Here is a 56846-nt window from a genome sequence, read left to right as displayed (position 1 = left end):
TGGCGGCGTGAATATCGGCAATTGCCGCGAGGCCAAGGTTCGCTTCCTGCAAACGCACACCGCCGGTTTCGAGGCACAAAACGGCCTGAGTCGGGATGCCGTTGCGGTTATCTTCTGCTGCCAGTTCAAGGGCCGCGGCCATTTTCGCGCCGGACACTTCGCCCATGCTGCCGCCCTGGAAAGCACCTTCGATGGCAATGACGACCGCCGGGCCGCCGTTAATGGTGCCTTTGGCAACCACCATGCCGTCGTCAGATTGCACCACGATGCCCTGGGCTTCTAACCACGGTGAAACAATGCCTTCGAACGGGTCGAGCAGTTCGCGGAAGCTGCCGTCATCCAGCAACAGGCGCGCACGTTCACGCGCTTTGAGTTCGATAAAGCTGCTGTCGTTACGCATGGGCAACCTCTTCAAAAACTTGTTCGATACGAATACGGGCCACACCTGGCGTCGCGCCAAAATCGTGGATCTGCATCTGCCCGGCAGGAAGGCTGGCTAACGCGCCGATGCGCTCAAACAGGGACTGCCAGCGTTGTTCGCTGTTATCTACGGACGTCGTGATGTTGATAGTCAGGGTTTCACCCTGAGTCGCCGTAAACAGAACTTCCATATCACCGGAGCCAACTACACCCGCCAGCGCTTTGCCGCTAACGGTGCGAGTTGCCGGAAATGACAACGTAATGTGTTCCATAACACCCTCTTAAATAAGTGTGTGAAGCGGGGTTGTATCAATCGCGATGCTGTCCATCAGCAGCGTGGCCGCCAGCAAATCGGCGGCTCCGCCCGGTGAGGCGTTAAGTGCCAGCATGTGCTTATCAAGCCAGGCTAAAGCCGCGCGGCCTTCGACGGTTGCCGTGCCGCCTGCCACCAGCACGCTACGCGCACCGTTTTGCATCACTTCCAGGCCTTCCAGCCCAGCGCGTGAAAGCACGCAGGTGTCGCTAAGCGAGGTCATGATGGCCATCAGCGCATCCAACCGAGCCTGCTGTTCGGTTGCACCAGACTGACGGCTACGGCGCAGTTGCGGCAACGCAAGATTCATGATGTGCGGGAAGCCAAGCTGCGCTTCTTCGCGAGCGCCGTGAACGCGATAACGCCGTGTGGCGAGCAACCCCTTGCTGAAAACTTTTGGTGCTGAGCTGTCCGGCAGGCTGGCCAGTTTTGCGGCAGTTGCTGCAATGTCTGAACTACTGCCTTCTAATCCGTGCATCGCGGCGGCACTCACCAGTAATCCGAGCGCCCAGATAGCGCCCCGGTGAGTGTTCACTCCGCCGGTCGCCAGCATCATCTGCACTTCGCCTTCGCGGCCTAAACGGCCAACCAGTTGACGCAGTGCGATATCTGCCGGACGCTGCCAGCTTTGTAACGCAAGAGCATGAAACGTCGGGGAAAGGCTGTGCGCTGAGCGCTCCATCAGGTCCAGGGTCAGATCGTGATGAGCCCCGTTTCCCCGGCTGTCCACCAGACCGGGTTTCGGACTCAGGCGTACTTCTTCGATCAAGCTTTGGGTGGCAACCCGTGCAAGCCAAAGCGCCCCGCCCTCAACACCCATCTGTGGCTGTAGTTTCATTACCAGCTCCGGAATTTCGCAGGTGGGTTATAAAGACCGCCAGACCATTCCACTAAATCCGCTACGCTGCTGGCTGCCAGCAGTGAACGGGTGGCGTCGGTACGACGAATGCCCATGTCTTCCGGGAAGACCACTTTTCCGCTTTGGCGAAGTGCGGCAACGCGTTTCGCATCAACGCCCAGACCGATATCTGTGATCCCCGCAACAGAAGCCACCATCGCACGGCGTTCTTCAAGGCTTTCAGCGCGATACAGATAGGCGATGCCTTCTTCGGTCAGTACGTGGGTCACGTCGTCGCCGTAAATCATCACCGGAGCCAGTGGCATTGCGGAGGCTTTCGCTACGTCAACGGCATCGAGTTTTTCAACAAACGTGGGTTTAACGCCGGCCTGGAAGGTTTCAACCATTTGCACAACCAGCTTGCGGCCACGTTGCATCAGATCGGGCTGAGCCTGCATCGCAAGCCAGGCGGCTGTCGCGTGGCGGCGACCGTGTGGATCGTGGCCCATATTTGGCGCACCGCCGAAACCGGACAGACGACCACGAGTGACCGTTGAGGAGTTGGCGTAACCGTCAACCTGCAAGGTGGAACCGATAAACATATCCACCGCGTACTGGCCTGCCAGCTGGCAGAACGCACGGTTCGAACGCATCGAACCATCGGCACCGGTAAAGAACACATCCGGACGAGCACGAACGTACTCTTCCATACCCAGTTCACCGCCGAAGCAGTGCACAGTTTCAACCCAGCCGCTTTCAATGGCAGGAATCAAGGTTGGGTGCGGGTTTAGCGTCCAGTGTTTACAGATTTTGCCTTTCAGTCCGAGCTGTTCGCCGTAGGTTGGCAGCAGCAGTTCGATGGCGGCGGTGTTAAAACCGATGCCGTGGTTGAGCGATTGCACCTGATGTTCCGCGTAGATGCCTTTAATCGCCATCATCGCCATCAGAATGTGTTCTTGCTTAATCAGGCGCGGATCGCGGGTAAACAGCGGCTCGATAAAGAACGGTTTATCGGCAACAACCACGTAATCAACCCACGAGCCCGGAATATCAACACGCGGCAGGTCACATTCGTCGTCTACCAGTTCGTTAACCTGGGCGATCACAATGCCGTCGTGGAAGGCAGCCGCTTCGACTAACGCTGGGGTATCTTCAGTGCTGGCACCGGTATACAGGTTGCCTTTGCGGTCGGCTTTAAAACCGGCAATTAATGCCACGTTTGGAACCAGATCCACATACAAGCGGGAATAGAGTTCGATGTAGGTATGAATTGCACCAATCTCTAACTGACCGTCTTCAAGCAGCTGCGAGATACGCAGGCTTTGGGTGCCAGAGAAGGAGAAATCGAGCTTGCGGGCAATACCTTTTTCAAAAATATCAAGGTGTTCGCTGCGACCGACGCTCGGCATGATCATATGCAGGTCGTGAACTTTAGATGGACTCACTTCGGCCAACATGCGGGAAAGGAAATCCGCCTGTTTTTGGTTATTGCCTTCAAGCACCACACGATCGCCGGGAGCGATCAGTTTTTCCAGCATATCGACAAGGCCTTCGGTTGGAAGCACCTTGCCCTGCACGTTGGTGGAAGCCATACGACGCTGTTTCTCGATGCGACGTGTGTTCCAGACTCGTGCTGGCTTTTGGTAAGCCGTCATTTTAACCTCCTGATTCAGCGCATCATTCTGATTTGCTTTAGTCTGGTTAAATTGTGCGCCTGACTGGTTAGACCATCAATTAAGCTCAGGGACTAATCATTAGCCTTAGAGTAACAATGGATATTGAGTTTTGTGACAGGGGTAGATAGCGGTAAGGAGGGTTTTGTCGCAGGGGATTTTTATTGGTACCCCTCTTTCCCACAGACAGAAAGAGGGGCTGACGCAAGCGCTATTACGATTTAGCGGCTGGATGTGCGGTGATTTGAATTGAGTCGGTGTAAGTCACACGCACGCTCTGATTAACTTTAAGGTCTTTCAAGCGAGCCTGAACCTCAGGATCTTCAACCGTAATCACTTTCTCCTGCCCTTTAGGACCGACAAAAGTCACTTCGTTCTTTTTCACATCAATGTGTTTAATTTTGAGCTGAACGTTAACCTGGCGGAAAGCTTCGTGCTCTGGGCTATCTTTGGTCGCTTTTTCCATGCCTTTGGTTGATGAAGCAGTCGGTGCGGCTTTATCAACATCGGTATCAAATGCAACGGCAACGGAGCGAGTCACGGTGGTATCAACAGTGTCGCCCGCTTTCAGATTTGCCAGAGTACCGGCTTCTTCAGGAACATTGAGCGAAACTTTATTGCCTTGCTCACCTTCCAGTACTACGACATGGTTTTTTTGATCAACTGAAACCACTTTCGCGGAAAAGTGATCGGCCTGGAGATCACCCGCTACAGGCAGAAGTGTGGCATTTGCAGAGAAAACACTGAACGCGAGTAGCGAAACAGTTGCGGCACCTTTGGCAATGGTACGAATCGGTTTCATGAATCGGATGTCCTTATAAATAATAAAATAACTTATATACCCTTAGGGTTGATCAGTATTACCTTAGCGATACTTCTTATGGTAGGCATTGCGAGTGGTTTTAAAATCTTCTGCTGCCGCCTGTGCTTCTTTCACTTTACCTTCGTTGGCAAGTTTCAGCGCACCATCAATTTGCCCCACCAGCAAATCCAGACCGTGGCGATAGTCTTTCAACTCCGCGCTGTCGGGCGCTTTGTTTTCAAGTTTAGTGGGTGTGCCTTTTTGCGCATCCAGTGCTGCAGTACGCATATTGTTGAGCGAGGTTTTTAGTTCTGCCGCGCTATCGGTGCTCATCACGGTTTTGTAGTTCTCCGCAATCGCGTCCATATCATCGGCGACTTCTTTTGCCATGCTCGTTGCGGAAAATAACACGGTCGATACTGCCAACATTGCAATCAGTTGCTTACGCATTAAATCACCCTTTAAAAATAGTTAGTATTAACCCTAAATAATTCGAGTTGTGGGTAAGTGTAGCCAACCCCCCACAACTTGAAGTATGAAGGGTTTTTACTGGCCAGCAATTTTCATTTCTGGCAACAACACTGAACCACACTGAATGTTACTGCGCTTCTCAATATCACTGCCTACTGTGACAATTTCTCGCCACATATCTTTTAAATTTCCGGCGATGGTAATTTCACTCACCGGATACTGGATTTCGCCATTCTCAACCCAGAAACCAGACGCACCACGCGAATAGTCGCCGGTGATGCCGCTTACGCCCTGGCCCATCAATTCAGTGACCACCAGACCCGTGCCCATCTCTTTTAGCATACCGTCGAAATCCAGGCCGCGCCCTTCGATTCGCCAGTTATGGATGCCACCCGCATGGCCGGTGCTTTTCAGGCCCAGTTTGCGGGCAGAATAGTTGGTCAGCAGCCATTGTTGCAGGATGCCGTCTTTAATAATGTCGCGGCGCTCTGTGCGAACCCCTTCACTATCAAACGGCGTGGATGCCAGGCCTTTGAGCAGATGCGGGTGTTCTTCAATCGTCAGCCATTCCGGCAGGATTTGCTTCCCGAGCGAATCAAGCAGGAAAGTCGATTTACGGTAAACCGAGCCACCAGCAATCGCGCCAACCAAATGCCCGAACAGGCCGGTTGCTGCTTCGGCAGCAAAAATAACCGGTGCTTTCATGGTAGACAATTTACGCGGAGACAGACGTGCCAGCGTGCGGCGAGCGCACTCAATGCCAACGGATTCCGGGCTATCCAGGTCTTCCATCGCACGGCCAATGGTGTACGCGTAATCACGTTCCATCTCGCCGTTCACTTCTGCAATCACACAGCTTGAAAGCGAGTGGCGAGTCGAGCAATAGCTTTGCAGCATGCCGTTACTGTTGCCGAACACTTTAATGCCGTAGTGGCTATTAAAGCTGCCGCCTTCGGTATTGTTGATGCGCTTATCGACGTTCAGTGACGCGTTTTCAGCACGCGCGGCCAGCTCAATGGCGCGGTCGGCGTCCATTTCAGTGGGGTGGAAAAGATCTAAATCTGGCGCGTCAAAAGCCAGTAATTCTTTATCAGCCACACCCGCGAACGGATCTGGCGACGTGTAGCGGGCGATATCCAAAGCAGCCTGCACGGTACGCGCCACGGCATCCGGGCTGAGATCGGTGGTGGAGGCACTGCCTTTACGGTTTTGATGATAGACGGTGATGCCTAACGCACCATCGCTGTTAAATTCGACATTTTCCACCTCACCGTATCGCGTGCTGACGCTGATACCAGTGGTTTTACTGACGGCAACTTCTGCGCCATCGGACTGAGCGGAGGCCAGTTCCAGCGCCTGAGATACTGCGTGTTCCAGAACCTGACGTTGTTGTGCTACTTGCGTGTTTACTTTCATCGCTACTGCCATAATGTAAGGTGAGTGATTTAAGTCTAACAGGAACAGAACAATTTCGCAGTGAACAGGCTTTACTGGTAGAATTAGCCACTTTTTTTAAGGAGCCTAATATGACTAAGCAGCCCGATGACTGGCTCGACGACGTACCAGATAACGAAAATGAAGACGAAGATGATGAGATTATCTGGGTCAGTAAAAGCGAAATTAAACGTGATGCCGAGGAATTAAAACGCCTGGGTATGGAACTGATGGAGTTGGGCAAGAACGCGCTCGACAAGATCCCTCTTGATGACGATTTGCGTGCAGCGATTGAATTAGCGCAGAAAATCAAAAAAGAAGGCCGTCGCCGTCAGGTTCAGTTGATTGGTAAAATGATGCGTTCGCGTGACATGGATCCTATCCGTCAGGCGCTCGATAAACTGAAAAACCGTCACAACCAACAAGTTGCGCTGTTCCATAAACTGGAAGCATTGCGCGATCGTTTGGTTGAAGAAGGTGATGACGCAATGAGTGAAGTCCTGAGACTTTACCCGGATGCCGATCGCCAGCAACTGCGCGTACTGATCCGTAACGCTCAAAAAGAGAAGGCAGCCAACAAGCCGCCAAAATCTTACCGCCAGATTTTCTCTTATCTGCGTGAGCTGGCCGAAGCCCAGGCCTAACCCCCCCCTCATCCCGGCCTTCTCCCCCAAGGAGAAGGAGAAAACCTGGCACCGGGCTATCCCCTCTCCCTCAGGGAGAGGGTTAGGGTGAGGGTTGTTTCACCTTCACCCTATTACTGGTTCTCGGCTTTCTTCGCCAGCGCATCCAGCAACTTCTGATGAATACCACCGAAACCACCGTTACTCATCACCAGAATGTGGTCACCCGGCTGCGCGGTTTTCATCACCAAATCCACCAGCGTGTCGACATCCGCACTCCAGTGCGCAGGCTGAATACAGGCTTCTGCCACTTCCACTACCTGCCAGGGAATATGCGGCGGCTGGAGTAAAAAGACTTCATCTGCACGGCCTAAAGAAGGGGCGAGATCGTCTTTGCTGAGGCCCATTTTCATGGTGTTAGAGCGCGGCTCAAGCACGGCCAAAATACGCGCGGTTCCGCCCACTTTGCCACGCAGCGCAGCAAGCGTTGCCAGAATCGCCGTTGGATGGTGAGCAAAATCGTCATACACCGTTACGCCGTTCGCTTCACCGCGCAATTCAAGGCGGCGACGCGCGTTCACGAAACTGTCCAACGCTTTCGCCGCATCAGCAGGCGTCACACCCACATGGCGCGCAGCGGCAATCGCCATCAGCCCGTTATGCATGTTGTGTTCGCCCACTAGCTGCCAGTGCACTTCACCGACGCGTTCACCATCCAGATACACTTCCCAGTGAGAAGCATCAGGATTGAGTTTCTTCGCCTGCCAGTGGCCTTGTTCGCCCACCAGCTCTTGCTCGCTCCAGCAACCCATCGCCAGCGTTTGCTTAATATTGGCGTCGTTTTCAGGCCAGATGATTTTCCCCTGCCCCGGCACGATACGCACCAGATGGTGGAACTGTTTCTGAATCGCTTTCAGGTCGTCAAAAATGTCCGCGTGATCGAACTCAAGATTATTGAGGATCAACGTGCGCGGGCAGTAATGCACGAATTTGGAACGCTTGTCGAAGAACGCACAGTCGTATTCATCGGCTTCAATCACGAAGAATGAGCTTTCACCCAGACGCGCAGAAACGTCGAAATTACCCGGTACTCCGCCAATCACGAAACCAGGTTTGTAGCCGCAGGCTTCCAGAATCCAGGTCGCCATTCCTGCCGTCGTCGTTTTGCCGTGCGTTCCCGCAACCGCAATCACCCAACGGTCGCGTAGCACGAAGTCGTGCAGCCACTGCGGGCCTGACATGTAAGGGATGTTTTTCTCGAGCACCGCTTCAACACAAGGATTACCGCGCGTCATGGCGTTGCCAATGATCACCAAATCCGGCTGAGGATCGAGTTGGCTTGCGTCGTAACCTTGAATTAAATCAATCCCCTGCTCTTGTAGCAGAGTGCTCATCGGTGGGTATACGTTGGCGTCCGAGCCCGTAACTTCATGGCCGAGGGAACGGGCCAGCATTGCCAGGCCACCCATGAAGGTGCCGCAAATACCCAGAATATGAATGCGCATAAATCTATCCTTTCATTATTTGGCGCATATTCTAACCGCATGTTGGGTGCTGGCAAATCGCATTTAAGTTAATTCCGTATTTTGCTGGCGCGATTCACCTGTACGCGACTATTTGAATCTTTGTTAGGATTGTTGCAGACGCTTTATCCAACATAAGATGCAGGGAAAGTATTATGAAAACGTTAGGTGAATTTATTGTCGAAAAGCAGCATGAGTTCTCGCACGCTACCGGTGAACTGACTGCATTGTTGTCGGCAATAAAGCTCGGCGCAAAAATCATCCACCGCGACATCAACAAAGCGGGTCTGGTGGATATTTTAGGTGCCAGCGGAGCTGAAAACATCCAGGGCGAAGTGCAGCAAAAACTTGACCTGTTCGCAAACGAAAAACTGAAAGCAGCACTGAAAGCCCGAGGGATTGTGGCGGGTGTGGCTTCCGAAGAAGAAGATGACATTGTTGTTTTCGAAGGCGCGGAACATGCCAAGTACGTGGTACTGATGGACCCACTTGATGGCTCCTCAAACATCGACGTCAACGTGTCAGTGGGTACGATTTTCTCAATCTATCGCCGTATCACTCCGGTAGGTACGCCAGTCACCGAAGCCGATTTCCTCCAGCCTGGTAACAAGCAAGTGGCAGCAGGTTATGTGGTTTACGGCTCCTCAACCATGTTGGTTTATACCACCGGTTGTGGTGTGCATGCCTTCACTTACGATCCGTCACTGGGCGTGTTCTGCCTATGCCAGGAACGTATGCGCTTCCCGGACAAAGGAAACACCTACTCCATCAACGAAGGGAACTACATCCGTTTCCCTACTGGGGTGAAGAAATACATTAAGTTCTGTCAGGAAGAAGACGCCAACACGCAGCGCCCTTATACCTCGCGCTACATCGGCTCTCTGGTGGCAGACTTCCACCGTAACCTGCTCAAAGGCGGGATTTACCTCTATCCAAGCACCGCAAGCCACCCGGAAGGGAAACTGCGTTTGCTGTATGAAGGTAATCCGATGGCATTCCTGGCTGAGCAAGCTGGCGGTAAAGCGAGTGACGGTAAAGAACGTATTCTGGATATCATCCCTGAAACCCTGCACCAGCGCCGTCCGTTCTTTGTCGGTAATGAGCATATGGTTGATGATGTAGAACGCTTTATTCGTGAGTTCCCGGACGCTTAAGGCCCCGCCCTCACCCCGGCCCTCTCCCCCAGGAGAGGGAGAAAACCATACTGTTCCCTCTCCTGGGGGAGAGGGTTAGGGTGAGGGCAAAAAAAATTAACACCTAAACGTCGCCATTGCCGCCACAAGCTGCTGCGACTGCTCCTCCAGTGAACGGGTCGCCGCTGTAGACTCGTGAACCAACGCCGCATTCTGCTGCGCCGCTTCATCCATCTGGCTGACCGCGATATTCACCTGCTCGATACCGTGGCTTTGTTCATTTGACGCACTGGCGATTTCACGCACCAGTCGGGTCATGCGCATCACTTCTTCCGCAATCTCATCCATTGTTTCACCCGCTTGCTGCGCCAGTTCGCGACCTTCGCCAACGTGATTTTGTGAATCTGAAATAAGCGAGCGGATCTCTTTTGCTGCATCAGCGCTGCGGCTGGCGAGCGTGCGAACTTCACCCGCCACCACCGCAAACCCACGACCTTGCTCACCCGCTCGCGCTGCTTCCACCGAAGCATTCAGCGCCAGAATATTGGTCTGGAAGGCGATACCGTCAATCACGCTCAGAATATCTGCGATGCGGCCTGAGCTACTGGAGATATCCTGCATTTTTTCAATGACGTAGCACACCATTTCGCTGCCGCGATCGGCGATATCAGAAACGTCTTTTGCTAACTTGTGCGCCTGCTCCGCGTTGTCGGCATTCTGTTTAACCGTCGCGGTAATCTGCTCCATGCTGGCGGCAGTTTGTTCGAGCGACGTTGCGGTTGATTCAGTGCGCTGGGAAAGATTGAGGTTACCCGCGGCCAATTCCCGGCTGCCGGTATCAATTTGCGAACTGGCGTCACGTACGCGGCTTACGGATTCCATCAGGGAATCACGCATCACGGTAATGGCCGCCGCCAGGCGACCGAACTCGTTATTGCCCGCAGGTGGCAATGTCTGGGTTAAATCGCCTTTAGCGACAAACTCCAGTTGTTCAATCGACTGGTTAAGCGGTTTAAGCAGCAAATGACGCAGCGCCAGCCACACCAGCACGATAATTCCGGCGGTGAGCAATGCAGCAATAATGATAAGCGTCAGGACGATGGTTTTGTGCCGTTGCACCGCTTCAACTTCGCTGTTGCCGCGCTGCTCGCCCCATTGTTTGAAAATCTCCACGTCAGTATCAAACTTCTGCGACAACGGAATCAGAGTGTGTTCGAGCAAATCGTAATAATCATCGGGGCTTTGTTTGGTGAGGGCAGCCAGCATCGGGTTGATGCCTTTAGAGACGTATTCTGCATAGGTTTGCGCTAAATTCTGGATCAGGCGATTGCCCTCTTCATCACCGACACCGCTGTCGATAAAGTCTTTTAACTGCTGTTGCGCTGCATTCACATCACTGGTGACATAGTCGGTGGATTTGGTCGCATCTTCCAGCAAACCAATCTCCATCTGCCGAACCGCCTGCCCCGCCCCGTTGCGCGCACGCAACAAAGAGATATAGCCGTCCGACAAGCGCACCATCTGTTCGCCCTGTAAGCGATTGATATTCTGGAGTGAAACAGAACTTTGTTGCAGCGCGTAAATGCCCATACCGCTGACAAATAACAATAGAAAGGTCATGACTGCCAGTAACGTCAGCAGCCCCGTGCGAATAGACAAATTTCTCAACATGCTCTTTTCCCGGTGGCAGTACGATTGATTAGTTATCGACCGCCCTCAGAAAATATTTAGTTAGCTTTGCCCTGGCCGAACATTAATCCGCTTCACCGGCGAACTTTGGCGGTTTTCCCATAGCACGGTCAGACCGCGTTGTAGGGCAATGAAAATGAACAGTAAAATGCCGATGGCGATTTTCGTCCACCAGGAACTGAGCGTGCCGTCAAAGTTGATATACGTCTGAATCAGCCCCTGAATCGCCACACCAAACAGCGTGCCGAGAACGGTTCCGACGCCGCCACTTAACAGCGTGCCGCCAATCACCACCGAGGCAATCGCATCCAGCTCCACCCCCATACCCGCCAGCGCATAACCCGCAGAGGTATAAAGCGAAAAAACAATTCCAGCGAGAGTAGCAAGGCCAGTCGAGAGCATATAAATACGGACGGTGGTGCTGCGCGTTGAAATCCCCATCAGGTTTGCTGACGTGGCATTGCCGCCAATGGCGTATACCTGATTGCCAAAACGAGTACGGTGCGCAAGGAAAATGCCAATGACGACGACGGCTAACATCAGCAAGCCCATGGCGCTCAAACGCCCGCCGCCGGGAATACGCCAGGCGAGGTTTGAAAGCGTGTCATAAATCGGGTGATCAATGGGAATTGACTCTTCCGACACCAGGTAACTGACTCCGCGCAGGAAGAACATTCCGGCGAGCGTAATGATAAAGGCGGGGATTTTCAGCCCATCAATAAGCAGCCCCATAAACGCGCCAAATGCACAGCCCATCACCAGGACCAGCGGGAAAGCAACGAGCGGCGATAATCCCCAGAAGCCAATCGCTTTCGCCAGGAATACCCCGGTAAAAGCGATCACCGAACCGACGGAAAGATCGATGCCGCCGGACAGAATCACAAAGGTCATGCCGACAGCAATAATTCCGAGAAACGCGTTATCGGTCAAAATGTTGCAAATCACCCGCGTGGACGCAAAACCGGGGAATTGCGTCAGACAATACAGATACCCCAGCACAAACACCGCCAGGGTAATCATCAACGGTAAGTTACGTTTGATCATGGCGACGGAGTCCTTTGAGCAGAGCAATAAAACGCGGTGACTGAACGATCAGCACGCACATCACCACCACGGCTTTCACCACCTGGTTAAGCTCAGGTGGGAAACCCGAAAGCAGAATGCCAGTGTTCATCCCCTGAATAATCAGCGCGCCAATCACGGAGAGCGCGATATTAAAACGCCCGCCCATCAGCGAGCCGCCACCGATGACCACCGCCAAAATCGCGTCCAGCTCCAGCCACAGCCCGGCGTTATTGGCATCGGCACCACGAATATCGGCAGCCACAATAATCCCGGCAATCGCCGCGCACAGGCCACTGAGCATATAAGTGAGCATGACGACCGTGCGCGTATTCACCCCGGCATTTTTGGCCGCACGAATGTTGATCCCGACAGATTCGATAAACAGACCCAGTGCCGTTTTGCGGGTAAACAGCCAGAAGATCAGCAGCGTTGCCAGCACGATTATCACCGGCGTCGGGAAGAAGAACAGCGAACCGCTGCCGAGATACGAAAGGTTTGGCGAGTTAAAGGTAACGATCTGCCCGGCGGTAATCAGTTGCGCGACCCCGCGTCCGGCTACCATCAGGATAAGCGTGGCAACAAACGGCTGAATCTTGAGGATCGCCACCAGAATCCCGTTCCACAAGCCCGCCAGAATCCCGACGCCCAGTGCAGACAGGATCACCACCGTCAGGCTGTGCCCATCAACGGTCAGCGTCGCCGCCGTAGCACCTGCAATCGCCATCACTGCGCCCACGGAAAGATCGATACCGCCTGTCGCGATCACCAGCGTCATACCAATCGCTAATAATGCGACAGGGGCCGCACGGTTAAGAATGTCTATCGGGCTGCCAAACAGCCGCCCGTTTTGCACCACGATATCGAAAAAATGGTTGGCGACCAGGCTATCAACCAACAGGACCAGCACCAGCGCCACCAACTGCGGAATGCCTGGCGGCCAGCGGAAACTCCGCTTTGGCTTATCGACTTCCGTCTGCGGCAATGAACGAGGCATCACGTTTAACTCCTTATGCCGCAATGGCATTCATAATTGCCGATACAGAAAGCTCAGCCAGTGGGATCTCCGCCACCTGCTGCCTGTCACGCATGATGATCACCCTGTCCGCATAACCCACCAGTTCTTCGAGTTCAGACGAGATCACCAGCAGCGCCAGGCCATCGGCACAGAGCGTTTCGATCAAACGGATAATTTCGGCGTGCGCGCCAACGTCGATCCCGCGCGTAGGTTCATCGAGGATCAGGAATTGGGGTTTGGTCAGCAACCAGCGCGACAGCAGGACTTTTTGTTGATTGCCGCCAGAGAGAAATTCAATCGGCTGATCGGGGCTCGGTGTGCGGATCCCCAGTTGGCGGATAAACCGTTCGGCAATCTGGTACTGCTCACGTTTCGGTATCGGCCGCAGCCAGCCACGCTGGGCCTGCAAGGCGAGGATAATATTTTCGCGCACCGAAGCGGCGGCAATGATCCCATCGGTTTTCCTGTCTTCCGGGCAGAATCCAATCCCCAGCGACGAGGCTTTATGCGGTGAGCGCAACGACTGCGGTTTGCCTTTGATCCACGCGTTGCCGCTGTCTGCGGGCTTGATCCCAAATATCACTTCGGCAGTTTCGGTACGGCCCGATCCCAGCAGCCCGGCAAGACCGACGATCTCACCAGGGCGAACGTCGAGATCGAACGGGTTGATCACCCCTTTTTTACCGAAGTCTTTAAACGCGGCGACCGGTTTATCGCTTAGCAATGTGCGGCCTGCGCGGTTCAGGGCGTTCGTTTCCAGCTCGCGCCCCAGCATCATTTTGACCAGTTCGATCTGCGGCAGATCGGCTGTTGTCCGCGTACCAACAAACGCGCCATTGCGCAGAACGGTGATCCTGTCAGTGACTTCATAAACTTGATCGAGGAAGTGCGTGACGAAGATCAGACTCACACCCTGATCGCGCAACTGGCGCATCAGGGTAAAAAGCATTTCGACCTCTTTGGTATCGAGACTGGCGGTCGGTTCGTCGAGGATCAACACTTTGGCCGATAGATCAATGGCCCGGCAAATCGCCACGATCTGCTGCATCGCCACCGAATAACGGTTCAGCGGTTCGGCAACATCCAGCGAAAAACCGTAGGATTCCATCAGACGGGTGGCGCGCTTTTCCATCTCTTTGCGTTGTAAAAACCCAAAGCGACGTGGCTCGCGGCCAATAAACAGATTGTCTGCCACCGACATGTTCGGCAGCAGGTTAACTTCCTGATAAACGGTGCCGATGCCAAGCTGCTGGGCATGAGCGGTATTTTTCGGTGAAATCAGTTCACCCTCGAGGTAAATATTGCCGCTATCACGTTGATAAACGCCGGTAAGGGCTTTGATAAGCGTAGATTTGCCCGCGCCGTTTTCGCCCAATAACGCCATGATTTCGCCGCGTTTAAGGCTGAAGTCGACTTTGTCGAGCGCTTTGACCCCTGGGAAATGTTTTGATAAGCCTTCCGTGCGCAGAATTTCCTGGTTGTTGTTTGTGTTCGCCATATGACCCTCACCCCAGCCCTCTCCCAAAGGAGAGGGGGAAAAGCAAAAACCGCACTCAATCCCCTCACCCCGACCCTCTCCCAAAGGAGAGGGAGAACACAGAATCATCCCCTCTCCCTTTGGGAGAGGGTTAGGGTGAGGGTGGTATTACTTAGTAACCCATCGATTTCTTCTTCTCGAGCTCTTCTTTCGCCGTATCCGGGAGATACAGCGTGGACTTGGTGATCGTCACTTTTTCCGGCATGGTGCCGTCTTTCTTGAACTTCTCGAGTGCGTCAAACGCCGGGCCTGCCATGTTCGGTGTCAGCTCAACGCTTGCGTTCGCTTCACCATCAATCATCGCTTTGTAGATATCTGGCACACCGTCGATGGAGCCGGTCAGGATGTCTTTGCCCGGTTTCAGGCCCGCTTCTTTAATCGCCTGAATCGCACCGATCACCATGTCATCGTTATGTGCGTAAACCATGCAGATGTTTTTGCCGTTGTTCTCAGCTTTGATAAAGCTTTCCATGACCTCTTTACCTTTACTGCGGGTAAAGTCGCCGGACTGGGAACGAATAATTTTCACGTTGGACGCTTTAGAGATGGCGTCAGCAAAACCTTTCTTACGGTCGATTGCCACGCTCGCACCCACGGTGCCTTGCAGTTCAACCACGTTACACGGCTTGCCGTTGAGCTCTTTTAGCAGCCACTCACCAATCAACTGACCTTCCAGCACGTTGTTGGCCGTCACCACCGTCATGTACAGCGATTTGTCTTTGACATCGATATTACGGTCCAGCAGGAATACCGGGATTTTTGCCTCTTTTGCTTCTTGTAATACAGGCTCCCAACCCGTGGCGACGATTGGCGCGATAAAGATAGCGTCAACGCCCTGAGCGATAAACGAACGTACCGCTTTAATCTGGTTTTCTTGTTTTTGTTGACCATCAGCGATTTTCAGCGTGATTCCACGTTTCTGAGCTTCGCTCTTCGCAACTGACGTTTCTGCTGCGCGCCAGCCGGATTCAGATCCTACCTGCGAAAATCCGACGGTTAACGGAGCAGCAATCGCCATAGACGACATAGCTGCGGAGACAGCAGAGACCAAAAGTAAGCGCTTCCACATAGGTACATCCTCGTAGGGTTATTGTTGGTTAATACCTGGCCTTCGGGAAAAACTATAGACGACGTATGGGTTAACAGAATGAGTTACATCACAATTCAAACAAGTCATCTACATGCTTGTAACCGCTTACAAATTTTTATAAAGAATACGGCTATGTTTATGGATATTCGCGTTGCCGCAGGGCTTTAAAACCAGGGAACAGACTAAGAAAAGAGGAAAAGACATTCTGTGCTATTCCGCTATAATACCGGGCACTTGAATGACACCAGTTTAAAGGAAAAAAGACATGAGCTTACTCAACGTCCCTGCGGGCAAAGATCTGCCAGAAGACATCTACGTTGTTATCGAAATCCCAGCAAACGCTGACCCTATCAAGTATGAAATTGATAAAGACACCGGCGCGCTGTTCGTTGACCGTTTCATGTCCACCGCAATGTTCTATCCGTGCAACTACGGTTACATCAACCACACCCTGTCTTTAGACGGTGACCCGGTTGACGTTCTGGTCCCAACTCCGTACCCACTGCAACCAGGTTCTGTGATTCGCTGCCGTCCAGTTGGCGTGCTGAAAATGACCGACGAAGCGGGCGAAGATGCCAAACTGGTTGCGGTTCCGCACACCAAACTGAGCAAAGAATACGATCACATTAAAGATGTGAACGACCTGCCAGAACTGCTGAAAGCGCAGATCTCCCACTTCTTCGAGCAGTACAAAGCTCTCGAGAAAGGCAAATGGGTTAAAGTTGAAGGTTGGGACAATGCAGAAGCGGCTAAAGCTGAAATCATTGCTTCCTTCGAGCGTGCTAAGAAGTAATTCTTACGTTGCTGAATGCTTGTGAAAACACCGCCAACTGGCGGTGTTTTTTTATGTTTCGCAATAGAGACGGCCACCCGAATGAGTGGCCGTTGAAAGCATGTTAATACTGGTCTTTATCCAACCAGTTCCCGCTTTCAATGCGGGTTAGCCCATCGACTGGCCGCTGGTAGACATACATCCACGCACTGCCATAGGGGGTCTGAATCAGTTGGCGTTTATATTCGCCGCCTTTGGTGCGCAACGCATCCAATTCAGAAAGAGTAGAAGCATCAATGCGATACACTTCACCCACCACCGCGCCTTCACCCGGAACGACGCCCGGATAATGGCCGAGGCTGTATAAAGCGTAATTTTCGACATGATGCTCCCCAAGCCACTGGGCGTTGGTCATCCAGTGACTATTACCTTGCTTGCGTCGTAAACTGCCGTAAACAAATATTCGCATTGCTAAAACTCAAACTGATAAAGCAGATCAAGTGCCTGGTCGATACCAGACACCGCTTCCAGATACAACTTAGGCATCAGGCGATAGCGCAGTGTGAGTGTCGCTAACGAGTCAAAAATACCCACGCCATATTTTACCTGGAGACCTGGCAGTACATAGCCACTGACCACCACCTGGGAAGAGTCCCCCACCCCTGCGGTGTCCAGCGCCAGGTTGCTTACGCCAAACGTCTCGCCGATTTTACCCACAACCTGGCCACTTTGTGCAACCCCCAAGCCAACAAGCATTGATGTCATTGCGTTACCATCGTCGCCAGAAGTGTCTAAACCTTGCCCGCGAAGCAGGTAGGACAAGGCTTCTTGCTGTGGCATAGCCGGATCAGAAAATATTTCAGCTTTTGGCTCATCAGCCGTTCCTGTGACACGAACACCGGCAATAACGTCGTCTTCCGTCGAATCTGGATTACGAATCGCCTCGATGTTGAGCAACGGTTGGTCCGGTGGACCCGAGAACAACAGTATGCCTTTGCGAACGATCAGATCCTGTCCGTAAGCGTGGAATCGCCCTTCCGGAATGTTGATCTGCCCGTTAAGACCCAACCCCTGTTTATCCTGAACCATTTTCAAATCGCCGTTCAAACGTGCTTTCAAACCAAATGCATTCAGGCGCACGTTATCGCCGACGTGGATAATCAGATTACTGTTGATTGGGATCCCCGCGCTTTGAGGTTTAATTGGCTTCAGGTTTTTATCCAGCATCACTTCGTCACTGGAAACCCCGACCGAGCTTTCAGGCACGTCATGTACCACGATACGCGCCCACGGAATATCGACACGACCATCCAGCGTGAACAGACTCGGCGTCGCCACAAACTCAATATCTGGCGAAACGTCGAGGCGCACCATCGGTGGCACCGTAATGCGCACCTTATTGCCTTTCGCCGCCACACGCGCACGCCAGTTGTCGATTTGCGTCCAGTCCGCGTCACCGCTCAGAGCAATATCCCCTTGTTTGGTGCGCACCGTACCAGCAAGCGTTGAGTTCATGCCGTTAAAGTTCATGGCAATCTGGCTTGGCTGCATATCAAACGGCATAAAGTTACCATCAACATCGATGCCGTTAAGTTGCATTTGCCCAAACAGTTGCGGTCGCTCTGCGTTACCCGCCAGGCGTAAGTTAGCGTTGAGCTTCCCGGCGGCTTTTTCCCCGCGTGAGAAAATTGAGTTAGCGATAGCCAAATCAAAGTTACGCATATTCACATTACCGCCCAGATTACGACGACCTTGAGGATCGGTAATTTGGACCTGGCCGTCGAACTGGCCGTTTTGCGCGACGCGAATCAACCAGCCAAGTTGCGCCTGGTTATTCTTCAGTTGCGCATTCAGATTCAACGTATCAAACGCCACCCGCAGTGGACTGTCGTTAACCATTTGGGTGACTTTCACACCGCTACCTTGCAGCGTGACAGTACCTTGCGGCAGCCCCTTAGATTCACTATCCCAGCTCACATCCGCGCGGCCCGTGAAAGTGCCCACGGCTTGCGTATCTTCCGGCATAAACGGTTTGAGCATCGCGAGATCAAAGCGATTCAGGTTAACGACCGCACGACCTTTTGCGCCAGCATCAATCGGTTGTGGTACGCAAAGCTCGGCATTCGGGTTGGTCCAACAATGCGCGCCGATATTAATCTTCTGCTCTTTATTGCGGTAATCCAGCGCCATAGCGCGATTGAGCGACCACGGGCCAACCGGTGTTTCAAAGCGCGTGTTACTGAGATTGCCGCGCCAGCGTTCTTCTGCCCGATCAAAACTGCCGCTCAAATCCAGTTGCCCGGACACCGGCTCGCCCTGGATACGCAATTGCAACTGATGCTGCTTTTCAGAACCTTTTGCCGCGAGAGTCACCAGGTTGATGGTGACGCCAGGTTGGGCAATTTGCTCAACGCGCAGATCCAGATTGCCGGAGATTTGATCGGTAGATTTCACATCCCCTTTCAGCAAAACGCGTGCAATGGACAGCTCTTGCCAGCGCAGATTATTCGCCGTGACATCCGCCAGTAATTGCGGCGCTTTCACGTCGCCACGCACTTTGATAAGACCTTTTGCCGTACCGCCAAGTCCTGGTAATGCGTTGTCCAGGCTCGGGGCGTCAATGTGGGCATCCAGCTCCAAATCTTTCGCACCCAGCTCGCCTTTAATATCTGCGCTGTTGCGACCCAGTTCGACATGCACACCGGGGATTTTCCACTGCATGTAGCTGTTGCCGTTAAGTTTCCCGGCGACATTCACTTTGTTATTTTTGACGTTACCGGCAAGCTTCAGCTCTGACACATCCACCTGCCAGGTCCCGCCGTACAAACTGCCGCTGGTTTTCACCAGGCCATCAAGCTTCGCAGGCCATTCCGGGAATTCCTTCGCAGTGTTGATGCCGTCGAGTGTCAACTCACCGCGCCAGCTAATCGCTTTGCTCCAGTCGAGAACCGCTTTCAGGTCGGTGTTACCCTGCAAAGCGCTAACCCGGAGCTTGTCGAGTTTAAGCTGTTGCTCGTTGCCTTTGCCGTCAAGCGTGATGACGGCTGGCGGAAGCTGTTCGCCTTTCACAGCGGTGCGCAATGACAGCGTATAGTCGGTCATCTTCCCGCTAAATTTCAGTTTCAGGTTGTCTGCCTGGAACTCTTTTTTCCCGGTAAACGGCCAGTAAAGCTGTTTGCTGACCACTTCCAGATTAAGCGGCAAACCGGCCTCGGCAAGCTGGGTATGTGCGGTGAGTTCCATGTCGACCGGGCCTGAAAGATTCATGCCGACTTTCAGCACATCTCGCAGTTCCCCACCGATCTTCATCTTCACCTTTTCGCCTTTAATCGGATCGATGTTGAGCGTGGTGTTTAAGGTGAGATCCACCGGCCATTTATCACGTAGCTCCGCGCTACCCGTGGCGTTGACCAGCCCCTGGTTTGAATCGACATCCAGCGCATCCAGTTTAAGCAAACCGTCGACGCTGCTGACTTTCAGCAACAGGCTGCTGACCAGCAAATCGGTATCACCGGTGAGGCGCAACTGCGAGCCACGAAACTCCTGAATATTCAGGTTTAGCGGCAGATGCACATCGGTCATTTCTGGCAAAACAGGATGTTCAAACAACTGTTTGAGTGTTTCGCCCAGCGGTAATTCTTCCGGTTGCGGGTTCTGGATTTTCGGCTCGACCACCTCTTCTTTGGCGACTTTGGCAACCTTCGGCAGCGCAATCAGTAACCCTTCAAGATTTGTCGGCGTCACTGTCAGGTTGCGTTCTTGCCAGTTCAGACCCGAGGTAAATTCCATCACCGAAACGGTGGTGTTATCAATCTTGATATTGACGTTGTTGAGCGCCACACGGCTCAGCGTGATGGGGTACGGCGTGGTGAGATTTAACGGACCCGTGTCCTCCTCCTGCACCGGTGCCGATGGCGGCATTTTCTTGGTGTCGACCACGACGTCGATATCTTTGAGCGAGAGATTATTCACGCACAGGCTGCTGTCGCGCAGGCAACCGAGTTTTACCGCGAGATTAATTTCACCAGCAGTCACATTGACGCCCGGCTGTTGGTATCGCAAACCTTTGATACTCAGGTTGCGCCACCCCCCTGTTACGCTCGCAATATCCAGCCCCGGCACCCAACGGTTAGCGGCATTAAATAAGACGTGCAGACCGCTCGTCGTGCCCACCAGGAAACCGACTGCACCTATCAGCAGCACAACAAAAAACAACACCGCGAGGCTTATCTTCTTCCAACGACTCATAGTTCAGGCCCCAAACCGATGTAAAACTGTAAACCGTGCTCATCTTTATCAGCCACAGGAACGGCAAGATCGAGCTTTATTGGCCCGACAGGTGACTGCCAGCGCACACCCAGACCTGCGCCAGTTTTAAAGTTGCTCTGTTTGAAATCATTGACCGCTTCGCCCGAGTCAACAAACACGGCTCCCCACCATTTACCCGTAACGTTGTACTGGTATTCCAGTGAACCGGTGATCATTTTGGATGCACCCGTTAGCTCGCCTTTGTCGTTTTCCGGTGAGACAGATTTATAGGAGTAACCACGAATACTGCGGTCGCCACCGGCGAAGAAACGCAAGTCTGGTGGCACTTTGTCGAAGTCGTTGGTTTCAATCCAGCCCACATTGCCGCGCACCACGAAGCGGTGTTTTTCCTGCAACGTTCGGATCCAGACCTGTTGTGCCTGAATGACGGCAAAGTCGACATCTGACCCCCACATGGTGTCGGAAACATCAACCGAGTAGCGTTGTGAATCCCCCCAGGTTGGCATCAACCCCCCACGCGAACGGGTACGGTTGAGGCTCAGACCCGGATAAAGCAGCATCGTGGTGTTGGTGACGTCTGCCTGAGTAAAGTGGTCGAGGCTCCAGCGCAGGTTTATGGCATGTTGCCAGCCGCTGGATAAATCCCAGTATCGGGAGACCGCAAGCGTGCTGGAGTCGGATTTGGTATCGTTCAGGTCAGTCGCTTTAAAGCCACCCTGCACCAGATAATATTGTTCCAGTGGATTTTTAAGCAGCGGGACTTTGTAGCTGAAATCAATAATCTGTTCGGGTGCTGAAAGGCTGATACTGCTGGTCAGGCTGTGGCCGTAAGAGTTCATCCACGGTTTTTTCCACGACGCTTTTACGCGCGGCCCAACGTCCGTGGAATAGCCCACACCTGTTTCAATCGTATTTTCAGTTCTCGGTGAAACAACGCCCGTTAATGGCAACACCTTGGTTTTGCGAGATTTATCAAAATCCGGTGCCACAACGACCGAATTAAACCAGCCCGTTGCCGATAAGCGGCGGTTTAACTCTGCCAAATCACTCGACTGGTAATAATCACCCGTCTTAAAAGGCACCAGATTTTGCAGATAATCTTCATTAATTTGTGAACCTTCGAAGGTCACCGCACCAAAACGGTATCGCTCACCGCTGTTGTAATCGATGTCCCAGAACGCCTGGTGACGCTCAAGGGAAACCCCGAGTTGGCTTTTGAGGAATTCACTGTCGAAATAGCCCTTTCGCAGCGCGATGCTGGAAAGATCTTTTTTGAAGCTGTCGTAATCGTGGTGATTAAGAACAGTGCCGATCTTCGGGCGTTCGCCCAATAACGCGATGTAGTCTTTATCATCGCGCGCGCCGCCGCGCAGGATGACCTCGGTGCCGCCAATCAGCACAGGCGGGCCTGGATCGACTTTGGCTATCAAAACCTGACGCCCTTTGGCCGGTGGTGGCCGCAGGTCGAACTCAATGGTCGGCTCATAATACCCGAGCGCTTTCAAACCATTACGGATGGCATCATCCACGCGCGCGCGAAAACGCCTGTCCGGCGTGACTTCATCACCCTGAATCGTTGAAAGTTGAGCACGAACGTTTTTTTGTAGCTCGCCGCTTAACCCATCAACCTGTAAACGCACATTGGCAGCTCCCGCCCACGTGCTTACCAGGCACAAACAGGCCGAGCAAATAATACGGATTTGTGGCACGTTTTCTCCTGAATATCCTTGTTCCCACCCCTGGAAGGAAACGTTATCGCCGCCCTTAGGCTTAACAAAACCCCAACAATTGGGGTTGAAAACTGCACAATAACCCAAATATTTCTTATATGTACTGTAGTCTGATAATGCGTGGTTATTGTCCGCAATAACACGCCTCGTTACAACCGCGCGACGGTTGTTGTTAAATTTTGCCGATATCGGGAGAGCATGACTGATGAAATTATTTGAGAAAACCCATCCCGTGACCCAGTCAGAAGCGTTGCCTGGCCGCAACACCCCGATGCCGATCGCCACGTTGCATGCGGTTAACGAACATTCAATGACAAATGTACCAGATGGGATGGAAACCGCTTATTTTGCGATGGGTTGTTTCTGGGGCGTTGAACGACTGTTCTGGCGGATACCTGGGGTTTACAGCACCGCCGCAGGTTACGCTGGCGGCTTTACACCCAATCCGACCTACCGCGAAGTGTGCAGCGGCATGACCGGGCACACCGAGGCCGTGCGTGTGGTTTACGATCCGCAAGTGGTGAGTTACGAACAATTGCTGCATGTGTTCTGGGAAAATCACGATCCGGCTCAGGGCATGCGCCAGGGCGGAGATGTCGGCACGCAATATCGTTCCGCGATTTATCCGCTGACGCCAGAGCAAGATAGCGCCGCTCGTGCCAGCTTCGAACGCTTCCAGGAGGCGATGGCTCTCGCCGGAGATGACCGTAAGGTGACCACGGAAATCGCCAATGCGGGTCCGTTCTATTATGCCGAAGACGACCACCAGCAATATCTGCATAAAAATCCGTATGGATACTGCGGCATTGGTGGCATTGGCGTTTGTTTGCCGCCGCAGAACTAATCAATTCCCTTTCGAGCGGATAGCTTTGATGGCTATCCGCTTTTAGCGTATCGCCTCCCCCCGACTCCCCCGCTGACTGCGTTTGTACAAACGGTTACCCGCGCTTCGTTTACGGTTAATTGACAATCATGATATGTTATATGGTAACAATTAAACCGCAATGACGTAGCCGTCCTGCGCCTGACAATAATGACTCCATGCAGCCCATCCAATTGACTGAACCTACGGAACGTTCACCGTTTTGCTCTCAGGCTCGTTACGCCCTGGCTCCCGCGCAGGCCATGCTTACCGCAAGATTAGTTTTTGGCTTAAGCGCCGTGATTTTCCTGATGATGGTGGTGGCGCTGATTGCCAGTATTTTCGAGCCATCTTCCCGCTGGCCAACGTTTTTAACCAGCAATGCCGCTGCCCTGATTTTGCTCGCGACCTCTTTATTTAATGCACAGCGAATTTGCCAGTGGCGGGCTGCGAAGTTCTCGCCACGGCTAAAACCTGAAGCGGAAGTCGAAGCCGAATTACCGCCGACGATTTACCAACGCCTTTGGGCGCTTATTCCCATCAACTTCAGCCGCATCAATGTATTGCTCAAGAGCGATGGCGTTTGGCTTGGGTCAATGGCGCTGTTTGCCCTGTTTGTCACGCAAGCGGGAGTATCCGCTAACTACCTTGCGCTCGATGAAGGCAACCTGCGCTGGGTTGCAGTCGGGATCCTTGCGGCAGCGATGTTTGCCACGTTAGTGGCTGAACGCCACCTGGCCGCCACCGCAGACGAAGCCTGGCCTGAAGCAAAATTGATTGCGCCGTTACTACGCCTGACTCTGGCGGTGCAATTTCTCTCTTTGCCAACTCTCATTTTCCCTACAGCCAATATCCCATTGCTGGTCAATCTCCTTGCCATTCTGCTCATTCTGGTGGCGTTTGAGTTCCTGCTGCGCGGGCTGTTTTCACTGTTCACACCGCCAAATGAAGAAGGGTGCGAGCCTGCATTCCTCGCTCAGAGCCAACTGGCCGCGCAGCTTGTCTGGCCTCCACGCCCGTTACTCTTTTTGCAGCATGAGCTACATCAACACTTCGGAATTGATTTACGCCAGTTATGGGCTTTCACCGTTCTGAAACGCGCATTCTTACCCATGCTGGCGTTGATGCTGCTTTGTGGTTGGCTGTTGACCGGGATGCAGCAAGTTTCAGCCACCCAGCGTGGGATTTATGAACGCTTTGGTAATCCCGTAAAAGTGTTGTCATCCGGCCTGCATTACGGGCTACCGTGGCCGTTCGGACAAGTGATACTCACGGAAAATGGTCAGGTACACGAGTTAGCTGCAGGCGAAGACCCCGATAGTGCAACAGAGCCTTTAGCAAGCGCGGAAGGCGAGGCGCCGCAAAGTGCCGATCGCCTGTGGGATGCTATCCACAGTTTTGATAAAGCGCAGATTATTGCCAGCCAAAGCGGTAGCCAACAGAGTCTGCAAATCATTAATAGCGATGTGCGGTTTATGTGGCGCATTGGCATGAGCGACAACGCCGCGCTGGCGGCGACGTATCACAGCACCAATCTCCAGGAATTGATTCGCAGCACCGCGAATCAGGTGCTGGTACATCAGTTTTCCTCTCAGACGCTTGAGCAGCTATTGGGTGACCAACGCAACGCCTTAGCCAACCAGATTAAGCAAGCGGTGCAGCAAAAACTCGATAACCTGCATTCAGGCGTCGAACTGCTCTCAACCGTGGTCGAAGCCATCCATCCTCCGGCAGGCGCAGCTGATGCTTTCCATGGTGTGCAGGCGGCGCAAATTTCGGCTCAGGCGCTGATATCCCGCGAACGTGGACATGCCGCTGAACTGGCTGCCAGCGCCCAAACCACCGCGACCAGCCGCCAAAATCAGGCACTCATGAATGCCACCGAGGTGACCAGCAAAGCACAGTCCACGGCGGTGCGTTTCGCCGCACAAAAACAGGCAGTGGCGCAGTCGGGGCAGGTGTTTGTCGATGAATTATGGTACAGCCAGCTACGCCAGACACTCGGCCACAGCCCGTTGCTGATTATCGACCACCGCATCGGCGCGGGCTCACCACCCACTATCGACCTGCGCGAATTTCCCTCTTTGAACGATGCCACAAGGCGCGATGCGCCATCAAAACCGACACAGGAGCTTTCCCGTTGAGCCATTCACATCATCATGGTTGTGGTTGCCAACACAACCCTCATTCTGCTTCGGACACTCAGAAAAAGGGAGCATGGAAACGCATTGCGGGCGCGGGATTGCTGGTTGTTTTGCTGGTCGCGGCGGCAAGTCTTGTGCAGGTGCGCTCTGGTGAATCACTGATCATCACCCGCTTTGGCAATCCGGTGCGCGTGTTACTCGACCCTGGCCTTGCCTGGCGATTGCCCGCACCGTTTGAAATGTCCACCGCCGTGGATTTGCGTCTACGCACCACGTCGAGCGGCTTACAGGATGTTGGCACGCGCGATGGCCTGCGGATTATCGTGCAGTCTTTTGCCGTCTGGCAGGTCGATAACACGCCGGAACATGTACAGCGTTTTATGCGTGCAGTGCAAAACCAGCCGGACGAAGCAGCACGGCAAATCCGTGCCTATTTAGGTTCAGCGCTGGAAACCACCGCCAGCGGATTTACCCTCTCGCAACTGGTGAATACCGACAGCCAGCACGTGCAACTCAACCAGTTTGAATCCCATTTGCAGGCGCAAATCAGCCAGCCGCTGCTGGAAAGTTATGGGATTCGGCTGGTGCAAGTTGGCACCGAACGCCTGACGCTACCGGCGGTGACGCTCAACGCCACGGTCGATAGAATGCGTGCCGAGCGCGAAACCATTGCCACCGAACGCACCGCTGAAGGGAAGCGCGCGGCAGCAGAAATCCGCTCTGCGGCAGAACGTGACGCACGTATTGTGGAAGCGCAGGCACAGGTTCAGGCCGCTGACATCGAAGCGCAGTCTCAGGCACAGGCGGCAGAAATTTATGGCAAAGCCTACGCCAGCTCGCCGCAGCTTTATCGCCTGTTACGCCAGCTTGATGCACTGAGTGGTGTGGTGAATTCCAGTACCCGTCTGGTATTACGCACCGATGCCGCACCGTTCCGCCTGCTGGTCGAAGGACCGAAACTGGATAAAACCCATGAGTGATATCCAGACCAAAAAGTCGGTTGGCCCGTGGACGCAGTCGATACGCCTCGCTTTTTACGCGTTGTATGGGCTGACGCTGCTGGCGGCTGCGTCGTGGTTGTTCTCTAACATTCGCCAAATCCCCGCCGACAGCCGCGCGGTGGTGCTGCATTTTGGCGCTGAGCAGCGCGTGGCCGAGCCGGGTTTGTTGCTAACCTGGCCGAAGCCCATTGACGATGTGGTGATGGTGCCTGCTCCAGACCGCGTTATCGAACATCACGTTACGGCGCTTTTGCGTTCGACCGACGCACAGCATGCGGATGCTCGCGGCGACAGCAGCAGCGATGCGCTGGCCGGTTCAGGTTATCTGCTCACGGGTGATACGGCGGTGGTGCAACTGGATATCAGCGTGTTTTATCGCGTCATTTCGCCAATGGATTATGTGTTGCAGGGTGAACACGTGATTCCGGCACTCGACCGTCTGGTTCAGCGCGCAGCCATTGCCGTGTGTGCATCAAGGGATCTGGATACGATCCTGGTTGCGCGCCCGGAAATGGTTAGCAGCGATTTGAATGTTGCTCAACAGCGCGAACGCCTGCGGGTCGATGTGCAGCACAACATCGAACAGAACCTGCAACGCCTGACGCAATCGGGCAGTTCGCTGGGTATCACACTTGAGCGCGTGACGGTGCAATCCACGCTGCCTACTCCTACCGTCACCGCCTTCAATGCGGTGTTAACCGCCAGCCAGCAGGCATCGCAAGCTATTGCGACCGCGAATACCGATGCGTCTGTAATTCGACAGAAATCCACGCAGCTTGCGGATCAGTTACGCCAGACAGCACAAGCGCAGGCGCGAGAAAACGTGGCAAAAGCCCAGTCCGATACGGCGATGGTGAACCGGCTGGCCAGGAGTCCAAACGACCCAGATTTATTAGCGCGAGTGTACCGCGAACGCATTGCGGCGATTCTCGCGCAGGCTGCATCCGTCATCACCGTCGCCCCGCAGGATGATGCGAACATGATCCTGCAAGCGGCCGGGCAAAAGGAACCTTCTAAACCATGAGCACCCATTCTGTGAATCCCGGTGGTGCGCTGTCGCATCAAGAACAGCGGCAGGTAGCCCGCCAGCTCATCCTGGCGTTGACCGCCGGTGGCACGCTCATTTTGGGTTTGCTGTGGCGAGTCCTGGCGCCCGATCAACTTGCCGTGGCCGATATCATATTGGGCAGCGCTTCGCTGATGGTCGCCATCCCGGTATTGCGCCACGCCTTTTACAGCCTGCGTTATCCAAGTTTGCACGGCATTACCGATCAACTGGTGGCGCTGGCTCTGATTGGCTCGTGGGCAACCGGAGATTTGCTCACCGCCGCGTTGTTACCGCTGATTATGATCGTCGGCCATATCCTCGAAGAACGCAGCGTGATTGGCTCGCAAGAAGCCATTGAATCATTGAGCAAACTGACCCGCAGCCGGGCACGGCGCTTCGATGCAAACGGCAATCTGCATGAGGTCGATAACCATGAACTGGTAGCGGGCGATATTGTGGAAGTGCGTGCGGGTGACAGATTGCCTGCCGACGGGCGCGTGCTGGACGGCCAGGCCAGCCTCGACACAGCCCCCATAACGGGAGAATCCGTTCCGCAGGAAGTAAAAGCCGGGATGAATGTTTATGGCGGGGCGATAAATCTTGATGGGCGGTTGCGCATTGAAGTCACGCGTACCGGGGAAACCTCAACCCTTGGGCGAGTTGTGGCATTAATGCAAAGCGCCGAGCAGGCCAGCCCGCCAATCACCCGTTTACTGGAACGCCACGCGGCGCGATACCTGCTACTGGTGTTACTGATTGCGGCCAGTACCTGGTTTTTAACGCAAAATACGCAGGCGATGTTAGCGGTGCTGGTTGCCGCCTGCCCGTGTGCGCTGGTGCTTTCAGCACCCGCAACCTCCATTGCCGGTCTGACCGTCGCTGCACGTCACGGTATTTTAATTCGCGGTGCGGCATTCCTCGAAGAATTAGCCGAACTGAATGCGGTCATCATCGACAAAACCGGCACGCTCACGCACGGCAAACTGCAACTGCATGCGCTGCTCCCACAAGCAGGCGAATCGCCAGAAGCACTCTCTGCGCTGGCGGCAAGCCTGGGCGCAACCAGTAACCATCCCGTCAGTTGTGCGCTGGTGAATATCGCGCCGCAAAGCGCCTGGCCACATCTGGAAAATGTGCATGAACATCAGGGCCTGGGCGTGTCGGCAACCACGGCGGCAGGTGAGGCATTTCTCGGCAGGCATGAACTCTTAAAAACCCAGGTTGTCGATTTACCACAAGAGCCACTGCATGACGGGCCGATTGTTGGCCTGGTGCTGGCAGGCCGTTTTCGTGGCTGGATTTTACTGGCCGATAGCTTGCGTGACGAAGCCGCCAACGCCATGAAAGAATTGCGTGAGTTAGGGTTGAACCAGCAGTTGTTACTGACCGGTGACCGCCAGGCTGTGGCAGAACGCATCGCGAAAAACGTCGGCATCAACAACGTTATCGCCGGCGCGCTTCCCGCGGATAAATTGCAGCAAGTCAGCGCACATATCGACAATGGCTTCCGGCCCATGGTGGTCGGCGATGGCATCAACGATTCACTGGCACTAAAAGCGGGCGTCGTCGGCGTGGCGATGGGCGCAGGCGGCTCAGATATCGCTATGGCATCGGCAGATATCGTATTGATTGGCGATGATTTACGCCGCCTGGGAACCTGCGTGCGATTAAGCCGTCTGTGCCGACGCACATTGCAGATGAACGTGATGATTGGCCTGGGCTGGACGCTGGTGATTGTCGCCGCAGCGGCGTTTGGTTGGCTGGGTGCGTCCGGTGCCGTCATTGCCGCGATATTGCATAACCTGAGCACGCTGCTGGTATTGGGTAATGCCGGGCGATTGTTAAGGTTTGAGGAGAAGTTGAGCGGCTAAGCCATCCATCAAAAAAGGCCACCAATAGGTGGCCTTAAACAATGGGTTTTCAGGGTTATCTAATTTGACGCGATATGCCCTATCAGTGAAGTTCAAGTCTGACCAACTCCATCGGGCAGAACACACCTTCACAACCTTCGATTTCAACACATTCAGAACGACGAATTTGTTCGGCTGATTTACCTTCGCCGTGAATGGTTTTAATGACACCAGTCAGACCCTTATTGAACACCATAACACGGCTGCCAGTTGAGATAGCGTTACGGTAGCAATCATAGGTCAACATCATCATTCCTCCTTTTTTGATGTATCGATACGAGTTGATTTAACGGCAAATAAATAGCTCTTGATCGGTAAAAATGTTTTGAGCTAAGTCAAAATTTTATAAATTTCAGATGCTCAAGAAAAGACCTAAGTCGATCAGCCGGTGAAAACCACCCTCGAGCCAGACGGGGTTGATAAAAGCCGGACCGTTCTAAAACTAGCGTGAGCAAGAACGGCGAACAAACGCGCAACCCGTTCATCAATCCAGAAAAAACGTACCTTCAGCGCCACGTATTGGTTAAAGTAAACGTTTGCGTATAAAGGAATAGCCCGATGATCATCAAAAAAACATGTCTGCTGGCGCTGTCAGCGTGCTGCCTGGTACTGCCTTCCCTGAGTTTGGCCCAGCCGTCACCGAAAGGGCCGATCGTGGTTCAGGGCGCAATGCCAATCGAAGCCGAACATTTTGCTCAACGCCTGGATAACCCGAAGGAACAGCAGATTGGCGGCTGGCGTTTCTGGAGCGGCACGGTGGATGGTTATCCGGTGGTGGTTTCTGAGACATTGAAGGGCATGTCAAACGCCGCTGCTGCCACGGCGATTGCCGCCACCCAGTTTCATCCGGTGGCAATCATTAACCAGGGCACGGCAGGTGGCCACGACCCAGCGTTGAACGTGTATGACATCGTGCTGGGCAAATACTCCGTAAACCTGGGCGCGTTCAAAACCCCGCACAAACTGAAGGGTGAAGGCAGCGATTCCCTGCAGTGGAAACCGATGGATCTGTTGGCCTCTAAAGGCAGTGCCGGTGAAGATAAAACCCCGCACACCATCCGTAAATTCCCGGGTGACGCCCAGTTGCTTGCGGTTGCAGACAGCGTTAAAAGCACATACACACGAGGTAAAGTGGTGGATGGTGTGATTGGTTCGGCGGATCTCTGGAACAGCGAACTGGACAGAATCAGCCATTTCCACACGGCCTATCAAACCTCTGCGGAGGAGATGGAAACCGCGTCAGCCGCACAAACCGCAGCGGCATTTGCGATCCCGTTCATCGGGATCCGCGTGTTATCCAATAACATCACCAACGATGGTAAATACGATCCGCAAACCGGCCTGGCCTGTCAGGATTATGTGTATCAGGTAGTGAAGGCGTATGTTGCCAAACTGGATGCGGATAAAAAGTAAGACAGTAAATTGACTCGCGCCAGGATTGTCATGATCCTGGCGGCCTGGATTAAGCGGATATTCAGAAAAGAACTAAAATCCAGAGAGGTTAAATAACGCTCACGCCACCCAATTATCCCCTCTGGCAGCTTCACACACCCTTAAGCTATACTACCCCTTGATATTGCTGGCCCAACCTCCACGGACCGGCAGTCAAAACGTATTAACCCTTAGATTTTCAACTTTCCTTCCGAGGCTCTGGCTCTAAGCCGGATAAACTATGTTAAACAGTATTTTACTAATACTTCTTCTTATCTCCGTCAGTGCGTTCTTCTCTATTTCGGAGATCTCGCTGGCAGCATCCCGCAAAATTAAACTCAAGCTTTTAGCTGATGAGGGTAACGTTAACGCGCAACGCGTGCTGACAATGCAGGAAAGTCCTGGCATGTTCTTTACCGTGGTGCAGATTGGCCTGAACGCGGTTGCAATTCTCGGTGGTATCGTCGGCGACGCGGCATTCTCCCCTGCGTTTAAAGTCCTTCTGGAGCGTTTCTTCTCGCCAGAAATGGCTGACCAACTGAGCTTTATGCTCTCTTTCACCCTGGTCACCAGCTTGTTCATTTTGTTTGCAGACCTCACTCCGAAACGCATCGGTATGATTTCGCCTGAATCTGTTGCTTTGCGAATCATCAACCCGATGCGCTTCTGTCTGTTTGTCTTCCGTCCATTAGTGTGGTTCTTCAACGGGTTGGCAAACGTCATTTTCCGTATTTTCAAACTCCCAATGGTGCGTAATGACGACATTACATCTGATGACGTGTATGCCGTTTTTGAAGCAGGCGCGCTGGCGGGTGTGCTGCGTAAGCAAGAGCATGAGCTGATCGAGAACGTGTTTGAGCTGGAATCGCGTACCGTGCCGTCGTCCATGACGTCACGCGAAAACATCATTTGGTTTGATTTGCATACCGATGAGCAGAGCCTGAAGAATAAAATCGCCGAGCATCCTCACTCCAAGTTCCTGGTGTGTAATGGCGATATCGACCATATCGTTGGCTATGTTGATTCAAAAGAGCTGCTGAACCGCGTATTGGGCAACCAAAGCCTGGCGCTCAACAGTGGTGTGCATCTGCGTAATGCGCTGATTGTGCCGGATACATTGACCCTCTCTGAAGCGCTGGAAAGCTTCAAAACTGCCGGTGAAGACTTTGCGGTTATCATGAACGAATACGCGCTGGTGGTGGGTATCATTACGCTCAACGACGTGATGACGACACTGATGGGCGACCTGGTTGGCCAAGGCATGGAGGAGCAGATTGTTGCTCGTGATGAAAACTCCTGGCTGGTTGAAGGCGGCACACCGATTGATGATGTCATGCGTGTGTTGGATATTGACGAGTTCCCGCAGTCTGGAAATTACGAAACCATCGGCGGCTTCATGATGTTTATGCTGCGCAAAATCCCGAAGCGTACTGATTCGGTGAAGTTCTCGGGCTATAAGTTCGAGGTGGTGGATATTGATAACTACCGTATCGACCAGTTGCTGGTCACGCGTATCGACACTAAGCCGACACCGCTGACGCCAAAACAGCCGGATGCGGAAGAACAGACCACCGCATAATAATGACGCCGCCCTCAATAAGGGCGGTGTTTTTTTACAGATGTACCCGCGTGCCTTTAAGCCCTGCCAGAATAGCTGGCGCATCTTTCAACGCCCCAATCCACGCCACATTCCCAGTCTGTTCTACAAAATCGATCACCGCTTCGGCTTTTGGCCCCATTGCACCATCTGGTGCCGCGAACGGGCGCAATTCATTTGGTGTGACGTCCAGCAGGGCTTTTGCCTGCGGCGTGCCCCAGTCCTGATACACCGCGTCTGCATCAGTCAGGATCATCAGATGTTCTGCGTTTATCTCCACTGCGAGGCGTGATGCCGTCAGGTCTTTGTCGATCACCGCTTCCACGCCGCAATATCCCTCAGACACCTTCACAACCGGCATCCCACCGCCACCTGCGCATACCACGACATGATCCAGCTCCAACAGCGCTTTGATACCGGGTAGATCCAAAACGCGTTGTGGACGTGGTGAGGCGACCACACGCCGCACATATCCCCCATCTCGCTTCAGTTCCCAGCCATATTTCTCCCGCAGATTTGCTTCTTCGTCAGGCTGATAAACCGGGCCGATATACTTGCCTGGTACGCTGAATGCAGGATCGTCGCCATGCACTTCAATACGTGTCAGCAACGTGCTAACAGGTGGCATAGCCGGGATCTGGCCGAGTTTCTGGGCAATCATATAACCCACCATACCCTGGGTTTCTGCCACCAGAATATCCAGCGGATAAGCTGGGGCCACATCACAGGCCAGATTTTGTAACGCAAGTAGCCCCACCTGCGGACCATTGCCGTGCACAATCACCACCCGATAATCTTGACTCAACGTTGCCACCACATCTGCCACTAAGCCAATATTTTTATATTGGTTTTCAGCCGACAAAACTTCGCCACGCTGCAATAACGCATTACCACCTAAAGCAATCACCAGTGTTTTTTTCATTTCGTCCTCAACCACTCATTCGTTAATGGCCAATAACATAATCTGGTCATCACAATAAAATGTGACGCAGGTGGCAGTGAGGATATAGATAAATATATTTTAAGAGAGCAGAAAAAACTTACACATATTATTTAAATAAATTTAACAACATTATTCTTTAAAGATTTTTAATAATAAATGAAGCACTCGATAGAAAATTATGACAATCAACCAACTGTGACTTTGCTCAAAAGAAAGCCTGCTAAACGCCGCTAAGGTAGCCGCATCCACTCAGTCTCCTGGCTGAGAGCATCCTGACTACAAGCATAATATTTAAGGATAATAATATGTCTGATTCCGCGGCTACAGCAGTAGAAACTCAAAAGAGAGGTATCCCAGCGTGGTGGGTTACCATATTTCTTTTCTGGCTCGGTTGGATATTTATGTACGCCGACCGCACGATATTAAATCCCGTGATGGGGGAATTACAAAAGGAGTTTGGGTTAAGTGGTACCCAGCTTGGCATTCTGAACTCTGTGTTTTATTTTTCCTACGCTTTATTACAGGTTCCAGCAGGGATCCTTGGCGATAAAATAGGGAAGAAAAAAATCCTCGTACCTGGTTTTCTTTTATTTGGCGTGTTTACTGCCGTCACCGGTTGGGCCAAAACCTGGACCACCTTGCTCTTTGCCCGCGTAGTCACAGGTGCAGGAGAAGGCACCTATTACGGCCCTCAGTACGGTCTCTCATCGGAACAAATCCCTAAAAAATTCCGTTCATTAGGCAGTGCCATCATTAACAGCGGCATGGCATTTGGTATCGCACTCGGCCTGATGAGTTCGAGCTGGCTGGTTTACGATCAGGGTCATAGCTGGCGGATGCCGTTCTACGCCATGGCGGTGCCTTCAATTCTGGTCGGGCTGTGCATTTGGTTCTTCGTTAAAGAGAAAAAACGCAGCGCCGTAACAGCGGACGGTCAGGCTATCAAAAAGGGCAAATTCAGCGATCTGCTGAAAAACCGTAACCTGCTGCTGACTTATCTGATGGTGTTCTGCAGCCTGTTTGGCTTCTTCGTCATCCTCACCTGGTTGCCCTACTACCTACAAAGCGAACGCGGCATCGCGGGCAGCGAAACCGGTTTTATCTCCTCTCTTGTGGCATGGATCTCCATCCCTGGTGCGTTGATCTTCTCCTCCGTGTCTGACCGCCTCGGCAAGCGTAAGCCTCTGATCCTGATCCTCGTCCCGTTAGCCATCATCAGCATGCTGTCGATTATCTGGATGCCGACCATGACGGGAGTTGTGGTTGCACTGTGCGTTTATGGTCTGGTCGGCAAGCTGGCGCTGGACCCAGTATTAGTCGCCCTTGTCGCCGACAGCGTCGATGAAAACAACTACAGCACCGCCTTCGGTCTGTTCAACTTCATTGGTATGAGCTCATCGATTCTTGCCCCGATTATTGCCGGTGCCGCACGCGATGTTACCGGCAGCCTGGCATCCAGTTTCTATGTTTCTGCCACCCTGCTGGCTATCGGCATGGTTGGCATTCTGTTCCTGAAAGAAAAGAAATAACCAGAGGTCATCACCATGATTTATGCGTTTGTTAAAAAAGGGAGTTTTCAGGACTCGGTGAGTCTGATGATCATCTCGCGCAAGCTGAGTGAGTCTGCCGATGTCGATGAGGTATCGGTCATGATGGGCACCCCAGCCAACAAATCCCTGCTGGAAGCGACAGGGTTCTGGCACCCAGACTTTGCTGCCGCGACACCAAATGACATCTGTGCGGCTGTCCGCACGCACGTTGAAAATCCGACTATTGTCGAGCTGATGAGTAAACAGCTTGATGTAGAGCTGACGGCAATTGCCCTGGCGGCAAGCAGCGGGCAACGACTTCCGAAAGCCCGCCGTTGGCAGAGTGCCTGCGATAAATTGCCTGATGCAAATCTGCTGCTGGTTTCTGTGGCCGGTGAGTACGCGGCAGGTGTTGCCGAGCAGGGTTTACGCAGTGGCAAAAACGTCATGATGTTTTCCGATAACGTGCCGGTCGCGGACGAAATCGCACTCAAGCAACTGGCTCGTGAAAATGGTCTGATCGTGATGGGGCCGGACTGCGGGACGGCGATGATTGCGGGAGCGCCGCTGGCCTTTGCTAACGTCCTGCCAAAAGGCAATATCGGCATTATTGGCGCATCCGGAACGGGTATTCAGGAGCTAGCGTCGCAAATCGCGCTGCATGGTCAGGGAGTCAGCCATGCCATCGGCTTGGGTGGCCGTGATTTAAGTGCTGATATTGGCGGGATCAGCGCCCTTAGCGCCCTGGAAATACTGACGGCAGATGAGCAAAGCAAAGTGCTGGCGTTTGTCTCTAAACCCCCAGCCCCCGCGGTGCGCCAGAAGGTGATTGCGGCGATGCAGACTATCGCCAAACCGGTCGTGGCACTGTTTCTTGGCGCAAAAATCGAACAGCGCCATGAGGGTAACGTCTGGCTGGCCTCAACGCTTGCCGAAGCCGCACAACTGGCGGTCAGGCTGGCAAGCGTGAGTGAAGTGGCGCAAAACCAACCGGATGTCGCCGGAACTAAAATCTCTGGCCTGTATGCGGGAGGGACGCTAGCCGCCGAAGCAGCGATGCTGCTGGCCGAACAGCTCGGGGTGGAAACAGATGCGCACCATCACAACGGCGTGATGCTCAACACTTGCGGTCATCTGATCATCGACCTTGGGGACGACGTCTATACCCTGGGCCGTCCGCATCCCATGATTGACCCAACCACCCGTTCAATCGAAATCGAAAAGCTCATCAAGAAGACCGATGTCGGTGTGCTACTGCTGGATGTGGTGCTGGGCTTTGGCGCCTGTAGCGACCCAGCAGGGGCGGTAGTCGACGCTGTCAATAAAGTGCGCTGCGCTCGTGGCGAACAACATCCTTTGGTGGTCATTGCGACGCTGACCGGCACCGAAAAAGATCCGCAGTGCCGCTCCGAACAGGCCGATGCGCTGCTTAATGCAGACATTGTAGTGATGAATACACTGGAGGAAGCGTTGCTGCTGGCGTGCCATCTCATTACGCGCAAACCAGCCTCGTCGGTCCTGCCGCGCCCTGCGCTTTTGGATGGCGCAAAAGTTATCAACATCGGTTTACGCAGCTTTGCTTTGGATTTGCAAAGCACTGGCGTTCCGGTTGTTCAGTATCAATGGGCACCTGTTGCCGGTGGCAACGCGCATCTTGCCAGTCTGTTAAAACAATTAAATTAAAAGAGGTTCGGTTATGTATTCTTCTATTTCTGAAGCCAACGCGGCAATCATCGAACGCATTAAAGCGGCTCGCCCACATTGGACGGGCGTTCGCCTGGCACACCATGCCATTCCCGAACTAGCGCAGGGCAAAAAACTGCTTCACGCTGGCCCACCTATTGCCTGGGCTGACATGACAGGCCCAATGCGTGGCGCCTGCCTCGGAGCCACGCTGTTTGAGGGTTGGGCGAGCAGCGAAGAAGAAGCCGAGGCGATGCTCGCTTGCGGCGAAATCGAGTTTATCCCTTGCCATCACGTCAGCGCCGTCGGCCCGATGGGCGGCATCACCTCCGCGCACATGCCGGTGCTGGAAGTGAAAAATGCTGTTCACGGTAACCACGCCTGCTGCAACCTCAACGAAGGTATTGGCAAAGTGATGCGCTTCGGTGCCTACGGTGAAGACGTGCAAAAACGCCTGCGCTGGATGCGCGACACCCTTGCTCCAGTGTTGCAGGAAGCGCTTTCCAGTATTGATAACGGAATCGATCTGACCGCATTAATGGCACAGGCCATTACCATGGGGGACGAGTTCCACCAGCGAAACATCGCATCTTCCGCGCTGTTAATGCGTACTCTGGCACCGTTTATCGTACAACTGGATCGTCCTAAAGCTCAGTTGGCAGAAGTGATGCAATTCCTGAGCGTCACCGACCAGTTTTTCCTCAACCTGGCAATGGCGTACAGCAAGGCGGTGATGGATGCTGCTGCGCAAATCAAAGCGGGCTCGATTGTCACGGCGATGACGCGCAACGGGCGTGATTTCGGGATCCGCGTCAGTGGCCTGGGCGACCGCTGGTTTACCGCTCCGGTGAACACGCCGCAGGGTCTGTTCTTCACTGGCTATAGCCAGGATGATGCCAACCCAGACATCGGCGACAGTGCAATTACCGAAACGCTGGGCATTGGCGGTGCGGCAATGATTGCTGCACCTGGCGTGACGCGTTTTGTCGGTGCTGGTGGAATGGAAGCCGCACTGGAAACCTCGGAAGAGATGACGGAAATTTATCTCGACCACAACCCGCTGCTGCAAATCCCAAGCTGGAACTTCAAGGGCGCGTGTATGGGCCTCGATATCCGCCGCGTGGTGGAAACAGGCATTACGCCACTAATTAACACCGGGATTGCTCACCGCGAAGCAGGAGTGGGTCAGGTTGGCGCAGGGACCGTACGTGCACCTTTGCCATGCTTCGAAAAAGCTCTCGAAGCGCTGGCTCAGGCCCACCATATCACCGCATAAGTGTTATCCATTGGGGTGACGATGGTCACCCCTGAGAGACTGGCTATGCTTTTATCCATTCAGGCCCTCGCCCGCAGCAACTCCCCTCTGCTTCAGGGTGCAGAGTATCGGCTGCACAGCCGCTTTAGCCAGGCCATCAACCTGACCGATTCACAGGAGAAATTGCTGACGTTGCACCGCTTCGGCAAAGGCTGTAGTCCCACCGGATGGGTTTTTCGCACTAACGATTTTGAAAGGCTGAGCGAAAGGCTCAATGCCACAAGTTTGCTGTGTGTGAAAGGAGAACGTCTGGTTGGCGGTGGCCTGGACCTCTGCGCCCGAAGAACGTTAGATCTTTCGACCTCGAGTTACGAACAACTCTCTCTACCCGACCTCCGTTTTTGTACTGTGCAGACCGGCCTGGTCGGCCCGATTAACGAAGCGTACCAGCGCATGGACCATCCGCATCTCATCACCCTGCGTGAAGGAATCGCGCTTTGGCAGGCAGGCGGTAAACCTAACTGGAGCAACCTGATTGGCTTGGGTCCCGGCCTGACGCCTTCCGGGGACGATATGCTGACGGGGGCGATGGCCGCCCTTTTCTGTCATGGACATTTACATTCATTGCCGACTTTTTCCCGCTTTTTACCCCCCTTCGATCAGCTTCTTTTGCTGACAACATCCGTAAGCTGCACTTTTCTGGACAATGCTGTACAAGGGCTATTTTCAACACCTTTGCTGCGCCTGCTACGAAGCCTTGCTACCGGACGCGATAGCCGTTCTGCCATAAAACATTTGCTTGCGCATGGACATACCTCAGGCGCAGATACGCTCATCGGCTTTGTGACCGCTTTGCGTTGGATGAAAGAGACTGAAAAAGGGTAAGCCTATGCTGGATCATGAAACGATTCGTACTTTTATTAAGGTGGCAGAAACAGAGAGCTTCTCCCAGGCCGCCGCCGTACTGCACAAGACGCCCGCCGCAATAAGCTACCGGATTAAAACGCTCGAAGAGCATGTCGGCACGCAATTGTTTATGCGCACCACGCGAACCGTTAACCTGACACTTGCGGGTAAGCATTTGCTGGAGCACTGTCGGCAGTGGCTAAGCTGGGTGGATGCCATGCCAAACGAACTGCAGCAGATCAACGCGGGTGTCGAGACGCAGGTGAATATTGTGGTCAATAACCTGCTCTACCAACCGCACGTGGCGGCAACATTCCTGGCCTGGCTGCATCAACATTTTCCTTTCACCCAATTTCAGCTCTCCCGTCAGGTTTATATGGGGGTCTGGGATGCCCTGCTGTACGACGATTTCCACCTTGCCATCGGCGTGACGGGATCTGAATCGCTGTCGAACAATATCTCTTTGCATACGCTGGGGGAAATCTCATGGTTGTTTGTCATCGCACCAAATCACCCGCTTGCGCTTAATGAAGAGAAGGTCATCAGCGAAGACAGGCTGCGTCGCTATCCCGCTATTAATATCGACGATACGTCGCGCACCCTGACGCGCCGCGTCGCCTGGTTGCTGCCTGGGCAAAAAGAGATAAAAGTGCCCGATGTGAGCACCAAGCTGGAGTGTCATCTAAAGGGATTAGGGATTGGTTTTTTACCGGCAAACATTTGCCAGCCGTGGATTGATAGCGGGCAGCTCATCACCCGGCAGGTTGAGCGCGCACGTCAGCCATCGCAGCTTTCGCTGGCCTGGAAATCTGCCGGTTCGGGTAAAGCGATACGGGAAATTGTGACGCGTTTTCAGCATCACGATGAGGCGATACGAGGCTTTCTTGAGAATATTGACCGGCCTGCAGGCTATATTCCTTAGGCCAGACTCCGTTGAATAAAAAACACTAACGGCACCCTCGGGTGCCGTTTTTTATACTTCAATTTAATACCCTAAATAATTCGAGTTGCAGGATGGCGGCGAAGTCCACGAATCTCCAGGAGCATAATCCATTATGTGACTGGAGTGAGAGGGCGAGCCAACGCACCTGCGGCTTGAAGTATGACGGGTATTTACGCCATTTCCGCCTGCATACGCAGTACCTGGCGGTTTACTTCAGACATAACAGATAGATGCTGCTTATCTTTCACTTTTGGAATAAGAATTTTACCCTTATCAAATTCAAAAGCGCCAACGTCCTTGATGTACAACCGTCCACGGAACAGGATTTTCACGTACTTCGCCACCTGAAGCGGGTTGTACCGTTGGAAAATTTTCATTCTTTTTTTCTCCTGCAGTGTTAACGCCCCTGCGGTTCCACATTTGGTCCGACAAAACGAGGCGAAAAATTTGGTGCCTGGAAACTATAGTCCATATGCAAATCGACACCTAGTTTGCACAATCTTATTTACGGTATTATTACAAAATCTCAGAATAATCTTTTCAAATGTAAACAAATCTTAGTTTAAGCCTTCAAAAAATAGGGATATGTGTTGTATCTCTCAAACTGGCATTGCTCTTGCGGGACAGAAAGCTATTCAGCACATATGCTTAAAACGTCGCGACGAGTGGTCGGATCACCTGCTATTTTTAGTCAATAATAAGATAAGGAGTCATCATGTCCCTACGCACAACCCTTGCGCTTGCCTTGCTGCTGTTGCCTCTTGCAGCATCGGCACATAATTTCGAGAAAAATCAGCGAGTCTCACCTATTGGTATTACGGATAAAGGTGAGTTGATGCTCGACAATGATAAGTTTAGCTACAAAAACTGGAATAGTGCGCAGTTGGTGGGAAAAGTGCGAGTGGTGCAACATATTGCCGGGCGCTCCAGTGCGAAAGAGAAAAATGCGGGGCTGATTGAAGCGATTAAGGCGGCAAAATTCCCCCATGACCGCTATCAAACCACCACGATTGTGAACACCGATGATGCCATCGTCGGCACCGGGATGTTCGTCCGCAGCAGCCTTGAGAACAATAAGACTCAGTATCCGTGGTCGCAATTTATCGTCGACAGCAACGGCGTGGCGCAAAAATCCTGGCTGCTCGAAACCGGCAGTTCAGCGATTGTGGTGCTGGATAAAGAAGGACGCGTGCAGTTTGCGAAGGATGGCGCATTGACGCAGCAAGAAGTGCAGCAGGTCATGAGCCTGCTGCGCGAATTACTAAGTAAATAGTTGCTTAGTAAATAGAAACCCGGAAACCTGGGTTTAAGAATGACTCGCGCGGGGTGTAGTCAAGAGACTTACCCTGCCAGTCATGAACGTGCGCACCTGCTGCTGATGCAACCGCGTGGCCTGCCGCGGTATCCCAGATGTTGGTTGGCCCGAAGCGCGGATAAAGCTGCGCCTGCCCTTCAGCCACCAGACAGAACTTCAACGATGAACCGATAGACGTTGTCTGGTGTTCACCCAGTTGATGAAGATACTCTTTGAGTTCGTCATCGCCGTGCGATCGGCTAATCACCACCAACGGCGGGCGTGCATCGCGCACATGGATTTGGTTACGTGTGCCATTTTCCTCTTTCCAGGCTTTACCTTCAGCCGCGCTATACATCACGTTTAGAACCGGCGCATACACCACGCCCAACACCGCTTTCCCCTGCTCAATCAGGGCGATATTGACGGTGAATTCCCCGTTACGTTTCAGGAACTCTTTAGTACCATCCAGCGGGTCTACCAGCCAGTAGCGCTGCCAATGTTGGCGCGTTTCCCACGTCTGCGGATCTTCCTCTGAAAGCACGGGTATCTCTGGGGTGAGCGCTTGCAGCCCTTTCAGGATAATGGTGTGAGCCGCAATATCGGCCGCAGTCACGGGTGAGTCATCCAGTTTTTTCGTCGCCTCCAGCGGTTTCACACCCTGGTAAACATCCATAATGGCGGCTCCCGCTTCGCGCGCCAGTTGGCAAATTTTTTCTAGCATTCTGCACCTCATGTTGTGTTTCACACGCAGCATCGCGCGAATAACCTGTTGTTTTATTTATATCTCATTGCACCTGGTTGCGCTATCTGTGAAGCGATTCCGGTTTAACGATTCTCATTTCTGGCACACTTCACATTTTTGTAAGCAACAACGTTTATATACATAGTCTTTTGTGGCCTATCTCGAGAAAAGGACCTTTATCATGATTAAGTTTAGTGCAACGGTTGTTGCCATGCTGGTTACTACCAGCGTTCATGCGGCAACAGTTGACCTGCGTATCCTGGAAACGACCGATCTCCACAGCAATATGATGGATTTCGATTACTACAAAGACACACCAACAGAGAAATTCGGGCTGGTGCGTACCGCGAGTCTCATTAATGCCGCCCGGGGTGAGACAGTAAACAGCGTTCTGGTTGATAACGGAGACCTGATTCAGGGCAGCCCACTAGGCGATTACATGGCGGCAAAGGGCCTGAAAAAAGGCGATATCCACCCGGTTTATAAGGCGCTGAATACGCTGGATTACGCGGTGGGTAACTTAGGCAATCACGAGTTTAACTATGGCCTTGATTACCTGCAGATGGCGCTGTCTGGCGCAAAATTCCCGTATGTGAATGCCAACGTTATTGACGCCAAAACCAATAAGCCGCTGTTCACCCCTTACGTGATTAAAGAAACTGCCGTGAAAGATAAAGACGGCAAAGAACAGACGCTGCGCATCGGCTATATCGGATTTGTTCCGCCACAAATTATGACGTGGGATAAAACCAACCTGGAAGGCAAGGTCACGGTTAAAGATATTACCGAAACAGCCCGCCAATATGTGCCAGAGATGCGTAAGCAAGGTGCTGATTTAGTGGTGGTTGTCGCCCACTCTGGCCTTTCCAGCGACCCGTATCACGCCATGGCGGAAAACTCGGTTTATTACCTCAGCGAAGTTCCGGGCGTTGATGCCATTCTGTTTGGCCACGCACACGCCGTTTTCCCTGGTAAAGATTTTGCCAATATTAAAGGTGTCGATCTTGAGAAAGGCACCCTCAACGGTATTCCTGCGGTGATGCCTGGTATGTGGGGCGACCATCTCGGCGTGGTTGATTTGGTGCTGAATAACGACAGCGGTGCGTGGAAAGTCACGAGCAGCAAAGCGGAAGCACGCCCGATTTACGATAGCGTGGCGAAGAAAGCCCTGGTGCCTGAAGATACAAAACTGGTGAAAGTGTTGAAGCACGATCACGACGCTACACGTGAGTTTGTCAGCAAACCAATCGGAAAATCATCCGACAATATGTACAGCTATCTGGCGCTGGTGCAGGACGACCCAACCGTACAGGTGGTGAATAACGCCCAAACGGCTTACGTTGAAAAATACATTCAGGGCGACCCGGATCTGGCTAATCTGCCGGTTCTCTCTGCCGCAGCACCGTTTAAAGTCGGTGGGCGTAAAAACGATCCAGCCAGTTTTGTCGAAGTGGAAAAAGGCCAGTTAACCTTCCGCAACGCAGCTGATTTGTACCTTTATCCAAACACTCTGGTGGTGGTGAAAGCCAGTGGCAAAGAGGTAAAAGAGTGGCTGGAGTGTTCTGCCGGGCAGTTTAATCAGATTGATGTGAACAGCACTAAGCCGCAGTCGCTGATTAACTGGGACGGTTTCCGTACCTATAACTTCGATGTCATCGACGGCGTGGATTACCAGATTGATGTGTCGCAACCGGCTCGCTACGACGGCGAATGCCAGATGGTGAATCCGAAAGCTGAGCGAATCAAAGAGCTGACGTTTAAAGGTAAACCAATCGACCCGAATGCGACCTTCCTGGTAGCGACCAATAACTATCGTGCCTACGGCGGAAAATTTGCCGGTACGGGCGATAGCCATATCGCGTTCGCCTCCCCGGATGAGAACCGCTCGGTGCTGGCAAACTGGATCACTGCGAGCAAAGAGATCCACCCTGCTGCCGATAACAACTGGCGCCTGGCTCCGATTCATAGCAAGCAGCCATTAGATATTCGCTTTGAAACTTCACCTAGTGACAAAGCCGCCGCGTTTATCAAAGATAAAGGTCAGTATCCGATGAAGAACGTCGCTACCGATGAAATCGGTTTTGCGATTTATCAGCTGGATTTAAGCAAGTAATTTAATAGCCAATAGATTTCGAGTGGCAGGAAGGCGGCCACTTGAAAGATGAAGGCTATCAGGCGTCCCGTTCGCTTCGGGACGCCATCACTTTTGGCAAATTCCCTTCAATCCAGTCGGCAAGCTCAGCCACTTTTTCGCTCACCTCATAACCCATCGGCGTCAGGCTGTATTCCACATGCGGCGGCACAACCGGGTACGATTTTCGATTCACAAAACCATCCGCCTCCAGCCACTGCAGCGTTTGCGCGAGCATTTTTTCACTCACCCCGCCCATTTTGCGGCGCAGGTCGCTAAAGCGATGCGTCCCGCCCTGCAATGCCACCAGAATCAATACGCCCCAGCGACTGGTGACGTGCTTAAGCACATCTCGCGATGGGCATTGTTCAGCGAACAAATTGCCGTTACGCATTTGCTCAGTTAACGACGGCACACGGTTTTCAATTTCACTCATTTCATACTTACCTTTTTGTGCGTACTTACTAAAAGTTAGTGCTGGTGATAGTGTGACACAACTTAACCAGAACCCCCACAGGAGATTTACCATGATCGCAATTACCGGTGCTTCCGGCCAACTGGGCCAACTCGTTGTTGAAGAATTATTGAAAACCGTAGCGGCAGACCAACTGGTGGCTATTGTGCGTAACCCAGCAAAAATAAAGCCGTTTGCTGAACGTGGCGTTCAGGTTCGTGCTGCCAGTTATGAAGATAAAGCCGCGCTGGTGCAGGCTCTTGCGGGCGTTGAAAAACTGCTGCTGATCTCTTCAAGCGAAGTGGGCCAACGTGCAGTTCAGCATCGCAACGTAATCGAAGCCGCGAAAGAAGCGGGCGTGAAACTGATTGCTTACACCAGCCTGCTGCATGCGGATTCATCCCCATTGGGCCTGGCAGATGAACATATTGCGACAGAGAAAATGCTCAATGAGTCGGGCATTCCATTTGTGCTGCTGCGCAACGGTTGGTACACCGAAAACTATCTCGCCAGCGTACCGCCAGCTCTGCAACACGGCGCGTTTATTGGTAGCGCCGGGAACGGAAAAATTGCATCGGCAACCCGCGCGGATTACGCAGCAGCCGCAGCCAAAGTGATCACGTTGGAAAATCAAGGCGGGAAAGTTTACGAGCTGGCAGGCGACCATGGCTGGACGCTGTCCGAACTCACCGCGGAACTGACTAAACAAAGTGGCAAAACTGTGGTGTATCAGAACCTGCCAGAAGCTGATTTTAAAGCAGCATTGCTGGGTGCAGGCTTGCCAGAAGGGTTAGCGGCGCTGTTAGCAAACTCCGATGTCGGAGCGTCTAAAGGTGGCCTGTTTGATGACAGCCACCAGCTCAGCGCACTGATCGGCCGCCCAACCACCACGCTCGAAGAAAGCATTCGCGCTGCACTGTAATTGTTAACTTTCCGTTAAACCAGGACATCCCTATACTACAGGGATGTCCGAGCGGAGAGTGAAACGTGCAAGGTGTTCCTGAGCAGTTCCACGATAAGAAAGACAGCGCCCAATTTCGGCATTTGCCGCAGTTGCCCGGCGTTGAGCTGTATCATGCTCATATTTCGCGTTACGCTTTTGAGCCTCACACCCACGAAGCGTTTGGTATTGGGACCGTGACATGGGGTGCTGAGCGTTTTCGCTATCGTGGCGTCCAGCATGTCGCCGCTACCGACTCTTTAGTATTAATGAACCCCGACGAACTCCACACAGGAGAAGCGGCAACCGAAGACGGCTGGCAGTACCGCATGATTTACCTCGAGCCGGAAATTCTTGAGGCGGTGACGGGTTCACGCAACTGGTCGTTTAGCGAAGTGGTCAATCACGATCCGCTGCGCGCGGGGCACATTTCACACCTGATTAATGGACTATGGCGCGAGAGTGATTCGCTGGCGCAGCAAGGCCTGCTACTCAATCTCATCGAAACGTTTCAACCGTACGCACGTCATCTCCCATCTGGCTCCCCTGGTTCGCCGCATCGTTTTGAGCAAATTCGGGACTATCTTCACGATAACTATATGCATCCGGTGACACTCGAGGAACTTGCCGCTGTCGTTTCGCTGAGTCCTTACCACTTTCAACGCATGTTTAAAGCGCATTTCCACGTTACGCCGCATCAGATGTTGATGGCGATTCGCCTGTGGCGTGCAAAACAGTTTCTGACGAGCGGTATGCCTGCCGCGCAAGTGGCTGCTGCCAGCGGATTAACTGACCAGGCTCACCTTACACGCGCCTTTTCCCAGCGTTATGGCATCACACCTGTGCGTTACCAAAAACAGGTCGCCCGTTAGATACACCGCAAGCTGGTACAATATTTTTAGTCTCATCACACCTACACTCTACGCAAAGAGTTAAGTGGAAAAACAAGAAAATGTTAACTGGTGTACTGTACGCCCTGCTTGCGGGGTTGATGTGGGGGCTGATTTTTGTCGGGCCACTGATTGTTCCTGACTACCCTGCCGCGATGCAATCAACCGGACGCTACCTGGCGTTGGGATTCATTGCTCTGCCTTTGGCCTGGTTTGGACGCCAACGCCTGCGCCAGTTGTGCCGCGAGGATTGGTTCACGGCGCTTAAACTCTCCACCGTCGGTAATCTCATTTATTACGTGTGCCTGGCCAGTGCGATTCAGCGCACCGGAGCCCCGATATCCACCATGATTATCGGCACACTACCTGTTGTCATTCCGGTGTTTGCCAATCTGCTTTACAGCAAACGCGATGGAAAACTCCCGTGGCACCGCCTGGCACCTGCGCTGGTAATTATCGCGCTGGGACTGGTGATGGTGAATACCGCTGAATTGCGTAGCGGGGAGCTCGAATTTAGCTGGTGGCGTTATGTTAGTGGGATAGGGCTGGCATTTATTTCCGTGATTTGCTGGGCGTGGTATGCGCTACGAAATGCGCGTTGGTTACGTGAAAATCCGGATAAAAATCCACTGATGTGGGCGACGGCGCAAGGGCTTTCTATATTGCCGTTCTCATTCCTCGGATACATCGCGGTTTGCCTGTGGATGTCACGCACACACAGCGACTTTACCCTCCCCTTCGGGCCGCGTCCGGAGGTCTTTTTAACCCTTATGTTAGCCATTGCACTATTTTGTTCCTGGCTGGGTGCGCTTTGCTGGAATATTGCCAGCCAACGTTTGCCGACTGTTATCGTTGGCCCGCTAATCGTCTTCGAAACGCTGGCTGGACTGGCTTACACCTTTATGTTGCGCCAAAGCTGGCCACCGTTACTCACGTTGCTGGGCATTGTTTGTTTGGTGGCGGGTGTGGTGATGGCCGTGATGACAAAGCCACAGAAAAACACGCTCGCTGAGGTGGTTATAACAACGGATAAATAACGCCTTACCTCGAAATAGTCATAGCGCCGACTTAAAGATGCATTTAATATACATCTTATATTATCGACAACGAGGTATCTTCTCATGGCATTCCGCGACCAACCTTTAGGTGAACTGGCTTTAACCATCCCACGCGCTTCTGCGCTGTTCCGTAAATTGGATCTCGATTTCTGCTGCGGCGGGAAGCAAACGCTTGAGCGTGCAGCGACCCGTAAAGAGTTGGATCTGGAGGCGATTGAAGCTGAACTCGCTGCCCTTGCTGAAGAGCCTATCGAGAAAGAGTGGCGTGCCGCACCGTTGGCCGAAATCATCGACCACATCATCGTGCGCTATCACGACCGCCACCGCGAACAACTACCAGAACTGATTCTTCAGGCAACAAAAGTTGAGCGTGTACACGCAGATAAACCGAATGTGCCGAAAGGCCTGGCGAAATATCTCACTATGCTGCATCAGGAACTGAGCAGCCATATGATGAAAGAAGAACAAATCCTGTTCCCGATGATCAAGCAAGGGATGGGGACACAGGCGAATGGCCCAATTAGCGTGATGGAAAGCGAGCATGACGAAGCCGGTGAATTGCTGGACGTTATCAAACACACCACCAATAACGTGACACCACCGCCAGAAGCCTGCACCACATGGAAAGCCATGTATAACGGGATTAATGAGCTGATTGATGATTTGATGAATCACATCAGTCTTGAGAATAACGTGCTGTTTCCACGCGCGTTAGCTGGAGAATAGTCGTTATCTCCTTCTCCGGTGGGAGAAGGTTGGGATGAGGGGGAATTTAGTCTAAACAACCCTCAACCCAGCCCTCTCCCTGAGGGAGAGGGGGGTTTTCTGTTACTTACGCATTGCCGCGATGCGTTTCTTGCCGATAAACATCCAGCACACACCCAACAATACAAACCACAATGGCGTCACGATCAGCGCCTGGCGGGTATCTTGTTCCAGCGTTAGCAGCACAATCACAAACACGAAGAACGCCATACAAACCCAACACATGAACTTGCCGAGCGGCATTTTGTAGATGGATTTCTGATGCAATTCTGGACGCTGTTTGCGGTACACCAGGTACGAACACAGAATAATCGTCCAGACGAACATGAACAGAATCGCCGACACGGTAGTGATCATAGTGAAGGCGGTAATCACGTCCGGATTAACATAAAGCATCACCACGCCGCCCAGCAGGCAGATGCAGGAGAAGGTTAAACCCTTCGCCGGAACCGCATTCTTAGACAGTTTGCCAAACGCTTTTGGCGCAGCGCCATCTTGTGCCAGGCCGAACAACATACGGCTGGTCGAGAACACGCCACTGTTAGCTGAAGAAGCTGCGGAAGTCAGCACCACAAAGTTGATGATACTCGCGGCAGCAGGCAGGCCCACCAGCACGAACAATTCAACGAACGGGCTCTTATCCGCCACCACGGAACGCCACGGCGTCACCGACATAATCACGACCAGCGCGAAAACGTAGAACATGATGATACGAATCGGAATCGAGTTGATGGCGCGTGGCAGCGATTTTTCCGGGTCTTTCGTTTCGGCGGCAGTCGTCCCCACCAGCTCAACACCCACAAACGCAAACACTGCTATCTGGAAGCCCGCGAAGAAACCGCTAAGACCTTTCGGGAACCAGCCGCCATCGTTCCACAGATTGTTGAGGGAAGCTTCAACGCCAGACGGCGAATGGAAGTTCGTCAAAATCATCACCAGGCCGATAACAATCAAACCGACGATGGCGACGATTTTGATCATCGCAAACCAAAACTCCATCTCACCGAACATCTTCACGGTGGCAAGGTTCAGGCTTAACAGCACCACGATGACGGCAAGCGATGCCACCCAATCCGAAAGGCCGGGGAACCAGAATTGCGCGTAGGAGGTTATCGCCACCACGTCGGCCATACCGGTGACTACCCAGCAGAACCAGTACGTCCAGCCGGTAAAATATCCCGCCCACGGGCCAAGTAAATCCGCCGCAAAATCACTAAATGACTTGTATTCGAGATTCGATAACAGCAGCTCGCCCATCGCTCGCATCACGAAGAACAGCATGAAGCCAATGATCATGTAAACGAAGATGATGGAAGGTCCTGCGAGGCTAATCGTCTTACCCGACCCCATGAACAGGCCGGTTCCGATTGCACCACCAATGGCAATAAGCTGGATGTGACGGTTAGTTAAATTGCGCCGTAGCGACTGTTCAGCCGGAGCTTCAGCTACGTCAGCTACTTTTATCTGATCTACCATATTGTATTTTTCCTGTACCTGTCTGTGTTGTGTTCAGGCTCTTCTGGCCTTTATAAAAATTGTAGAGAAGTGATGTTGTTCCGGGGAACGCAAAGATAGTAGGTAAATATTTAGGGGATGAATACTAATAGCGAAGATTATTGTTAATTTATTGTTTGAAATGAGTGTGAAATCGCTTTCATAACGAGAAATACTTCACAAAAACACCCAGAATTAAGGCGCAAGCCAGATTAAATCACGCTAATTTTGTTAACAGACAAATAAAAACCCCGCCGCAGCGGGGTCATTTGAACGCTTACAGAATTTCCAGCAGTTCAACTTCAAAAACCAAAGTGCTGTATGGAGGAATGGACGCGCCTGCGCCACGCTCACCATAAGCCAGGTTATGAGGAATAGTCAGTTCCCACTTTGAGCCAACTGGCATCAGAGTCAGAGCTTCGATCCAACCCGCAATAACGCCGCTTACCGGGAATTCAGCAGGTTCGCCACGTTGTACGGAGCTGTCGAACACGGTGCCATCAATCAATTTACCGGTGTAATGCACGCGAACGTGATCTTTACGTGCCGGGATTGGGCCAGTGCCCTGAGTCAGAACGCGGAATTGCAGACCAGATTCGGTGCTGCTCACGCCTTCTTTGCTGCTGTTTTCTTGCAGATATTTCTGACCTTCAACAGCCATTTCTTTCTGGCGTTCCTGGCGAACGGCATCAGCGCGCTCGTGGACTTCACGCAGTGCGCGATGAACCACGTCAACTGGAACTGCCGGAGCATTCCCTTCCAGCGCATCACGCAGACCAGCGACCAGCGCTTCTGGCAGCAGACCTTGCAGACCAGATTCACTGAGTTGTTGACCTACCTGTAAACCAATACCGTAACTTGCTTGCGCTTCGACGCTGTCAAAAGAAGGGGTCGTCATGGGTTTTCCTTTCATGTGTTTAAAAGCAAGCCCGCAGCATAGCAGCGTCAATCTATCGGGTAAAATGCAAAAACGGCAAAGGTGACAAATGCAGGTGAAACAGGAACAATGGTTTGAATGAGCGCTAAATGGCGGTTGCGTGTTCGAGACAGCGACGGGTAGAACGTCACATAAACCGGGATTGTTCAATGCATCAAATAGTTAGCGTTCTATAATGGAAAGGGTAAATTACAGAGCATATTGTGTGAATATGAGGAGTGTTGCTGATGCGATTCGCTGTTAAACCTTGGCTTGCGCGGATTTGGCACGCACCCGATCACATCCGCCTGATGGACCCCCTGCCGGTTCTGCATCGCCGTGGCATTATTATTGCGGCACTGGTCGTCGTGGTTGGTTTCCTGTGGCCAACGCCTGATGAGCCACTCCGTCCAGTCACGCGTGATGCACAGCTATCTATTGAATCACAATCCCCGATACATGCCGAACTGGTAAATCCGCCGGTTAATACGGCGCCTGCCACGCCTGTCGAACCTTCACGCGTTGAAGAACAGCCGCAGGCTGATACACAAGCTCCGGTTCCTCATGCCAATAACGATATTGACCAGCAATGGCGTTCATACCGTGTTGAGTCCGGGCAAACCATGGCGCAACTCTTCCGCGATCATAATTTACCGCCAGCTGATGTTTATTCAATGGCACAGGTCGAAGGTAGCAATAAGCCGCTGAGTACGTTGCAAACCGGGCAAATGGTACAGATTCGCCAGAATGCGAATGGCGTGGTGACGGGGCTCACTATAGATATCGGAAACGATCAGCAGGTACTGTTTACACGCCAACCGGATGGCAGTTTCACGCGGGCTCGCTGATTTTTTGCTCTAAGTCATTCGAGTTGCAGCCAGGCGGCTTAAGAATGCAAAACGCCGGCACGAGGCCGGCGTTTTAACGTGTACCTTAGCGAAAATTACGCTTCAGCAACTACGTTTACAATCAGTTTAGCGAATACTTCGCTGTGAACCTGGAAGTCCACTTCGTGCTCACCAGCGGTACGCAGAACGCCGTTCGGTAAACGAACTTCGCTCTTAGCCACTTCAACGCCAGCTGCAGTTACAGCGTCAGCGATGTCGCGAGTACCGATGGAACCGAACAGTTTACCTTCGTCGCCAGCTTTAGACGCGATAGTAACAGTTTCGAGTGCGTTGATCTTCGCAGCGCGAGCTTCAGCAGCAGCCAGAACGTCAGCTAATTTAGCTTCCAGTTCTGCACGGCGTGCTTCGAAGAATTCAACGTTTTTCTTGGTAGCAGGAACAGCTTTGCCCTGTGGTACCAGGAAGTTACGAGCATAACCCGCTTTAACGTTAACCTGATCACCCAGGCTACCCAGGTTTGCTACTTTATCAAGCAGAATAACTTGCATTACCTTATCCTCTCAAAGTCGTATTAATGGACCGTGACCGATTACTGATGACGATCAGTGTACGGCAGCAGGGACAGGTAGCGAGCGCGTTTGATAGCGCGAGCCAGCTGACGCTGATATTTTGCACGGGTACCGGTGATACGGCTTGGGACAATCTTACCGCTTTCGGTGATGTAGTTTTTCAGCGTTGCGATATCTTTATAATCGATCTCTTGAACGCCTTCCGCTGTGAAACGGCAGAACTTGCGACGACGGAAATAACGTGCCATATGGCTAGTCTCCAGTATCTATCAATTCAATCTGCTCGGCATGCAATACCACTTTGTTCAGACCATTTTTTGCCTGATGGCAACTAATGAAACCGTGAACCGTGAGTACCGTGCCGACCGTTATACTTTGAGTAATGGCTGAGTGTGCGTGCCCGCTAATAATAACTGGCATACGGCACCACGCCTGCCGACCTAAACCGGCTTCCTCTTGCACAGAACGGTGCTCAAGCACGAACTGGCAATGAGGAATTCCTGACGGGCTGACCTTGCGAAGGGGCGTCTTGCACACTGTGCCAGACAACACCAGGCGGTTGGCCGTCATTGGAAATTACTCTTCAGAATCCCCAGCATCTGCATCATCAGCAGTTTCGCTAGCGAAATCATCGCGACGATCACGACGTTCGTCTTTAGCTTTAACCATTGGAGATGCTTCAGTTACCGCGTTTTTAACGCGCATAACCATGCTACGGATAACGGCGTCGTTGAAGCGGAAGTTAGTTTCCAGCTCATCGATCACTTCCTGCGGAGCTTCAACGTTCAGCAGAACGTAGTGTGCTTTGTGCAGTTTGTTGATCGGGTAAGCCAGTTGACGGCGGCCCCAGTCTTCCAGACGGTGGATCGTACCTTCTGCTGCAGTGATTGCACCAGTGTAACGTTCGATCATACCCGGAACCTGTTCGCTCTGGTCAGGATGGACCATAAAAACGATTTCGTAATGACGCATCGAATTGCTCCTTACGGATTATTCAGCCTCCTGTCAGGGTCAGCCGCGGCCCATGGAAGCAAGGAACGTGTTTATAAAGGCGGCTGAAAAATTGACGCGTAATCATACAAGCGCAGCCCAATAAACTCAAGGCCACAGAGAAATTAATTCTTTTGCATGAAGGATAAAATTCGAACAGCGTACTAACCCGGTGAAATCTATAACTTTGACGTGGATCACTTAAAATTTTTGACCAACACCATCAGAAATGGTCGCTTTTTATTCAACATTGAGGGGTTACACTTATTGTCATAGGCCGCCACTATTCATTAACAGGAGCGACGACCAAAGCTGACACATTAAGTTGTCGTGGAGCGGATTATGAAAACTATCGCTTATGCCTTTGTAGCGGCACTCTTGCTTAGCTCAAATGCAACGGCCGCGATCAAAATTGACAACCATCAGGCCAAAAATATGGATGATGTAATGAGCTTAGGTGTGATTTATATCAATCATAATTTTGCTACCGAACAAGAGGCCGAAGTCGCGATTAATGACGACGCGGATCAACACGGAGCAAAGTACTACCACACAATACTGATGAGAGAACCGGGCAGTAACGGCAATATGCGCGTTAGCGCGGACATCTATCGGTAACCGAATGCAATGAGGTAATGAAGTAACGCGTTAACACCAGGAATACCACAACGACATAGAAAGCCAACGTTTGACTTGCCCCCGTTAATCGGGGGCTTTTTTATACACGTTTTAGCGTTGACCATAGTAAGCATGAGCGCCATGTTTACGTTGAAAATGCTTATTCATCAGATAGCTATCTATAGGCTTGAGCGCAGGGTTTATTCCGCGGGCTATCCACGCCATACGCGCGACTTCTTCCATAACCACCGCGTTATGCACCGCGTCATCGACATCTTTACCCCAGGCAAAGGGGCCGTGCTGATAGACCACAATTCCTGGCGTATGCAGTGGGTTACCTTCTCCTAACGTTTCGATAATCACTTTGCCGGTATTTAGCTCATATTCGCCCTGCACTTCTTGCGCCGTTAGCGCTCGCGTGCAGGGTATATCGCCAAAAAAGTAGTCTGCGTGAGTCGTACCCAATGCGGGGATGCTCAACCCAGCTTGTGCCCATGCGGTTGCGTGTGTTGAATGGGTGTGCACAACACCACCAAGCTCAGGATATTGTTTGTAAAGTGCCAAATGGGTTGCCGTATCTGAAGAAGGCCGATATTTCCCTTCAATGACGACACCATTCATATCGACTACCACCATATCATCGGCAGACATTTGCTCATAAGCCACACCGCTTGGCTTGATGACAATACACTGCCGCTCACGGTCAATAGCGCTGACGTTACCCCACGTGAAAGTGACCAGACCATGGCGCGGAAGCGCCATATTGGCTTCAAACACCTGCTGCTTAAGCTGCTGCATGATCAACCTCCAGCAGCCCTGCGCTTGCCATACGAGCTAGTACCCAGTCACGAGCCGCAGTCACTTCAGCAATCGGGTCAGCCGCGGCTTCGCTCCACATTTCAATTAAATACGGTCCACGGTAACCACTGCGTTTTAGTGTTTCAAAACAGCGTTCAAACTCCACCACACCGCTTCCAAATGGCACATTCTTAAATACCCCTGGACGAGTATCTTTTACATGTACGGCAACGATATGCCCACTCCCTGCTTCCAACTCCATCTGCACGTCATTATCCCATGCGGATAAATTGCCAATATCTGGGTAGATCTGGAACCACGGATTATTGAGATAATGTGCATAGCCCATCGCCTTGCTGATAGAGTTCATCAGTGGATAATCCATGATCTCCATCGCCAGCGTTACTTGTGCACGACTCGCCATTTCCACAGCGGCAGTTAAACCTTCGCGAAAACGACGACGCGTTTCGTCATTGGCTTGTTGATAATAGACGTCATATCCCGCCAGTTGAATCACGCGGATACCTACATCCTGAGCAAACTCAATGGCTTTACGCATAATTTCCAGCCCATGATTTCGCACAGAATCATCTTCGCTACCCAATGGAAAACGACGGTGCGCACTCAGACACATTGAAGGAACGCGAACGCCTGTGTCCGCAACAGCCTGGACCAACGCCAGCCTCTGTTCACTGCTCCAGTCAAGACGCGCCAGGCGTTCGTCTGTTTCATCAATCGACATCTCGACAAAATCGAACGCCAGGCGAGAGGCGAGCGCCAGTTTTACCTGCCAGCAATCCCCAGCGGGGAGTGCTTTTTCATAGATGCCTAGCGGGACCTGTTTGTGCAACATAATGGTTCCTTATCCCCACAATTGGGCGATGGAACGTTTAAACTGTCGAGCAGCCTCTACAGGATCTGCCGCATCACGAATACTGCGCCCGGCAATAAACACATGAATAGGGATGCCTTTAAACAACGGCAAATCTTCGAGTGCCAGGCCGCCCGTTACAGTGACTTTGAAGCCCATATCAGAAAGGCGTTTAATAGCGGTGATATCCGCTTCACTCCAGGCGACACCCGCCGCCTGCGCATCACGGCTTCGGTGATAAACCACCTGTTCAATGCCTGCCGCGCGCCATTCTTGCGCCTGTTCCCATGTCCAGAAACCGGTTAATTCAATTTGCACATCACCTTCAAATTCGCGAGCAACTTCCAACGCGCCTTTGGTGGTGTTGATATCGGCACAACAAATTACGGTGACCCAATCTGCATTAGCTTCAAAACACATACGCGAGAGGATTTTCCCGGCATCGGCAATTTTGGCATCAGCCAGCACGATCTTATGCGGGTAAAGGGCTTTGAGATCGCGTACCGCTCGCACACCTTCGCCCACGCAAAGAATCGTACCCACTTCAATAATGTCGACTTCTTCGGCAATCAGGCGCGTTGTTTTATAAGCATCTGACATTGTCTGGTTATCCAGTGCGACCTGTAACATCGGTAAAGATTGAGACATACCAAGCTCCTTATACTGCCGCGGCCGTAGCGCGGTCGATTAAGTCCAAAACTTCCTGCTCACTACGGCAGGCACGTAAACGGTCAAAATTGTCTTCGTCTTCGAACAGATTGACGATCTGCATGATGCCCACCTCCTGATGGGTGGTGGCATCAACGGCGGCCATGGTGATAAGAATATCCACCGGGTCGTTATCTTCGTGGTTGAACACCAGCGGTGTTTTCAATGTCACCAGTGCGAAGCCCGTACTTTTCACGCCTTCTTCTGGACGGCCATGTGGCATTGCAAGCCCCGGTGCAATCACGAAATAAGGGCCAAATTGTGCGACTCCGTCGAGAATCGCCTGGTAATAACGCGGTTCAACGACGCCAGCATCCACCAGCAAATCAACGCCAATTCTTACGGCTTCCTGCCAGGTTTTCGCTTCAGCCTGCAAGCGTACAGAATGGTTTTGTGCTAGTGAGTCACGCAGTTTCATTGGCTTCCCTCACTTAATATCCTGTGGGAAATGAGCGCGAATCACGTCCATTAACTTTGGGCCAAAATCGGCGGCAGAAAGCATGTTGCGAACACCAACGACATGCTTGTTACCCGACACATTGATTTCGCCAGAAACATGAGTTGAAGCGATAATAATGTCGGCACCACTCAGCTCACTTTTGTACTCGCCAACTGCACAACTATTGACGCTATGGTCCACTCCTTCTTGCGTCAGGAACTGATCCACTTTCATTTTCATAATCATGGAACTGCCTTGCCCACAACCACAAACAGCGAGAATGCGTACGGTCATAATCTCAATTCCTTATTTAGCTGATGATTCTGTCAGTTGTTTTTCAGCATCTTCTTCCTGACGCAAAGTACGCCCGGCAAAGAACATGTAAATCAGTGCAATAACGATAACGACACCCATAAACCACAGGCCAAACGTAAGCCCTTGCATCAATGGTGGAGCTAAAATTGACCAGTCAGCCATTCCCATCCATGCGCTAAGCCCGGTAAGTTTGATAGCCCAAACGCAGCCGAAGATTTCAATCATGCCCATCACCAGACATATTTTTAGTGCCGCGCGCCAGCCGCCAAAGTGGTTTGCAAACACACCAATCGTGGCGTTAGAGAAAAACATAGGAATAAAGCCTGGGATGATCATGATGGAGGAGCCAAGAAC

The 56846-nt window shown here is 52.5% G+C and carries 56 protein-coding genes (2 of these 56 cut by a window edge); 23 read left to right on the top strand and 33 right to left on the bottom strand.

Going from position 1 to position 56846, the window contains the following annotated elements; all coding sequences use genetic code 11:
- The 7 genes from BSPA111_RS18470 to pmbA form a co-directional block, all read right to left on the bottom strand.
- Positions 1 to 400, bottom strand: partial view of a biotin-independent malonate decarboxylase subunit beta gene (locus BSPA111_RS18470; RefSeq protein ID WP_183272600.1) — the beginning only. It extends 434 nt beyond the left edge of the window; 400 of the gene's 834 nt are visible here — the first part of the coding sequence; the start codon lies at positions 398 to 400; the stop codon falls past the left edge of the window.
- Positions 393 to 692 (bottom strand): malonate decarboxylase acyl carrier protein, encoded by a 300-nt coding sequence (gene mdcC / locus BSPA111_RS18465; RefSeq protein ID WP_183272599.1) that lies wholly within the window; start codon positions 690 to 692, stop codon positions 393 to 395. Before mdcC ends, BSPA111_RS18470 begins: the two co-directional genes overlap by 8 nt.
- Before the next feature lie 9 nt (positions 693 to 701).
- Positions 702 to 1571, bottom strand: coding sequence for a triphosphoribosyl-dephospho-CoA synthase (locus BSPA111_RS18460; protein ID WP_183272598.1), 870 nt, complete (start codon positions 1569 to 1571; stop codon positions 702 to 704).
- On the bottom strand, positions 1571 to 3226 hold the full coding sequence (mdcA, locus tag BSPA111_RS18455) for a malonate decarboxylase subunit alpha (protein ID WP_183272597.1): 1656 nt from the start codon (positions 3224 to 3226) through the stop codon (positions 1571 to 1573). Before mdcA ends, BSPA111_RS18460 begins: the two co-directional genes overlap by 1 nt.
- A 232-nt stretch (positions 3227 to 3458) precedes the next feature.
- On the bottom strand, positions 3459 to 4046 hold the full coding sequence (locus BSPA111_RS18450) for a hypothetical protein (RefSeq protein WP_183272596.1): 588 nt from the start codon (positions 4044 to 4046) through the stop codon (positions 3459 to 3461).
- Between the two features lie 63 nt (positions 4047 to 4109).
- Complete coding sequence (gene cybC / locus BSPA111_RS18445) at positions 4110 to 4496, bottom strand: cytochrome b562 (protein WP_183272595.1); 387 nt, start codon at positions 4494 to 4496, stop codon at positions 4110 to 4112.
- Positions 4497 to 4592: 96 nt separating this feature from the next.
- Positions 4593 to 5945: a metalloprotease PmbA gene (gene pmbA, locus BSPA111_RS18440; RefSeq protein ID WP_183272594.1), complete on the bottom strand. Its 1353-nt coding sequence runs from the start codon at positions 5943 to 5945 to the stop codon at positions 4593 to 4595.
- 98 nt (positions 5946 to 6043) lie between these two features.
- On the opposite strand from pmbA, the gene yjgA reads away from it, so the two are divergent.
- Positions 6044 to 6595: a ribosome biogenesis factor YjgA gene (gene yjgA / locus BSPA111_RS18435; protein WP_183272593.1), complete on the top strand. Its 552-nt coding sequence runs from the start codon at positions 6044 to 6046 to the stop codon at positions 6593 to 6595.
- A gap of 113 nt (positions 6596 to 6708) precedes the next feature.
- On the opposite strand, the gene mpl is transcribed toward yjgA, so the two are convergent.
- Positions 6709 to 8079 carry a UDP-N-acetylmuramate:L-alanyl-gamma-D-glutamyl-meso-diaminopimelate ligase gene (gene mpl / locus BSPA111_RS18430; RefSeq protein ID WP_183272592.1) on the bottom strand — a complete coding sequence of 457 codons (1371 nt, stop codon included), beginning with the start codon at positions 8077 to 8079 and terminating at the stop codon, positions 6709 to 6711.
- 173 nt (positions 8080 to 8252) lie between these two features.
- Between mpl and fbp the strand changes: the two genes are divergently transcribed.
- A complete protein-coding gene (gene fbp / locus BSPA111_RS18425; protein ID WP_183272591.1) occupies positions 8253 to 9251 on the top strand; it encodes a class 1 fructose-bisphosphatase in 999 nt (332 codons plus the stop codon).
- 96 nt (positions 9252 to 9347) lie between these two features.
- On the opposite strand, the gene BSPA111_RS18420 is transcribed toward fbp, so the two are convergent.
- From BSPA111_RS18420 to ytfQ, 5 genes are all read right to left on the bottom strand, one after another.
- The gene (locus BSPA111_RS18420) at positions 9348 to 10901 is read right to left on the bottom strand and encodes a methyl-accepting chemotaxis protein (RefSeq protein WP_183272590.1); all 1554 of its coding nucleotides are present in this window, start codon (positions 10899 to 10901) and stop codon (positions 9348 to 9350) included.
- Between the two features lie 60 nt (positions 10902 to 10961).
- Positions 10962 to 11963, bottom strand: coding sequence for a galactofuranose ABC transporter, permease protein YjfF (gene yjfF / locus BSPA111_RS18415; RefSeq protein ID WP_183272589.1), 1002 nt, complete (start codon positions 11961 to 11963; stop codon positions 10962 to 10964).
- The gene (gene ytfT, locus BSPA111_RS18410) at positions 11950 to 12981 is read right to left on the bottom strand and encodes a galactofuranose ABC transporter, ATP-binding protein YtfT (protein WP_183272588.1); all 1032 of its coding nucleotides are present in this window, start codon (positions 12979 to 12981) and stop codon (positions 11950 to 11952) included. The genes yjfF and ytfT overlap by 14 nt, the downstream gene beginning before the upstream one ends.
- A gap of 10 nt (positions 12982 to 12991) precedes the next feature.
- Positions 12992 to 14497 (bottom strand): galactofuranose ABC transporter, ATP-binding protein YtfR, encoded by a 1506-nt coding sequence (gene ytfR, locus BSPA111_RS18405; RefSeq protein WP_183272587.1) that lies wholly within the window; start codon positions 14495 to 14497, stop codon positions 12992 to 12994.
- Positions 14498 to 14648: 151 nt separating this feature from the next.
- Positions 14649 to 15605 (bottom strand): galactofuranose ABC transporter, galactofuranose-binding protein YtfQ, encoded by a 957-nt coding sequence (gene ytfQ, locus BSPA111_RS18400; RefSeq protein WP_183272586.1) that lies wholly within the window; start codon positions 15603 to 15605, stop codon positions 14649 to 14651.
- Positions 15606 to 15891: 286 nt separating this feature from the next.
- Here ytfQ and ppa point away from each other — a divergent pair, with 286 nt between their 5' ends.
- Positions 15892 to 16419 (top strand): inorganic diphosphatase, encoded by a 528-nt coding sequence (ppa, locus tag BSPA111_RS18395; RefSeq protein ID WP_110510886.1) that lies wholly within the window; start codon positions 15892 to 15894, stop codon positions 16417 to 16419.
- A gap of 103 nt (positions 16420 to 16522) precedes the next feature.
- On the opposite strand, the gene BSPA111_RS18390 is transcribed toward ppa, so the two are convergent.
- From BSPA111_RS18390 to tamA, 3 genes are read right to left on the bottom strand one after another with little or no spacing between them, the layout of a single operon-like run.
- A complete protein-coding gene (locus BSPA111_RS18390) occupies positions 16523 to 16867 on the bottom strand; it encodes a gamma-glutamylcyclotransferase (RefSeq protein WP_183272585.1) in 345 nt (114 codons plus the stop codon).
- A gap of 2 nt (positions 16868 to 16869) precedes the next feature.
- A complete protein-coding gene (locus BSPA111_RS18385) occupies positions 16870 to 20646 on the bottom strand; it encodes a translocation/assembly module TamB domain-containing protein (protein WP_183272584.1) in 3777 nt (1258 codons plus the stop codon).
- A complete protein-coding gene (tamA, locus tag BSPA111_RS18380) occupies positions 20643 to 22376 on the bottom strand; it encodes an autotransporter assembly complex protein TamA (protein ID WP_183272583.1) in 1734 nt (577 codons plus the stop codon). Before tamA ends, BSPA111_RS18385 begins: the two co-directional genes overlap by 4 nt.
- 226 nt (positions 22377 to 22602) lie before the next feature.
- Between tamA and msrA the strand changes: the two genes are divergently transcribed.
- The 5 genes from msrA to BSPA111_RS18355 all read left to right on the top strand — a co-directional run bounded on the left by msrA (position 22603) and on the right by BSPA111_RS18355 (position 29323).
- Positions 22603 to 23241 carry a peptide-methionine (S)-S-oxide reductase MsrA gene (msrA, locus tag BSPA111_RS18375; protein WP_183272582.1) on the top strand — a complete coding sequence of 213 codons (639 nt, stop codon included), beginning with the start codon at positions 22603 to 22605 and terminating at the stop codon, positions 23239 to 23241.
- 212 nt (positions 23242 to 23453) lie between these two features.
- A complete protein-coding gene (hflK, locus tag BSPA111_RS18370; protein WP_255459303.1) occupies positions 23454 to 25403 on the top strand; it encodes a protease modulator HflK in 1950 nt (649 codons plus the stop codon).
- Entirely contained in the window at positions 25400 to 26383 is a 984-nt protein-coding gene (gene hflC, locus BSPA111_RS18365) for a protease modulator HflC (RefSeq protein WP_221200570.1), read from the top strand. The genes hflK (BSPA111_RS18370) and hflC overlap by 4 nt, the downstream gene beginning before the upstream one ends.
- Positions 26376 to 27428: a protease modulator HflK gene (hflK, locus tag BSPA111_RS18360; protein WP_183272580.1), complete on the top strand. Its 1053-nt coding sequence runs from the start codon at positions 26376 to 26378 to the stop codon at positions 27426 to 27428. Before hflC ends, hflK (BSPA111_RS18360) begins: the two co-directional genes overlap by 8 nt.
- The gene (locus BSPA111_RS18355; protein WP_183272579.1) at positions 27425 to 29323 is read left to right on the top strand and encodes a cation-translocating P-type ATPase; all 1899 of its coding nucleotides are present in this window, start codon (positions 27425 to 27427) and stop codon (positions 29321 to 29323) included. The genes hflK (BSPA111_RS18360) and BSPA111_RS18355 overlap by 4 nt, the downstream gene beginning before the upstream one ends.
- Before the next feature lie 82 nt (positions 29324 to 29405).
- Here BSPA111_RS18355 and ydfZ read toward each other — a convergent pair whose 3' ends face one another.
- Entirely contained in the window at positions 29406 to 29609 is a 204-nt protein-coding gene (gene ydfZ, locus BSPA111_RS18350; protein WP_139878030.1) for a putative selenium delivery protein YdfZ, read from the bottom strand.
- A 311-nt stretch (positions 29610 to 29920) separates the two neighbouring features.
- On the opposite strand from ydfZ, the gene BSPA111_RS18345 reads away from it, so the two are divergent.
- Positions 29921 to 30775 (top strand): 5'-methylthioadenosine/S-adenosylhomocysteine nucleosidase, encoded by an 855-nt coding sequence (locus BSPA111_RS18345; RefSeq protein ID WP_183272578.1) that lies wholly within the window; start codon positions 29921 to 29923, stop codon positions 30773 to 30775.
- 259 nt (positions 30776 to 31034) lie between these two features.
- Positions 31035 to 32372: a hemolysin family protein gene (locus BSPA111_RS18340; protein WP_183272577.1), complete on the top strand. Its 1338-nt coding sequence runs from the start codon at positions 31035 to 31037 to the stop codon at positions 32370 to 32372.
- Positions 32373 to 32406: 34 nt separating this feature from the next.
- Here the strand turns inward: BSPA111_RS18340 and BSPA111_RS18335 are convergent, their stop codons facing one another.
- Entirely contained in the window at positions 32407 to 33312 is a 906-nt protein-coding gene (locus tag BSPA111_RS18335) for a carbamate kinase (RefSeq protein WP_183272576.1), read from the bottom strand.
- Between the two features lie 326 nt (positions 33313 to 33638).
- On the opposite strand from BSPA111_RS18335, the gene BSPA111_RS18330 reads away from it, so the two are divergent.
- The 5 genes from BSPA111_RS18330 to allS are packed head-to-tail and all read left to right on the top strand — an operon-like array spanning position 33639 to position 39628.
- Complete coding sequence (locus BSPA111_RS18330; RefSeq protein WP_183272575.1) at positions 33639 to 34862, top strand: MFS transporter; 1224 nt, start codon at positions 33639 to 33641, stop codon at positions 34860 to 34862.
- A 15-nt stretch (positions 34863 to 34877) separates the two neighbouring features.
- Positions 34878 to 36545, top strand: a complete 1668-nt coding sequence (fdrA, locus tag BSPA111_RS18325; protein ID WP_183272574.1) for an acyl-CoA synthetase FdrA — start codon at positions 34878 to 34880, stop codon at positions 36543 to 36545.
- A gap of 13 nt (positions 36546 to 36558) precedes the next feature.
- The gene (locus BSPA111_RS18320) at positions 36559 to 37821 is read left to right on the top strand and encodes a DUF1116 domain-containing protein (RefSeq protein WP_183272573.1); all 1263 of its coding nucleotides are present in this window, start codon (positions 36559 to 36561) and stop codon (positions 37819 to 37821) included.
- Between the two features lie 45 nt (positions 37822 to 37866).
- Complete coding sequence (locus BSPA111_RS18315) at positions 37867 to 38685, top strand: DUF2877 domain-containing protein (protein WP_183272572.1); 819 nt, start codon at positions 37867 to 37869, stop codon at positions 38683 to 38685.
- Positions 38686 to 38689: 4 nt separating this feature from the next.
- Complete coding sequence (gene allS / locus BSPA111_RS18310) at positions 38690 to 39628, top strand: HTH-type transcriptional activator AllS (RefSeq protein ID WP_183272571.1); 939 nt, start codon at positions 38690 to 38692, stop codon at positions 39626 to 39628.
- 191 nt (positions 39629 to 39819) lie between these two features.
- Here the strand turns inward: allS and BSPA111_RS18305 are convergent, their stop codons facing one another.
- Positions 39820 to 40026 carry a DUF1107 domain-containing protein gene (locus tag BSPA111_RS18305; RefSeq protein WP_121266826.1) on the bottom strand — a complete coding sequence of 69 codons (207 nt, stop codon included), beginning with the start codon at positions 40024 to 40026 and terminating at the stop codon, positions 39820 to 39822.
- 338 nt (positions 40027 to 40364) lie between these two features.
- On the opposite strand from BSPA111_RS18305, the gene BSPA111_RS18300 reads away from it, so the two are divergent.
- Positions 40365 to 40922: a YtfJ family protein gene (locus BSPA111_RS18300; protein ID WP_183272570.1), complete on the top strand. Its 558-nt coding sequence runs from the start codon at positions 40365 to 40367 to the stop codon at positions 40920 to 40922.
- A 4-nt stretch (positions 40923 to 40926) separates the two neighbouring features.
- Here the strand turns inward: BSPA111_RS18300 and cysQ are convergent, their stop codons facing one another.
- Entirely contained in the window at positions 40927 to 41667 is a 741-nt protein-coding gene (gene cysQ, locus BSPA111_RS18295; RefSeq protein ID WP_183272569.1) for a 3'(2'),5'-bisphosphate nucleotidase CysQ, read from the bottom strand.
- A gap of 202 nt (positions 41668 to 41869) precedes the next feature.
- Between cysQ and BSPA111_RS18290 the strand changes: the two genes are divergently transcribed.
- Entirely contained in the window at positions 41870 to 43801 is a 1932-nt protein-coding gene (locus BSPA111_RS18290; protein ID WP_183272568.1) for a bifunctional 2',3'-cyclic-nucleotide 2'-phosphodiesterase/3'-nucleotidase, read from the top strand.
- Between the two features lie 58 nt (positions 43802 to 43859).
- Here BSPA111_RS18290 and BSPA111_RS18285 read toward each other — a convergent pair whose 3' ends face one another.
- Entirely contained in the window at positions 43860 to 44255 is a 396-nt protein-coding gene (locus tag BSPA111_RS18285) for a winged helix-turn-helix transcriptional regulator (protein WP_373925642.1), read from the bottom strand.
- Positions 44256 to 44346: 91 nt separating this feature from the next.
- Here BSPA111_RS18285 and BSPA111_RS18280 point away from each other — a divergent pair, with 91 nt between their 5' ends.
- The 4 genes from BSPA111_RS18280 (at position 44347) to ytfE (ending at position 47887) form a co-directional block, all read left to right on the top strand.
- Positions 44347 to 45195, top strand: coding sequence for an SDR family oxidoreductase (locus BSPA111_RS18280; RefSeq protein WP_183272566.1), 849 nt, complete (start codon positions 44347 to 44349; stop codon positions 45193 to 45195).
- A gap of 65 nt (positions 45196 to 45260) precedes the next feature.
- Positions 45261 to 46085 (top strand): AraC family transcriptional regulator, encoded by an 825-nt coding sequence (locus tag BSPA111_RS18275; protein WP_183272565.1) that lies wholly within the window; start codon positions 45261 to 45263, stop codon positions 46083 to 46085.
- Positions 46086 to 46165: 80 nt separating this feature from the next.
- The gene (locus BSPA111_RS18270) at positions 46166 to 47140 is read left to right on the top strand and encodes a DMT family transporter (protein ID WP_183272564.1); all 975 of its coding nucleotides are present in this window, start codon (positions 46166 to 46168) and stop codon (positions 47138 to 47140) included.
- An 84-nt stretch (positions 47141 to 47224) separates the two neighbouring features.
- Positions 47225 to 47887 carry an iron-sulfur cluster repair protein YtfE gene (ytfE, locus tag BSPA111_RS18265; RefSeq protein ID WP_183272563.1) on the top strand — a complete coding sequence of 221 codons (663 nt, stop codon included), beginning with the start codon at positions 47225 to 47227 and terminating at the stop codon, positions 47885 to 47887.
- Between the two features lie 102 nt (positions 47888 to 47989).
- Here the strand turns inward: ytfE and cycA are convergent, their stop codons facing one another.
- Complete coding sequence (gene cycA / locus BSPA111_RS18260; protein ID WP_183272562.1) at positions 47990 to 49402, bottom strand: D-serine/D-alanine/glycine transporter; 1413 nt, start codon at positions 49400 to 49402, stop codon at positions 47990 to 47992.
- A 295-nt stretch (positions 49403 to 49697) separates the two neighbouring features.
- The gene (gene fklB / locus BSPA111_RS18255; protein WP_183272561.1) at positions 49698 to 50318 is read right to left on the bottom strand and encodes an FKBP-type peptidyl-prolyl cis-trans isomerase; all 621 of its coding nucleotides are present in this window, start codon (positions 50316 to 50318) and stop codon (positions 49698 to 49700) included.
- Positions 50319 to 50578: 260 nt separating this feature from the next.
- Between fklB and BSPA111_RS18250 the strand changes: the two genes are divergently transcribed.
- Complete coding sequence (locus BSPA111_RS18250) at positions 50579 to 51184, top strand: OapA family protein (RefSeq protein WP_183272560.1); 606 nt, start codon at positions 50579 to 50581, stop codon at positions 51182 to 51184.
- Between the two features lie 95 nt (positions 51185 to 51279).
- On the opposite strand, the gene rplI is transcribed toward BSPA111_RS18250, so the two are convergent.
- From rplI to rpsF, 4 genes are read right to left on the bottom strand one after another with little or no spacing between them, the layout of a single operon-like run.
- Positions 51280 to 51732 carry a 50S ribosomal protein L9 gene (gene rplI / locus BSPA111_RS18245; RefSeq protein ID WP_064515713.1) on the bottom strand — a complete coding sequence of 151 codons (453 nt, stop codon included), beginning with the start codon at positions 51730 to 51732 and terminating at the stop codon, positions 51280 to 51282.
- Between the two features lie 41 nt (positions 51733 to 51773).
- Positions 51774 to 52001, bottom strand: coding sequence for a 30S ribosomal protein S18 (rpsR, locus tag BSPA111_RS18240; protein WP_000135199.1), 228 nt, complete (start codon positions 51999 to 52001; stop codon positions 51774 to 51776).
- 4 nt (positions 52002 to 52005) lie between these two features.
- A complete protein-coding gene (gene priB, locus BSPA111_RS18235; RefSeq protein WP_183272559.1) occupies positions 52006 to 52323 on the bottom strand; it encodes a primosomal replication protein N in 318 nt (105 codons plus the stop codon).
- A 6-nt stretch (positions 52324 to 52329) separates the two neighbouring features.
- Positions 52330 to 52725, bottom strand: coding sequence for a 30S ribosomal protein S6 (gene rpsF / locus BSPA111_RS18230; protein WP_183272558.1), 396 nt, complete (start codon positions 52723 to 52725; stop codon positions 52330 to 52332).
- A gap of 360 nt (positions 52726 to 53085) precedes the next feature.
- Here rpsF and yjfY point away from each other — a divergent pair, with 360 nt between their 5' ends.
- On the top strand, positions 53086 to 53361 hold the full coding sequence (gene yjfY / locus BSPA111_RS18225) for a DUF1471 family protein YjfY (RefSeq protein WP_183272557.1): 276 nt from the start codon (positions 53086 to 53088) through the stop codon (positions 53359 to 53361).
- Between the two features lie 111 nt (positions 53362 to 53472).
- Here yjfY and BSPA111_RS18220 read toward each other — a convergent pair whose 3' ends face one another.
- The 6 genes in view from BSPA111_RS18220 to ulaA are tightly spaced (at most 12 nt apart) and all read right to left on the bottom strand, a layout consistent with a single transcriptional unit that may run on beyond the window.
- A complete protein-coding gene (locus BSPA111_RS18220) occupies positions 53473 to 54159 on the bottom strand; it encodes an L-ribulose-5-phosphate 4-epimerase (RefSeq protein ID WP_183272556.1) in 687 nt (228 codons plus the stop codon).
- Positions 54146 to 55012 carry an L-ribulose-5-phosphate 3-epimerase gene (locus BSPA111_RS18215; protein ID WP_183272555.1) on the bottom strand — a complete coding sequence of 289 codons (867 nt, stop codon included), beginning with the start codon at positions 55010 to 55012 and terminating at the stop codon, positions 54146 to 54148. The genes BSPA111_RS18220 and BSPA111_RS18215 overlap by 14 nt, the downstream gene beginning before the upstream one ends.
- 9 nt (positions 55013 to 55021) lie before the next feature.
- Positions 55022 to 55678 (bottom strand): 3-keto-L-gulonate-6-phosphate decarboxylase UlaD, encoded by a 657-nt coding sequence (locus BSPA111_RS18210; RefSeq protein WP_183272554.1) that lies wholly within the window; start codon positions 55676 to 55678, stop codon positions 55022 to 55024.
- Positions 55679 to 55688: 10 nt separating this feature from the next.
- On the bottom strand, positions 55689 to 56156 hold the full coding sequence (gene ulaC, locus BSPA111_RS18205; RefSeq protein ID WP_183272553.1) for a PTS ascorbate transporter subunit IIA: 468 nt from the start codon (positions 56154 to 56156) through the stop codon (positions 55689 to 55691).
- 9 nt (positions 56157 to 56165) lie between these two features.
- Entirely contained in the window at positions 56166 to 56471 is a 306-nt protein-coding gene (ulaB, locus tag BSPA111_RS18200) for a PTS ascorbate transporter subunit IIB (RefSeq protein WP_183272552.1), read from the bottom strand.
- 12 nt (positions 56472 to 56483) lie between these two features.
- Positions 56484 to 56846, bottom strand: the 3' end of a protein-coding gene (ulaA, locus tag BSPA111_RS18195; protein ID WP_183272551.1) for a PTS ascorbate transporter subunit IIC. Its footprint extends 1035 nt past the window's final position; 363 of the gene's 1398 nt are visible here — the last part of the coding sequence; its start codon lies beyond the right edge, outside the window; it ends in the stop codon at positions 56484 to 56486.

This window comes from Buttiauxella sp. A111 (assembly GCF_014189855.1).
In the GTDB taxonomy this organism is placed as follows: domain Bacteria; phylum Pseudomonadota; class Gammaproteobacteria; order Enterobacterales; family Enterobacteriaceae; genus Buttiauxella; species Buttiauxella selenatireducens.
The sequence above is the reverse complement of the archived record's forward strand: the minus strand, read 5'-3'. Positions and strand labels throughout refer to the sequence as shown.

Bases quoted from the DNA above. Each gene is read 5' to 3' on its own strand.
- mdcC (WP_183272599.1), bottom strand. From the start codon at position 692: ATGGAACACATTACGTTGTCATTTCCGGCAACTCGCACCGTTAGCGGC.
- BSPA111_RS18460 (WP_183272598.1), bottom strand. From the start codon at position 1,571: ATGAAACTACAGCCACAGATGGGTGTTGAGGGCGGGGCGCTTTGGCTT.
- mdcA (WP_183272597.1), bottom strand. From the start codon at position 3,226: ATGACGGCTTACCAAAAGCCAGCACGAGTCTGGAACACACGTCGCATC.
- BSPA111_RS18450 (WP_183272596.1), bottom strand. From the start codon at position 4,046: ATGAAACCGATTCGTACCATTGCCAAAGGTGCCGCAACTGTTTCGCTA.
- cybC (WP_183272595.1), bottom strand. From the start codon at position 4,496: ATGCGTAAGCAACTGATTGCAATGTTGGCAGTATCGACCGTGTTATTT.
- pmbA (WP_183272594.1), bottom strand. From the start codon at position 5,945: ATGGCAGTAGCGATGAAAGTAAACACGCAAGTAGCACAACAACGTCAG.
- yjgA (WP_183272593.1), top strand. From the start codon at position 6,044: ATGACTAAGCAGCCCGATGACTGGCTCGACGACGTACCAGATAACGAA.
- mpl (WP_183272592.1), bottom strand. From the start codon at position 8,079: ATGCGCATTCATATTCTGGGTATTTGCGGCACCTTCATGGGTGGCCTG.
- fbp (WP_183272591.1), top strand. From the start codon at position 8,253: ATGAAAACGTTAGGTGAATTTATTGTCGAAAAGCAGCATGAGTTCTCG.
- BSPA111_RS18420 (WP_183272590.1), bottom strand. From the start codon at position 10,901: ATGTTGAGAAATTTGTCTATTCGCACGGGGCTGCTGACGTTACTGGCA.
- yjfF (WP_183272589.1), bottom strand. From the start codon at position 11,963: ATGATCAAACGTAACTTACCGTTGATGATTACCCTGGCGGTGTTTGTG.
- ytfR (WP_183272587.1), bottom strand. From the start codon at position 14,497: ATGGCGAACACAAACAACAACCAGGAAATTCTGCGCACGGAAGGCTTA.
- ytfQ (WP_183272586.1), bottom strand. From the start codon at position 15,605: ATGTGGAAGCGCTTACTTTTGGTCTCTGCTGTCTCCGCAGCTATGTCG.
- ppa (WP_110510886.1), top strand. From the start codon at position 15,892: ATGAGCTTACTCAACGTCCCTGCGGGCAAAGATCTGCCAGAAGACATC.
- BSPA111_RS18390 (WP_183272585.1), bottom strand. From the start codon at position 16,867: ATGCGAATATTTGTTTACGGCAGTTTACGACGCAAGCAAGGTAATAGT.
- BSPA111_RS18385 (WP_183272584.1), bottom strand. From the start codon at position 20,646: ATGAGTCGTTGGAAGAAGATAAGCCTCGCGGTGTTGTTTTTTGTTGTG.
- msrA (WP_183272582.1), top strand. From the start codon at position 22,603: ATGAAATTATTTGAGAAAACCCATCCCGTGACCCAGTCAGAAGCGTTG.
- hflK (WP_183272580.1), top strand. From the start codon at position 26,376: ATGAGTGATATCCAGACCAAAAAGTCGGTTGGCCCGTGGACGCAGTCG.
- BSPA111_RS18355 (WP_183272579.1), top strand. From the start codon at position 27,425: ATGAGCACCCATTCTGTGAATCCCGGTGGTGCGCTGTCGCATCAAGAA.
- ydfZ (WP_139878030.1), bottom strand. From the start codon at position 29,609: ATGTTGACCTATGATTGCTACCGTAACGCTATCTCAACTGGCAGCCGT.
- BSPA111_RS18345 (WP_183272578.1), top strand. From the start codon at position 29,921: ATGATCATCAAAAAAACATGTCTGCTGGCGCTGTCAGCGTGCTGCCTG.
- BSPA111_RS18340 (WP_183272577.1), top strand. From the start codon at position 31,035: ATGTTAAACAGTATTTTACTAATACTTCTTCTTATCTCCGTCAGTGCG.
- BSPA111_RS18335 (WP_183272576.1), bottom strand. From the start codon at position 33,312: ATGAAAAAAACACTGGTGATTGCTTTAGGTGGTAATGCGTTATTGCAG.
- BSPA111_RS18330 (WP_183272575.1), top strand. From the start codon at position 33,639: ATGTCTGATTCCGCGGCTACAGCAGTAGAAACTCAAAAGAGAGGTATC.
- fdrA (WP_183272574.1), top strand. From the start codon at position 34,878: ATGATTTATGCGTTTGTTAAAAAAGGGAGTTTTCAGGACTCGGTGAGT.
- BSPA111_RS18320 (WP_183272573.1), top strand. From the start codon at position 36,559: ATGTATTCTTCTATTTCTGAAGCCAACGCGGCAATCATCGAACGCATT.
- BSPA111_RS18315 (WP_183272572.1), top strand. From the start codon at position 37,867: ATGCTTTTATCCATTCAGGCCCTCGCCCGCAGCAACTCCCCTCTGCTT.
- allS (WP_183272571.1), top strand. From the start codon at position 38,690: ATGCTGGATCATGAAACGATTCGTACTTTTATTAAGGTGGCAGAAACA.
- BSPA111_RS18305 (WP_121266826.1), bottom strand. From the start codon at position 40,026: ATGAAAATTTTCCAACGGTACAACCCGCTTCAGGTGGCGAAGTACGTG.
- BSPA111_RS18300 (WP_183272570.1), top strand. From the start codon at position 40,365: ATGTCCCTACGCACAACCCTTGCGCTTGCCTTGCTGCTGTTGCCTCTT.
- cysQ (WP_183272569.1), bottom strand. From the start codon at position 41,667: ATGCTAGAAAAAATTTGCCAACTGGCGCGCGAAGCGGGAGCCGCCATT.
- BSPA111_RS18290 (WP_183272568.1), top strand. From the start codon at position 41,870: ATGATTAAGTTTAGTGCAACGGTTGTTGCCATGCTGGTTACTACCAGC.
- BSPA111_RS18285 (WP_373925642.1), bottom strand. From the start codon at position 44,255: ATGAGTGAAATTGAAAACCGTGTGCCGTCGTTAACTGAGCAAATGCGT.
- BSPA111_RS18280 (WP_183272566.1), top strand. From the start codon at position 44,347: ATGATCGCAATTACCGGTGCTTCCGGCCAACTGGGCCAACTCGTTGTT.
- BSPA111_RS18270 (WP_183272564.1), top strand. From the start codon at position 46,166: ATGTTAACTGGTGTACTGTACGCCCTGCTTGCGGGGTTGATGTGGGGG.
- ytfE (WP_183272563.1), top strand. From the start codon at position 47,225: ATGGCATTCCGCGACCAACCTTTAGGTGAACTGGCTTTAACCATCCCA.
- cycA (WP_183272562.1), bottom strand. From the start codon at position 49,402: ATGGTAGATCAGATAAAAGTAGCTGACGTAGCTGAAGCTCCGGCTGAA.
- fklB (WP_183272561.1), bottom strand. From the start codon at position 50,318: ATGACGACCCCTTCTTTTGACAGCGTCGAAGCGCAAGCAAGTTACGGT.
- rplI (WP_064515713.1), bottom strand. From the start codon at position 51,732: ATGCAAGTTATTCTGCTTGATAAAGTAGCAAACCTGGGTAGCCTGGGT.
- rpsR (WP_000135199.1), bottom strand. From the start codon at position 52,001: ATGGCACGTTATTTCCGTCGTCGCAAGTTCTGCCGTTTCACAGCGGAA.
- priB (WP_183272559.1), bottom strand. From the start codon at position 52,323: ATGACGGCCAACCGCCTGGTGTTGTCTGGCACAGTGTGCAAGACGCCC.
- rpsF (WP_183272558.1), bottom strand. From the start codon at position 52,725: ATGCGTCATTACGAAATCGTTTTTATGGTCCATCCTGACCAGAGCGAA.
- yjfY (WP_183272557.1), top strand. From the start codon at position 53,086: ATGAAAACTATCGCTTATGCCTTTGTAGCGGCACTCTTGCTTAGCTCA.
- BSPA111_RS18220 (WP_183272556.1), bottom strand. From the start codon at position 54,159: ATGCAGCAGCTTAAGCAGCAGGTGTTTGAAGCCAATATGGCGCTTCCG.
- BSPA111_RS18215 (WP_183272555.1), bottom strand. From the start codon at position 55,012: ATGTTGCACAAACAGGTCCCGCTAGGCATCTATGAAAAAGCACTCCCC.
- BSPA111_RS18210 (WP_183272554.1), bottom strand. From the start codon at position 55,678: ATGTCTCAATCTTTACCGATGTTACAGGTCGCACTGGATAACCAGACA.
- ulaC (WP_183272553.1), bottom strand. From the start codon at position 56,156: ATGAAACTGCGTGACTCACTAGCACAAAACCATTCTGTACGCTTGCAG.
- ulaB (WP_183272552.1), bottom strand. From the start codon at position 56,471: ATGACCGTACGCATTCTCGCTGTTTGTGGTTGTGGGCAAGGCAGTTCC.